The organism is Streptomyces bobili (genome assembly GCF_002154575.1).
Taxonomy (GTDB): Bacteria; Actinomycetota; Actinomycetes; order Streptomycetales; family Streptomycetaceae; genus Streptomyces; species Streptomyces bobili.
In genome coordinates this window covers 1-42,625 of the sequence record NZ_MUBA01000015.1, presented here as the reverse complement: position 1 = coordinate 42,625, position 42,625 = coordinate 1, and the positions used below count along the sequence as shown (strand labels likewise).

Below are 42,625 nucleotides of genomic sequence, written 5' to 3'. Positions count from 1 at the left end.
GCGCGCGGCCGCGCGCGCAGCACGGAGGAAGAAGTGACCACGAACAGCCAGAAGACCCGCGAGATGACGCCCGAGGAGAACTTCCGCGAGCTGTACAAGCGGTTCGCCCAGCTCAACGACAAGGTGTCCGCGTTCCTCAACCCGGCGTGGGGTTCCGAGATGGGGATCATTCCGGCCGATCACCCGCTGTACCAGGGCGAGGAGCCTGGCCCGGCGCTGACCGCGGAGGAGACGACCACCCGCGTGTTCGCCGCACTTCACCGATCCGCGGAGCAGGACGTCAGCCGCGTCATCGCCCTCTACGAGCAGTGGGTGAAGGCCGGACCGCCGCCGCTCGGCACGCCGATGGCCCGCTGGTGGGACAAGCGGCTCGCCGAACTGCACGCCGCGATCCTCCCGCCCGCCGACCAAACCAAGGAGCAGTGACCATGCCCAAGTTCCGCAAGAAGCCCGTCGAGATCGAAGCCGTGCAGTTCACCGGCACCGGCGACAGTTGCACAGAGGTCCTCGCCTTCCTGGGCGGCTCGCACTCCGGCAACCAGCGCTGGAACAGCACCACGAACACCGGCGGCGTAATCCTCACGCTCGAAGGCGAGATGGCCTTCCGTCCCGGCGATTGGATCATCAAGGGGGTCGCCGGAGAGTTCTACCCCTGCCGAGACGACATCTTCGCCGCCACCTACGAGCCCGTCGAGGAGGGGCGCTGCGGCCCGGAGTGCTCGGAGATGCACACCGAGACCGGACGCTGCGAGATCGCGAGGAACCGCTGACCATGTCCGTCGAGACACCCGCCGGCAACTCCCGCAACGCCGCCCTCGCCATGGTCACCGCCATCCTCGACCGCGACGACGACGCAGCCTGGGCCATCGCCCGCTCCGCCGACCACGACCCCGCTACCCTCGCCGTCCTTCTCGCCCGCGTTGTGGCCAGGTCGACGACGCCGGAGGTGTGGCGGCAGATCGCCCTGACCATCGCACGAGGAGACTGACCGTGCCCGAAGAGCCCTGCCCCTTCTGCGAGATCGTCGCCGGGCGCGCACCCGCCACCATCGTCCGAGAGTGGCCCGACGCGCTCGCCATCGTGCCGCTCACCCCGGTAGTCGGGGGCCACACCCTCGTCATCCCCAAGAAGCACGTCCCCGACTTCGCCCACGACCCAGACGTGGCCGCCGACACGATGTGGCGCGCTGCTCTGCTCGCGCAGAAGTCGGACCGACCGATGAACCTGATCACGTCCCGGGGCAGCGAGGCCACGCAGTCTGTGTTCCACCTGCACCTGCATCTCGTGCCCCGCGCCGAGCACGACGGCCTCCCCCTGCCCTGGCACTCCGGACATCCGACCTGTTCGGCGTGCAACGGCAGCGGACTCTGTTCTGCCTGCCTCTGAGCATGACGAAGGGGCGCGCCCACCGACCTCCCCAGGCCAGGCACGCCCCATCCGGTGGCCCCACCGTACCGCCCCACGCACCACAGGAGCCGACGATGACCACCGCCGCCACGAACCTCCGCACCATCGCCCTCCACTGGAGGAACCTCCACGACGCCCTCGGCCAACCCGCCATCCACCATGGCTTCGGCGTCGGCCTCCGCAGCCACCTCGTCGCGCTCGAAGAAGCCGACACCACCCTGGTCGTCGTCGACCACACGCAGACGCTCACCACCATTCGCGACGCCACCGGCCGCGTCACCGGCTACCTCTGCCAGCACTGCGGCGACGTCGACCCAGGGCACACCCACCCGATCGGCGACGAGCGTGACCCCGCCCAGATCGGCCAGCGGCCCGTTCCCGTCCGTCTCCACATCCTCGACACCATGCGCGCCGTCGAAGCCGCCCTCACCGCCTGCGCCGACGACATCGCCCGCACCGCACAGCGCGCGCCGATCTCCGTGCCGGCCGCCCGCAAGGCCGACTACCGCACCCTCCGCGAGGCCCGCATCGCCGCCACAGACCGGCAGCGCCGTACCGAGCTGGCGCACGCCGACCAGCACGACCCTCGACGGTGGCGGTACACCGGCACGCGGACCGCGACCTACGCCGCGCTCTGGCTCCTGGCCCGGATCGAGCGCGCGCCCGGACCGTGCCGCCGCATCACCGACGAGGAGGAGACGCGGATCGGGAACGTCGCGGCCGGCGCCGCCGAGCGCGTCGAGCGGGCGCTGGACATTGCGGCGCAGCGGCGGACGCTGGAGCAGCTGCACGACTGCGGTGGGGCGATCGACGTCCACGGTGGGGAGGGCCGGTCGCCGCTCGCGCACTGCACCGGCTGCGGGCGGATCTGGGCCGAGGGCGTGATCGCCGCATGAGGGGCGAGCGGGCCCGGCTTCGGCGGCGGCTACTCCATCGGCTGACGGGCCGGGCGGTCCTGGTGGCCGCGCTCGCGGTCGTCGCCTGGGTAGCCATCAACCGGTGAACAGCACGCCGTCCGGAACCCGCACACGGCCTCACCTGCATCGGCCATCATGCCGTCATGACGACATACGACGGTCCCGCTACAGCCATCGTCCGCGACGCGGAGTACCCGGTCACCGCCGACCTGGCCATCACCACGGACGGTGGCCTCCAGGAGTGGCACGGCACCATCACGGCTGAGAGCGAAGAAGCCGCATGGGCGATCTTCAACGACAACGACACCAAGCTGCGGATCGACGACCACCGCTCGGGGAACTTCATCGCGGGAACGTTCAATGCGGACACGGCCGAGCTGCGCATCCAAGGCAGCGGTCCTGCCCCCTTCGGGGGCTGACCACCGTGCCCCGCCGATCGGCGCGCCTACGCCTCGGCTCGCAACTGCGCCCCTTGATGAGCACCGCTCTCAGTTCAGCCATCGCACCCGTACGGCCGTGGGCACTTCAACGTCACAAGGCACAACCCACGGATCGAAATCTTCGCGCCGACACGTAAGGATGAGGCGCATCGGCTTGTTCATCCAGTCGTCGCGCCAGTTCCGTTCAACGTTGCCGCCCTGCTGCCAGTGGGGCGGCCGTGTCCGCTCGATGCTGAACGGGCGGCCCGTCCCAACCCGCAGCGGAAACAGCTCGACCGTCTGCCCGTTCACATCAGCCCCGTCCGCACTGTACGAGAAACGGCACGGGCCCCAAACCTGCGCGTCGACGTCCTCCTGGGTGCGATCGCCGGGAAGCCGGACCGTGCGGTCCATGTCGTCACTGCTGACGATGCGGATTGCGATCTCGTCCAGCTGCTTCAGCGGCACGGGCCCGATGAGCCGCACGCTGAGCGTGGCTCGATCGCCTTCGCCACGCTCGATGCTGATGTCGAACTCGGGCGTCAGGTCTGCGTGCCATCGCTGACGCTCGATGCGGGCCACCGTGTCCGCCGTCTTCGCCGAGCGTGTGGCTGCTCGCCACGCGCCCCAAGTGGCTATCGCGCTGAGTCCGGCCGTGGAGACGGTGCCGATGTCCGTCCAGGGAATGCTCATGGCGCGCGAGAGTATCGCTTCCTCCGGGCGCACCACCGTTCTTCAGTGCTTCCAGACCTGCGGGCCTCCGCCTCGCCACTCGATCAGCGTGGACCGGACCACGTCCATCTCGTCGAACTCCTGGAGCCCGGCCTCCTGCATGAACCGCGCGACGTCCATGACGCTGTACGCGAGGCCGAGGATCGTCCCGTCGATACGCACCCGCCGGCCACCCTGCTCGTCGGGCGGGTAGACGATCACGCGCGGTGTGGCCATGGAACCAGAGTGCGGCCACCTACCTGCGGGCGCACGACGGGACCGTTCAATCGAGGACGCCGAGCGCCGTGTCCGGCCGACAGTGCGGGCACGCCGCCACGCCCTCGGTGAGCGCGTGCAATGCAGTCGACCGGTCGACGCCCTTCGATCGTTTCCCCGCGTTCCAGCAGTCGCCCGCGTGGACGTACACCGCATCTTGCCCGGACAGGCCGCGCTCGATAAGCCAGTCCGGGGAGGGTGGCCGGGCTTCGATGCCGCGCTGGTGCTCTGCTTCGCGGCGTTCGGCGTCCTTGATCTGCCCGCGGACCCGGTCGAGGGTCAGGGCCAGCCAGGTCTCCAGGGTGCGGAGGCGTGGCAGATCAGGCGGCAAATCGTGCACATATTCGATTCTAGGTGGACGTCGAGTTGACGGCTCGACCAGGGCAACCAGTGATCATCTGCCATCCTGGCGCGATGACCGACACGCAGCCGCCCAATCCGCTCGACGACGACTTCGAGGACGTGATCGGCGACGAGACCGACTTCCCCGTGGACGAATACCGCCTGTCGACACGCCCCGCAGCTAGCCCCGACCAGTGAGCTAGTGGCGGCCGGTCTTCTTCACGGCCGCCTCGATCTCGAACCGCGGCTTGCCCTCCGCCTTCGCGTACTCGGTCACCGCGGCCTGCACCGTCCGGGACAGCTCCCGCCAGTCCCGCCACGCCTTCTCATAGGTCAGGGTCTGCTCGTCGGTCCACTCGATGACGGTCGGCCGGCCGTACTGGTCGCGGAGCTGGAGGACGTGGGCGTGCGCCTGGTCGGCGGCATGCTGCATCTGGACGAGGTCTTCGAGGGTGTGGGCCACGGGCACGGATCATACGTCCGGGCACGACGAAGCCCCCGCCTCGACGCGAGACGGGGACTCAGAGACGATGTCCGAGTTACTCGACCGGGTCATCCTTGCTGGCTAGGGCGATGCCGCGCCGTGTACCAAGCCAGTGGAGTGCCCACCACGCTGCCCCGCCAGCGGCGCCGACCCATGCCCAGCCATAGGTGAGCAGGGTGTGCAGGCCGTCGGAGTGCACGATGTAGATCACGTGGCTGCCAGACACGAGGCCGACGAAGGCTTCGCGCCGTCCGCGTGTCTTGAGAACCCAATCGACCGGCGCCCAGGTCCAACCGAGCCAGTCGTGAGCACGGAACCGGACTGCCGCGAGCAAGAAGCCAGCAGCCTTGTGCCGCTTCTGCTTGGCGGTGAGGATGTCGCCGTTTTCCGGATCGCCGCGAAGGTCGTCAAGCCAGGTCGAACCGACGTTGCGCCGCTTGCCGGCCATGAGGGCCGCCAGGCCGGTGGCTCGCTCGGGGATCTGAAGGCCCGGAAGGCGCAGATCAACGGAGAAGACGACCTTGGCTTGGTTTTCCTTGGAGTGTCGCAGGTCGTACAACATCATGATCGAGGTGCCGACGGCGGTCAGCGTCGCGAAGATCACTTCGAAGGCGGCCAGCTTTAGAGCGTAGCCACTGAGGCCAATGGCTACGAAGCACAGGCCGGTCAAGGCCATCTTCGCCTGTCGCTCATTCACCACGAACTTGATACGCATCAGGCCAGCCCTCCCTGCGGGCGGAGCCCGAAGCGGCTGCGGCGTTCGGTGCGTGCCTGTAGCGCGGCGGTCGCCTGCTGCCGGCCGGTGCCGGTCAGTTCGTAGAAACGGCGGGCCGGGCGGCCGGGGTGCGGCTCGGTCTCGTCCCAGCCGCGAACCCAGCCGCGTTCCGTGAGGCGGTCGAGGATCGGGTAGACGGTGCCGGAGCCGAGGTCGGCGTCGCGGCAGATACTGAAGCCCCAGGGCGGGTTGTCCGTGGTGGCGTTGAGCAGCACTTCCAGGACGCCGATGGTGGGCTTCGTCAGGCGCGGTGTGGCCGTGGTGGCCTGCTCTCTGCGGCGCGGCTCCTCGAAGGAGCCGGCCTGTGCGTGTGGTGCCATGCCAACAGTGGAGCATGTGTCGAGTACGACAGGCAAGAGCGCGCACATCCAGCCCGAGCCCCCACCTCAGCCGAGACGGGGGCTCGGCACACGGCTACGGCCGCCAATCGTCGCGATAGCCGGGCCGGTCCGCGTACGGCAGCGCCAGCAGGCGCGCCACGGGACGCAGGCGTTCGGCGGTCTCGATCAGTTCACTCTCCTGTCGATGCAGCCGCGAGAACTCGCCGCTATCCGCACCGATCGCCTCTCGCATCCGGGTCCGTAGCGCCTGGCGTTCACCGAGGGCGCTGGCGAACAGGCCAAGGATCTGCCGCTTGCTGTCGATCTCGCGCAGCACCCGCGCCGGATTATGTGCGGCGATGAAGTCAGCGTCAGCGAGGCCCTGCTCGCTGTCCGCGGTTTCGACTCCCGCGCCCGGACGCCCGAAGTCGACGGTCCAGCCGTATTCGCCGATGCCGCTCTGCACCCACGGCCCAAGCGTTGCGGCCCGCGCCATCCGTTCGTCCTCGTCGAGCTGGACGCCCAGCCACACCACCAGCTCATCCACCCGACGTCTCCTCTCGCTTCGGCCGGCTCTTCCCCGACCCCGAGTAGCCCTTCGCGATGTCCTGCACCGTGCTGAAGCTGATGCCCAACTCGGCACCCACAGTGCGCAACGACGCCCCGGGCCGCGCCAGCAACTCGTTCACCGCCTCCTGCCGCGCCTCCTTGAGCGCCTTGTTCTGACCCGGCAGAGCCTTCAGTACCTCGCTCAGGGCGCGGGCTCTCTCGGTCGGGTCGGCGATCTCCTTGAGAGCGTCGATGGCATCGAACACCCGCTGCGCCTCCTCGGTCACACCCGGCCCCTTCTCTTGGGCGGGCCACTGGCCAAAGTGTAGGGGGTTCCCCTACAGTGCTGGAAGTGGCACCGCGCTACTGATGCACAAAGCCCCCGGCCCGGCGCTGGAACGCCATATGGGCCGGGGGCGGACCCACCCACAACCACGACGAAGGAGCAGGTCCAATGCCCGAGCGTATCGGCCGACCCCAAGGCCAGCCCACCCCCGCACGCTGGCCCGGCGAGATCGCCCGCCCCGGCAACGTCAGCATCACCGAGACCCCGCACACCCCATGGCCCTACGGCACCGCCTGCCACAGCTGCCATCACACCAACGTCCACCGGACCCGCGACGACGCCACGACGGCCGCCCACACCCACGCCGGAACCTGCACCGCCCCCCAGTTGGCGGCCATCCAGTGACCCGCCCTCGCCCCGGCTTCTACCGGGCAATGGCCGCGCTCGCCGTCCTCGCCACCGTGCTCGCGCTCGCCGTCGAACTGCGCGGAGGCAACTGATGGGCATCCGAAGCTTCGGCCGCAGCCTCCGCCCCGGCAGGGACCAGCAGCTCGCCGCTGACCTGTCCGCCCAGCGCAGCCGCAACCACCGCCGAGGCGCCACCCGCGCCGACCGCGCCGGCCAGGCCTGGGAGGACCAGGAGCGCGCCGACGAGCGGGCCCGCCGCGGCCGCTGGTCCCGCTGACCCACCACAAGCCGCCGGCCCCGCCCGCGATTCCGTTCCCCCACGGCCGCGATCGGGGTCGGCTCACGCTCCCGGAGGAGCACCGTGAAGACCCGCCGCATCGAGCGCACCCGCCTCGTCCCCCACACCGTCGACGGCGAGACCGAAATGGTCCTCGACACCGAGGTCATCAACGTCCCCGCCCCGCCGGCCGACTGGGACCAGCGCGTCCGCGTGGCCGTCACCATCGGCGCCTGCGTCCTCGTTGCCGTCGCCCTCGTCTGGAGCACCAGCGCGATCGGCGGGCTCCTCGCCGTGTCCGTCGTCGCCGTGGTCGCCTACGCGGCCGCCGCAGCCTTCGACATGACGTGGATCATGTGCATGGCCGTCGAGTGGCTGCTCCGCTACGACCCCGAGCGCGCCAAGACGCCCCGCAAGGCCGGCCATGGGGCGCTCGCCGTGTCCATGGCCGCGGTCTTCGCGCACGGCTACGTCTTCGACCAGCTCGTCATCGGCGCGGTCGGGGCGGCCGTGTCCGCGCTCGCCAAGGGCGGATGGACGATCGCCATGCGCGTGCACGCCCGCCCGCTGGACTCCCGCACACAGCAGTGGGTCGCCAAGCGGCGCGCCACCGTCGACGGACAGCTCGCCATGATCCCGATCCGCCGGGAACTGCAGCGCGGACAGGCCACGGTCGACGCCGAGCGGCGCGGCCTGACCAGCGATCCGGACCACGGATCCGCGGATTCGGACCGATCCGGATCGGATCCGCAGTCCGGATCCGGCAATCCGCTTCCCACTCTCACCGGCCCCATGACCGTGAAGGACGCGGTCCGGACCGCCATGGATTCCGGGATCACCGATCCGGATGCCGTCCTGCGCTACGTCCACACGGTTGCCGACGCCAACGCCAAGGAATCCACCGTCGCCCGCTACCTCCGCGGCGCCTGACCCCACCGATCGGACACCGTCATGCTGCTCCTCGCCCTCTGCGCCGCCGCCCTCATCCCCGGACTCGTCACCGGCTGGGTCGTCCACCGCCGCCACGGCTGGCACCGCGCCGCCCTCACCGCGGCCGGCGTCACCCTCGCCACCCCCTTCGTGCTCCTGTCCAGCTTCGTCGTGTTCCCGCCCCTCGGGTTCGCCCTCGGCGCGGCCGCCGCCCTGGCCGCCCTCGGCGCGTTCGACGACGGACGGATCTGGACCGGCGTAGCCCTCGCCGGAGCCGCGGGTGTCGCGTTCTCGTGCGCGGGATGGGCGGCGTGGTGAGCAGCGACCGCCCGATCACACCGACGCGGATCATCCCGGCCGGGGAGGCACTGCCCGCCCCGGCGGCGCCGCCTCCCCCGCGCCCTCGCCGCGCCTCCCGCCCGCACCGATCCCGGTCCCGACTGGTGGAGGTCACCGCCCGGACCCTCCGGACCGCCTCCGCCAGTCCCGGTCGACGTCCACGTCACCATCGCCGCAGGTGGACCCCCGGATCCGGAATCCGGACCGCGCTGGTGGGGCCGGATCCGCTGGGGCTACAACACCGCATGCGGGCTCGTCGGCCTCGGCATGTCCGGCCCATGGGCGTGGGTCCTCCAGTCCGTCCGCGACGAGCAGTCCCTCGCCGGCGCCTGGGTGATGGCCTCCATCCCCCTCGCCGTCCTCGTCCTCCTCGACAACGCCCGACGGGTCGAAGCCATGGCCGCGCACCACGACCTCTGGGCGCCGAAGCTACGCGCCGCCCTCACCCGCACCGCACTGTGGGCCGCTGTCCTCGCCACCGTCCTCACCCTCCCGATCACCACGCTCGTCTACCTGATCACCGGAGTGCAGCCGTCATGAGCACCACCCTGGCCGCGAGCCAGTACACGACGACCACCATCTCGACGGCTGGGTTCGCCCTCGGGTTGGCCCTCCTCGGCGCCGAGCTGTGGCGCTGGCACAAGGGCGGCGCAGGAGGCGGGAAGGGAGGCAAGGGCGACGACAGGGGAAGCGCAGCGAAGGACCCGAAGGCCCTGATCCCGCTCGGCTTCGGGATGATCTGCGGAATCCTGATGCTCGCCTGCCCGGCCGGACTCTTCGGCGGCCTCGCCGGCCTGCTCCGCTTCGGCGGCAACACCGTCGGTGACCTGGCCATGCACTGGCTCACCGGGGCCCGCAGCAACACCTTGGGTACGGCCGCCACTCCCCGCATCGACCAGTACGGGGCGATCGTCGTCACCGCTACGGTCATCGTCCTGTGGCTGCTGCGGAAGACCTTCGCCAAGGCGATCAGGGGGAAGTGGAAGAAGGGCGTACTCATCGGCGTGTTGTTGTCCGTGTCCACCGGCGTGGCCGCGATCGTGGCCCAGCAGATCGTCGACGGCGCGAACGGACTCGGCGCGTGGGCGATCACCGGCATCGCCACCGGGACGCTGTGATGAGCGCGCCCACGACAGTGCAGTGGATCCGGCAGGCCGGGCAGCGGATCGCCACCGGATCCACCCGCCGTACCGCCCAGCTCGCCGCCGGGACGCTACGCCTGGCCCGCAACCTGTGGCGCCGCGCGGCCGGTTGGCTGGGGGAGGCGTCTGGTCTGTCCTGGGTGCTGCGCGTGGCCGTACTCCTTGCGGCCGCCGTGGTCGTTCGGAAGGTTGCCGTGGCTGTCGCGGGCGCGGTGTACGCGCGGGTGGAGTCCGGGCAGGCGTGGTGGCTGCTGTGGGGTGCCGCCATCGGGTGGACCGTGACCGCGTACCGGGCGGGCCGCGAGGGCTGGAAGCCGAAGCAGCCAGCCCCGGCCGCCGAACCGGCCCCGGTCGAGGAGCCGCCGGCCGAACCGTCCGGACCCCGCCCGCCGACCGCCGCCGAGCTGGTCGCCGCGGTCCGCGAGATCGGTACCCCGCACGCCCATCTGAAGGCCCTCGCCTCCCACCTCCAGACCACGACCGAGCAGGTCCGGGAGACAGCGGCTGTGGCAGGGCTGGCGGTGACGGACGTGAGGATGGGCGGCCGGCCGTCCACGGGGGTGCGCGGTGACGCACTCCCCTCTCTCCCCTCCCCCGACCCCACGGGGGGCGTTGTTGGCGCAGGTCAGCCCGCCAACAACGACAACAACAACGCGTTCGAGTCCGTCCCCGACGAGGACAACCCGCATCGCACGCACGTCCACTGGCTCACCAAGTAGAGCCACCGCAGGTCACAACTTCGACATACCGCCTTCACCGCTCCCGCACGGGCGCGCATGATGCCGCCCTGCACACCAGTCCTTGGGGGGACCATGAATCGCCGCACCATCGCCCTCATCAGCTCCGCCGCCGTCGCCGTGGCAGGCGCCGCCACCGGCCTGACGATCTGGCTCAGCCAGCCCTCGTACGACGAGATCGTCAAGGGCTGCCAGAAGGCCCTCGCCGCGCAGTCGGAGGTCGGCGGGAAGGGCAAGCCGAGCGCCTGCAACGACGTGAAGAAAGACGACTTTTCGGCGCTCGCGCTGGCCAATGCGTTCGAGAGCCTGCCGCAGAAGGACCAGGACACGCTGGACTACTTCGACGACGGCACGATCAACGACAGCATCGGCGGGGATACGCCGTAGCTGTCACGCTGAAGGCTGCGCGCCGGGTAACGCCCGGCAGTTGGCCCCGCTGTTCACCCCCGTGACGGCGGGGCTTCGGCTATCCCAGCGGCTTCCCCGTCTTGCGCCCCTGACCAGAAACCGTGACGAAGGGGCGGATGTCCGCCCGCCTGACCCTGCGGGTCTGGCAGATGCGATCGACCTCGCCGTCAGCGATGTACCAGCTCGTTTCAGCGTACGGATCGATACGAAACGGGAGTGCCTCGACCCCGGGCAGCGGTGCGCTCTCCGCAGCAGTCGTCAGCCCTCCGGGAAGGAGTAGTCCCCAAGACGTGATCGTGGCAGGGGAACGTCCCCGATTCGTGGCCGAGACAGCGAGGAACTGCTCTGTGCTCATCTCTCCTGCGATCACAGGGATGGCGAAATGCGTCTTTACTCGTATGACAGGGCCCGTGCGTAGCCACGAAATGCATTGCCAAGCCAAAGAGATGACGCTAACTACCAGAGCGCCGATGGATATGACCAGGGTTGACATGCGTTGATGCTAGGGCAGCAGCCAGCAGGCGGACACGCTTGGCCAGTTGCGTTCTGCTCGATCATGCCCCACACTGGCCGCAGATTTGGCGTGCCCGGAAACGATCACCGCGGATCAGGCATGATGCCCCCTTCACCACCAGTTCCAGGGGGGAACATGCGCCACCGCCACACCGCCGCCGCAGCCATCGCGATCACCGCACTCGCACTCACCGCGTGCTCGAGCAGCGATACCGACGCGAAGCCGAAGGCCACCGCCAGCACGAAGGCACCCGTCACGACGGCCACGCCCACACTCGACAAGGACGACGCCGCAGCCGCCGCCGGCCTCCCGCCCGAGCCCACCGGCGCCAAGCGCGCCGAGCTGCTCCGCGCGCTGACCGCCGCCAACCCGGACATCACCAAGTACGAGGACAAGGCCATCGACGCCGCACGCAACCAGTGCATGGCGATCAACGGCGGCGCACAGAAGCTCGACTACTTCGCGTCGCAGCGCTTCACGTACAAGGACGTCACGACGACGGAGGCGCAGGGCAAGCAGATCAACGCGGCCCTCAACGGGCTCGGCTTCTGCAAGACCTGATCCCACCCCACAGTCCGGCCCGGCCGCACGCCACCGAGCGGCCGGGCCTTTCCACGCCTACAGGAGGTGCACCGTGGCCAACCAGAGCACCCACCCGGTCACCGACGAAGAACGCCAGCGCATCCGCGAACTCCACGCCGACGGCATGGGCCGCAACGCCATCGCCCGCGCGATCGGCCGTTCCTACCGAGCCGTCAGCGTCCAAGCGGCCAGGATGGGCCTCGCCTTCGACCGGACGATGTCCGAAGAGGCCACCCGCGCCCGCAAAGCGGACCTCGAAGAGCGCCGCGTCATGCTCGCCGAAGCCCTACTGGAAGACGCCGAGCGGCTCACCGAGCAGCTGTGGCAGCCAGCGAAGGTCTTCCGTATCGGCGGCTCCGCCAACACGTACGCCGAGCACGATGTCGACGAGCCGCCGTCCGACGCGAAGAAAGACATCATGGCCGCGGCCGGCATCGCCATCGAGAAGTCGCTGAAGTTGGCCCCGCCGGAGCGTGAAGACACCGAGGGCCTGGCCGCGGTCGACCAGTGGCTGAGGGGAATGATCGGCGGCGAGTAGGGGGCAACGATGTTCCGTCCCCTGACCGGCAAGTCCCTCCGTGCGACGCAGCTCGCGGCCGCGCGCGGCAACCTGTGGGAAGGCGCGGTCCGGTCGGGCAAGACCATCGGGTCGATCATGGTGTGGCTGAAGTACATCCGCACCGGGCCGGCGGGCGCACTCCTCATGGTCGGGAAGACCGAGCGCACGCTGAAGCGGAACATCATCGACGTCATCGAGCAGATGGTCGGCAAGCAGCGGTGCGTGTACCGGGCGGGCGCGGGCGAAGTCGTGATTTTCGGCCGCACGATCTATGTGGCTGGCGCGAACGATGAGAAGGCCGTCGACAAGATCAAGGGCCTGACCCTCGCGGGCGCCTACATGGATGAGGTCACCACCTACCCGCAGACGTTCTTCCAGATGATGGAGACTCGCCTCTCCATCGAGGGCGCGAAGTGGTTCGCGACGACCAACCCGGAGGGGCCGAACCACTGGCTGAAGAAGAACTACCTCGACCGGGCCCGCCTGCACATGCGGCGGGACGGCACCATCCTGGAGACGCACGACCCGGACGCGCTCGACGTGCACCGCTTTTCGTTCGTCCTGGACGACAATCCATCGCTGCCCGTGGACTATGTGGCCAGCTTGAAGCGCTCCCATCAGGGGCTGTTCTTCCGGCGGTACATCCTCGGCGAGTGGTGCCTCGCGGAGGGCGTCATCTACGACGCGTTCGACGAGGCGCGGCACGTCATCGACATTGTTCCGGAGATCTCCCGCTGGATGTGTGTTGGCCTGGACTACGGCACGGTCAACCCGTTCGCGGCGCTCCTGATCGGCATCGGCAACGACCAACGCCTGTACGTCGCCTCCGAGTACCGGCACGACTCGCGGATCGCACGCCGGCAGCTGACGGACGCGCAGTACTCGGTGGGTGTCCGTCAGTGGCTGGCGTCGTACGAGCACCGCGGGACGAAGGGTGTGGCCCCGTCGTGGCTGTTCGTCGACCCGAGCGCGGCTTCCTTCATGACTCAGCTGTGGTCTGACGGGGTGCCCGGGGTGGCGAAGGCGGACAACGACGTGAAGGACGGCATCCGGTCGGTGTCCACGGCGTTCGGGGCGAACCTGCTGTCGGTCCACCGCTCCTGCGCGGGCCTGCTGGAGGAACTGCCCGCGTACGTCTGGGACGAGAAGGCCTCGTTGAAGGGCATCGACCAGCCGCTGAAGGTCAACGACCACAGCGTGGACGGTCTGCGGTACGGGCTGCACAGCGCGGTCAACGAGTGGCGGCACCTGCTGCCCGCGACATCCCTGGAGGTGGCTGCCTGATGGCTGCGACGGCATCGATTCCCGTGTACCTGGCCATCGGCAACGGAGGCATCCCGTGGGAGATCGGCACGATCGAACTCACGGCGGACGCCAGCGGGACCATCACGCTCACCACGATGGACATCGCCGCAGCCTTGCGGGAGACGGCGGACGCGATGGAAGCAGCAGCGAGGGAGGAGAGCGATGCCGCTTCCGAGTAAGGGCACCCCGTGGCCGCCGATCCACCCGGCGATCCAGGCCGACATGGCCGACTGGCGCGCCTGGTACGCCGCGAACCCTGACCGCCTGTCGTACCGATACCTCAACCGTCACCGCGACAACGGGCGCTTCGGCCAGATGCAGAACCGGCCCAGCCAGTACCGCGGCGGCATGGTCGGCCGCGTCGCCCGCTGGTTCTGGGGCGAGCCCACTCCCCTCGGCGAGAAGCGCGCCAACCTCCACATGCCCCTCGCCCGGGACATCGCCCGTACCTCGTCCGGCCTCCTGTACTCCGAGCCGCCTGCCCTGAAGGTCGAGAACACGGCCACCCAGGAGCGCCTCGAACAGCTCATGGACGTCGGCATGAAGCGCACCCTGATCGGCTCCGGTGCGGTCGGCTCGGCGCTCGGCGGCTCGTACCTGCGGATCGTGTGGGACGACGCGATCAGCGAACGGCCGTGGCTCAACATGGTCCAGGCGGACGGCGCCCACCCCGAGTTCGCGTACGGCGAGAAGCTGCGCGGAGTCACGTTCTGGACGGTGCTCGCGGTCGACGGGCAGAAGGTCATCCGCCACCTGGAGCGTCACGAGCCGGGCGCCATCCTGCACGGCGTGTACGAGGGCACCGAGCAGAACCTCGGCAAGCCTGTCGACATGGGCGCCTTCGAGGAGACGAAGAACCTCCTGCCTGCGCGCGCCCTGCCGATCGGCAGGCGGCTGGCCTGTACGTACATCCCGAACACGATGGTGGCCCCCGACTGGGACGACATCCCCGGCGCGGCAGGCCTCGGCACCTCGGACTATCAGGGTGCGGAGACGTTCCTGTCCGCCGTCGACGAGACGTACACCAGCTGGATGCGCGATATCCGCCTCGCGAAGTCCCGCATCCTCGTCCCCCAGGGCTACCTTCTGAACAACGGCCCTGGACAGGGCGCGTCGTGGGACGACCGCGAGGTCATGGTCGGCTTGAACATCCCGCCGACCGAAGACCAGTCCATCACCCTGTCCCAGTTCCTGATCCGGCACGAGGAGCACCGGGCCACGATCGAGGAGCTGGTGGGCAAGGTCATCCGTAACGCCGGCTACAGCGGCGGGACGTTCGGCGACGACTCCGACGGGCCTGCCGCGACGGCCACGGAGATCAAGGCCAGGACGGCGCGCAGCATGACCACCCGCGCGGAGAAGGGGGAGCTGGCCGCGCCGCGGATCGCCGACGTCACGGAGACCCTGCTCATCCTCGAAGCATCCGGAATGTTCCCGGGCGTGAGCGGGGTCGAGGTCGAGCGCCCGGACGTCAAGTTCCAGGACAGCGTGCAGGACGACATCAAGACCCTCGCGGAGACAGCCGCGCTCATGGGGCAGGCCGAGGCCGCGTCCACCGAGACGAAGGTCGCCCTCCTCCACCCGGACTGGGACGAGCAGGACCAGAGGGCCGAGGTCGACCGGATCCTCAAGGAGTCCGGCCGGCTCGTCGAGGATCCGTTTACGCTCGGCGCGGACCAGCCTGCCTTCGGTCAGTAGAGCGCGGAGGGAGGCGGCATGCCGGTCAGCCCCGCCATGGCGGAGGATCTCGCCTCGGCCGTGTCCGCCCTGTACGAGCAGGCCGAGCTGGCGCTGATCGAAAAGGTCACGCGCGCCCTCGCCGCGGGCCTCAACAGCCCGCTCTGGGCCGAACTCAAAATCCAGTCGATCGGGCACCTGCGGACGGCCATCGAGGACATCATCGCCGCCCTCCAGGCCGAGGCCACCGGCGCGATCCACACGGCCGTCGCCGAGGCATACAACCGGGGCACGACGGCCGCCGTCCTCGAACTCGGCGCTATCGCCCCAGCCGTCGCCGCGATCCCCTCGGGCACGCAGGCTGTGGACCGGCTCGCGGCCGCCCTCGTCCAGGAGACCCAGGCGACGCACGCGCGGATCCTGCGCACCGGACTGGACGTGTACCGGCAGGTCATCGCCGAGGCAACGTCCGCTCCGCTGCTCGGGGCATCGACTCGGCGTGAGGCTGCCGGGCGGGCGCTCGCCAAGTTCTCGGCTCGGGGCGTCACCGGGTTCGTCGACCGGTCCGGCCGGGCCTGGAACCTGACGAGCTACGCGGAGATGGCCACACGGTCCGCGCTCGGCCGGGCGGCCGTGCAGGCGCACACCGACCGGCTTGCCGCCTACGGCATCGATCTGGTGCTCGTCTCGGATGCTCCGGAGGAGTGCGAGCGGTGCAAGCCGTGGGAGGGCAAGGTCTTGCGGCGTGACGGCTCCTCCGGTCCGGACACCGTGGAGGTCGAGCACGCCACCGAGGACGACCAGATGGTGCGGGTTCGCGTGGCCGGCAGCTTTCCCGAGGCGCGCGCGGCCGGTCTGATGCACCCAAACTGTCGCCACACCGTGTCGATCTATCTGCCCAGGGTGACGCAGCCTCGTCCGAAGCCGCCGTCGAGGGCGACCTACGAGCAGTCCCAGCAGCAGCGCTACTTCGAGCGGCAGATCCGGGCGTGGAAGCGGCAGGCTGCCGGTGCGATCGATGACGACAAGCGGGCGCGGGCGAACGCGCGGGTGCGTGAGTACCAGGGCCGCATCCGGGAGCTGGTCGCCGAGACCGGGCTGCCTCGCAAGAGCCACCGCGAGCAGGTAGTCAGCGCGCGCTAGATGGGCCGCCGAACGACCGACTCGAAGTTCTCGCAGTCCTCGTTCATGCACTTGTGCGCGCCGCGCTGCCGCTCGTGGCCTGCGTGCCCTACGGCCGTCGAGTCCACGTCGCCCGTGTAGGCCAGAGGCTCCTTACACGCGGGGCAGCTTGGTCCTGGGCGGCCCACGTCATTTGAGTCCATGCATCGAACGTACGCCGCTCCAGCCGAGGGCGCCCGTTGAGACTTCGGTCCGCCTGGTGCGGGCCGAGAACACCGATCCGCCAGGCGCGGGTCACTCCTGAAGGCCCGCCAGGCGCGGGCCATCTGCACATCCCCGGGACCGACAGGCGCGGTTCCACCCCTGATGCCCGCCAGGCGCGGGCGGATTCATGCCCTGGAGGGCGAATGCGGAAGAAGACCCTGCCCCGGCTCACGACTGCGGGCGCTGGTTGGGCTCACCCCTACGGCCACGGCCCTTTCTCCCCGTTCCTGTACGCGGACGGAGGGGACGGCGACGGCTCCGGATCCGGAAGCGGCGACGCGAACGGTGACGGCGGCGACGGATCAGGCGGCGGCTCCGGTGACGGAAGCGGCGCGGGCTCCGGTGACGGAGGCCAGGGATCCGGCGGCGCCGACGGCCAGGGCAAGGACGGCAAGGGCGACGATCTCTCGGCCACGGTCAAGCGGCTGGAGAAGGAACTCGCCGACGCCCGCAGGGACGCCGGCAAGGCCCGCACGGACGCGAAGAAGCAGGCCGCGGACGACGCCGTCGCAGCCATCACGAAGCAGCTCGGCAAGGCGCTCGGCTTCGTCAAGGACGACGCCCCGCCGGACCCGAAGGCACTCGCCGACGCCATCGCGCAGAAGGACACCGCACTCACCCAGAAGGACGCGGCCCTGCGCGCGAAGGACGTCGAACTCGCCGTGTGGTCCCGAGCCGACAAGCTCAAGGCCAAGGCCGGCGCGCTCCTCGACTCGCGCTCCTTCGTCAGCTCGATCGCTGAACTCGACCCCTCCGACAAGGGCTTCCAGACCGCGCTCGACAAGGCCATCAAGGACGCGGTCGACGGCAACAAGGCCTTCGCCGTGACCCCTCCCGCCGGGAAGTCCGGCGCGGACCTGTCCGGCGGCACCCGCGAAGGCTCAGCCAAGCGCGGCGGATCGCTCTCCGGGGCGATCTCGAACCACTACGGAACCTGACACTCAGGAGTAACCCATGCCCGTGACGCTCGCTCAGGCGCAGCTCAACACCCAGGCGGACATCGACTTCGCCGTCATCGACAACCTCCGCCGCAACTCGTGGCTCTTCAACAACTTCGTGTGGGACGACACGGCGACCCCGGGTACGGGCGACAGCTCCCTCACCTACGGCTACACCCGGCTGCTGGCGCCGTCCTCGGTGTCGTTCCGCCGGTTCAACGAGGAGTACGTCCCCAACCAGGCGACCCGCGAGCGCAAAAGCGTGGAACTGCACCCGCTGGGCGGCGCGTTCACCGTCGACCGGAAGCTGGCCCGGCTCGGCCCGGCCGCCTCGAACGAGATCAGCTTCCAGCTCGCGCAGAAGCTGACCTCGATGCGGACCCGCTTCCAGCAGGAACTGATCCTCGGCGACACCGCCGTCGACGACGCCGGCTTCGACGGCCTCGACAAGGCGCTCACGGGCCAGTCCACCGAGTACCTGCCGCTCGCCGAGGGCACCGCGACCGGATACCTCAACTGGTCGCCCGCAGGGGTCACGTCCGAGGACCTGGCCATGGCGGCTTTCGACTCGTTCGACGACTTCCTCAGCAGGATCATGGGATCGCAGACCGGATCCGGTGACACTGGCGCCGACGGCTCCATCCCGGCCGGCGTGAAGGCAATCCTCGGCAACACCACGTCGATCGCCCGCATCAAGTCGCTCGCCCGACGCGCGACTCAGTTCACCTCCGACCGCAACAGCCTCGGCATGCTGGTCGAGCGGTACGGCGACTGGGTCCTCGTCGACCTCGGCGACCGTTCCGACGGATCCGCCCCGATCATCCCGATCCGGTCGGCGGACACCGACGGCGGCGGCGCGGGTGGCACCATCACCGGCCTCACCGACATCTACGCCGTGAGCCTGGGCCTGGACGCCTTCCACGGGGCGTCGATGGCGGGCGCTCCGCTCGTCGAGACCTACCTGCCCGACTTCACCCAGCCCGGCGCCGTCAAGAGTGGCGAGATCGAGATGGGCCCGGTCGCGGCCGTCCTCCGCAACACGAAGTCCTGCGGCGTCCTGCGCAACGTGAAGGTGCGGTGATCAGCATGACGAACAAGTTCCGGATCGAAGCCCCCGTGCGCAGCTACACGGGCGAGTCCGTCGGCGTGTCCTTCAACAAGGGCACCGGCTTCGTGGACGACTCCACGAAGGAGGGCCGCGCCGCGATCGAGTATTTCCGCCGGCAGGCGTACGGCATCTTTCCCGCCGACGAGGCCACGGAAGAGAACACCGAGGCCACTTCCACCGACGGCGGCACGGTCGACGCGCTGACCAACCTCGGCCACGGCTCCGCACCGTCGGTCGGCTTCGGCATGGGCGTCCAGACGGTGCCCGTGACCCCGGTCGACTACGACCCGTCGAAGCGCAGCCAGGACGACGTCCTCGCCTACCTCGACCAGGTCGACGACGAGGAAGTCGCGCGCATCAAGGCCGCCGAGGCCGCGGGCAAGGACCGCCAGAAGATCGCCGCCTACGAGCGGAAGACCACCCCTGCGCCGCAGGCCGGCGGAGACGACACGAAGGGAGCCGAGCAGTGACGCTCCTCGGCACGTTCAAGGGGAACCCCCGCAACGACCTCGGCTGGCTCAACTCGGCCGGCCGCCCGGACCCGGACGTCACCTTCCACCGGGCCAACCTGCCCCGCGTGGCCCTGGACGACGTCCCCGCGGCGGCAACCGGCGTCATGTGCTCCGTCGCCCTGTACCTCCAGGACGGCGACCTCATCAGCAACCTGACGTTCATCTCCGCCGGGACGGCCGCGGCCTCGCCGACGAACTACTTCGCGGCGCTCTACAACGGCGCCGGCGTGCTGCTCGCACAGTCCGCAGACCAGCTGACCGCGGCGTGGGCGGCGGACACCGCGAAGACGCTCGCTCTGGCGACCGCGCAGCGGATCACCAAGAGCGGCATCTACTACGCGGCGCTGTCGGTGACCGCGTCCACGGTGCCCACGCTGGTGGGCTCGCTCGGCGCGAAGCCGGTCCTCACCGGCGAGGGCAACCTGTCGCAGACGTCGGGCAGCACGCTGACCGGCACCGCCCCGGCGACGATCGCCACGCCCGCCTTCAAGCGGCACGTGCCGCTCGTCATCGCGACCTGATCGGGAGGACCTGATATGCCACTCTCTGGAGCGATGCTCGCCGTCAGTGCGTTCGGCGAGCTGACGCAGGCCCTCGACCTCGGCACCGGCAGCGCCAAGCAGTCGCTGTCGAGGGCCATGTCCCTGAGCACCGGAACGGCCGCCGGCAAGGCGGACCGCATCTTCTCCGACCGGCGCACTCTGGCCGCGTCGGCGACTGAGGATCTCGACCTGGCGGGGGTGCTCCTCGACGCGTTCGGCACGGCGATCACCTTCGCCCGTATCAAGGGCATCGTGATCGCCGCGGCGGCCGGGAACGCGAACAACGTGGTCGTGGGTGCGGCAACGAACCCGTGGGCGACGCTGCTGTCCGCAACGGGCACCGTGACCCTGCGTCCGGGCGCGTTCTTCGCGGCCGGTACAGGGGTGGCGGACGCGACCGGGTACGCGGTCACGGCCTCGACCGGCGACCTGCTGAAGGTCGCCAACTCGGGTGCTGGCACGTCGGTGACGTACGACATCCACATCATCGGCGCGTCCGCGTAGCCGACCCGACCGCGCGTGAGGAGGCCCCGGCGGCGGGCCTCCCGCGCGCGCCCATGTGAGGAGGCGCCATGCCCGATGTGGGAGACAGCGTCACCGTCACCCTGACCGTCGACCCGCACAACGAGACCACCCTGGCAACCCTCGCCATCACCTCCCCGTCCGGCGTCGCCACCTCGGCTCCAACCGGTACGGCCGACGACGGGGCAACGTGGACGGCGACCGTCACGTACACCTCGGCTGGGGTGTGGCGGCTGTCGTGGACGGTGACCGGTGCCGGAGCGGGCATCACGCACCAGCTGGTGTCCGTCGCTCCGGTTCCCGGCACGGTTCCCGCGGGCGGGCGCACGTACGCCACGACGACCCAGCTCGCCGAGTACCTGGGGGAAGCGCCTCCGCTGGACTCGGCGCGGCTGCTGCTGGAGGCCTCACGGATGCTCGACCGGGACTTCCTCACCCCGGCCGTGTACGACGTCGACAGCGTCACCGGCATGCCGACCGACAGCGAGGTGGCGGCAGCGTTCGCCGAAGCCGTGTGCGCGCAGGTGCAGTTCTGGGGGGAGGTCGGTGAGGAGACCGACATCTCCGGCCCGCTCCAGGGCGTCACGATCGGCTCGGTCAGCTTGCAGTTCGGTGCGGGCGATAACCGGTCCGGTCCGTCGTACTACGCGCCGAAGCTCAGCCGGGCCTTGCAGGCGTTGCCCGCCTCGAAGTTCCGCATGGTCGCCTGGTCGGGCTGCTGATGGCCAGCCTCCCGCGCCGCTTCCTCGTTCACACGATCAGGATCGAGGACTACCTCGGCGACACCAGCAAGGGCCCCCGCTACGGGCCTCCACGTGAGGTGCGCTGCCTTGTCGACGAGCAGACCCGCGGGGTCCGGTCCCCGGCGAGCGAGCAGACCACGAGCACGTCGACCGCCTATGCCGGGCCGGAGGAGCAGTCGGCGCCGCCCCTGTCGCGGGTGACGCTGCCGTCCGGGCGGGTCACGAAGGTGATTCTCACGAAGCGCCGCGACGGCCGCGGGCTCGGCACCCCCAACCACACCGAGATCCAACTCGAATAGGGAGGCGGCCATGGCCCGGACGTTCCGACTGCACTTCAACGCCGCGCCGGCCGTTGAGCAGATGCGCAGGGGTGCCGCACGAGGGCTCCTCCTCGCCGCCGAGCACGTGTTGCAACAGGCGCAGGAGGTCGTGCCGCTCGACGAGGGACCGCTCCAGAACTCCGGCACGGTCAGCGTGGACGGGTCGACGCTGACCGCAGTGGTCAGCTACGACACCCCGTACGCCGTCCGGCAGCACGAGGAACTCGATTACCGCCACGCTCCAGGCCGTACCGCGAAGTACCTGGAGAACCCCCTGAACGCCTCGCGCGCCGAGGTCGCCACGATCATCGCTGCCCAGATCAGGCGGGCGATGCGATGAGCGGATACACCAGCAGCCTCCTCGACGGAATCGCCGGTCTCCTCGCTGAGGCCGGCGTCGGCGTGTTCGACCCGGACGGGGTGATCGAGGACCCGGCGACAGGGATCTTCCGGGGCGTCACCCCGGACTTCCCGGATCGGGCCATAGGCATCACCGCCTATCCGGTCGAGGACACCGACCGCACCGACACGACCATCGGCGTGCAGCTCCGCATGCGCGCCGGCCGCTACCCGGACGCGATCGACGACATGGCCGACGCCGTCCGGGACGCCCTCCACATGCGCCGCCACTACGTCGTGGGCGGCGTCTCTGTCGTCCTGTCGTGGCGGCAGTCGCAGGCGTGGATCGGTCAGGACGCTCACGGGCGTATGGAGCTGACCAGCAATTACTACTTCCGGACCGACAGGCCTGGGCCCCACCTGATCGATTGAGAGGAACCGCCAGATGAGCACTCCCACGCCCACGAACGCGCTCGCGAGGCGCTGGAAGATCGACATCGATACGTCGGCCGCGAAGGACGGGTCGGACTGGCAGAACATCATCGGCGTCACGGACTTCTCGCCGAGCGCCGAGCCGAACATCGAGGACAGCTCGGACTACGACTCCGGCGGCTGGGCGGGCAACACCAAGACCGGCCAGGCCTGGGAGGTGTCTCTCACCATCAACCGGCGCATCAACGACCAGGTGAAGGTGTACCACCCCACCCACGAGGCCTTGAGGATCGCGTCGTTCTCCTCCGGGTCCGCCTCCGAGGTCCACGTCCGCTACTACGACCGCGACGGTCTCCCCGAGGCGTACGAGGGCACCGCGATCGTCACGTGGGCGCCGTCCGGCGGGGAGACGACCGCGCTGGACCAGGTCGAGGTCACCCTCACCGGCAACGGTCCGCTGCTCCTCATCACGAACCCGGTCGCCTGATGGCCGGGACTGCCACCCAGTTTGAGGCGCTGGACGACTTCCTCGATGACGGTCTCACCCTGCCCGTCACCGGCCGCGACGGACGCACCCGCGAGTACCACATCCCGGATCCCACAGCCGAGGCGGGCATCCGGATCGAGCGGATCACGACGCTGGCCGCTCGGCTCGCCGCGGGCGGCAGCGTGCCGGAGCAGCCGGTCCTCGACGACGACGAGGAACAGGATCTGTACCGGCTTTGCCTGGGCGACGCCTACGACCGGCTGCGCGCCGAGGTCTCCTGGTCGATGTTCAAGCACGTCGCCCTGACCAGCATGTTCTGGATCACCGCTGACGCTGAGACGGCCCTGGAGTACTGGCGCACCGGCGAGGCCCCGGGAAAAGCGGGGAGGAACCGGGCGGAGCGTCGGCAGATCTCGCGCGCCTCCTCGGTAAAGGGTGCGGCGAACGGGACCCCGTCACAGGCCTCTACGAGTGGTACGAGGGCGGCGTCTCAACGGCGAAGCAGGGGCGGACAAGGCCGGGCCCCCCGACCGATCTGAGCTGGCACAAGCTCCTTGCCGAGTGGGTCCTTATCGAGGCTGACCTCCACGAGACGTACGGAATCGACGTCGAGTCCGGCATCCTCCGCGCCCGCACATGGCGCTGGCTCCAACTCCGAATCCTCGGCCTGCTGTCGACCGAGTCGCGCCTCCAGCGCTGCTTCAACCCTCCTGAGGACCCAGCCCGACGAAGGGGGTAGACCGTGGCGCTCACTGTCGGCGAACTGAACGGCATCATCACCATCGACGACCGTGGGGTGCACCCAGGCCTGCGCCGCGCCGAGCAGGCCATGCGTCAGGCCGGGCAGCACATGGGTGACGACGCCGAGCGGGCGGGCCAGGCCGCCGGGCAGCAGCTCGGGGAGGGCCTGGTCCGCGGCGCCGACGGCCAGTGGCGCAACATGCGTGGCGAACTCGTCGACGCCGTCACGGCGGCGGCCGCCGAGGCTGAGGCGCGGGCGCATCGTGCAGGACGACAGATCGGCGATGGCGTCACGGATGGCCTCCACGGTCTCCAGGACGATGCCCAGCGGGCCGGGCAGCAGGCCGGTGACGGGCTCGGCGAGGGCCTTGCGGACGGCGCGGACGCGGGAGTTGCCGAGGCGGGCACCCGTCTGGAGAAGCTGAAGACGATTGCGGGCGGGGCCGCGGCGGCGGCCGGCGCGGCAGCGGGCGCGCTCCTCGTCGCGGGGATCACGGAGGCGCTGGACCAGTCGCGGATCGTCGGCCGGCTTGGCGCTCAGATGGGGAAGACCCCGAAGGAGGCGCAGCGGTACGGGAAGATCGCGGGCCAGCTCTATGCGGACGCGGTGACCGAGGATTTCCAGGGTGCTGCGGATGCGATCTCCGCGACGATGGCCGCTGGGCTGCTGCCGCCGAACGCGACGAACGCTCAGATCAAGTCGATCTCCTCGAACCTGTCCGACCTGTCGTCGACGTTCGAGCTGGACCTGGGGCAGTCGGCGAACGCGATCGGGCAGATCCTCAAGACCGGCCTGGCAAAGGACGCCCAGAGCGCGTTCGACGTGATGACCCGCGGCATGCAGGTGATGGGCCCGCGCGCCGACGACCTCGCGGACACGTTCAACGAATACAGCACGGTCTTCCGGCAGCTCGGCGTGGACGCCCCGCAGGTGACAGGCCTGATGGCGCAGGGCATGGCGGCCGGCGCCAGGGACACGGACGTCATCGCGGACTCCCTCAAGGAGTTCGTGCTGATCGCACAGGGCGGCGGCAAGACCGTCGACGAGGCGTTCGGAAAGATCGGCCTGTCCGGGAAAGCCATGCAGAAGGCGTTCTCCGAGGGCGGCCCGAAGGCGCGCAAGGCCTTGGATCAGGTCTTCGACCGGCTGCGCACCATCAAGGACCCAGCAGAGCGGGCCCAGATCGCTCTGGCTTTGTTCGGAACGAAGGCCGAGGACACGCAGAAGGCGCTCTTCTCGCTGGACCCGTCCGAGGCGACGAAGGCCCTCGGTGAAGTCGGCGGTGCCGCAGACAAGATGGGCACCACGCTGCGGGACAACGCGGGCACCAAGCTGGAGGCCTTCAAGCGGGGCATGCAGCAGAAGGTGGTCACCTTCCTCGGTGGCACGGTGCTGCCGAGCATGGCGACGTTCCGCAGTAAGGCGAGGTCGCTCCTCGGAGGGGTGTGGGACGAGGCAGGGAAGGACGGGGAGAGGGGCGCTGAGCGGATCGCCGGAGTCGCGCTGCTGATCGCCAAGAAGCTGGGCGAGAAGGTGATCGAGGCTGCGCCGCAGATCGCCAGTGCTGTCGCTGGCCTCGGCGGGAAGATCGCCGAGTACGTGATGCAGAATCCCATGGGCGTCTTCAAGATCGTCGCCATCGCGGGAGCGTTCCTCACCGCCCTCGTCGCCCTGCCCGCGCTGGTCGCGGCCGGTATCAGCGCAGTCGCGATCTCCCTCATGGTTGGCTTCGTCGGGAGGCTGATCAGCGCCCTCCAGACGAACATCCCGAAATGGTGGAGCTCGTTCACCGGCTGGGTGTCGAAGAAAGCCAGCGAAGCCAGCCAGTTCATGGCCGTGCTGGGCACCGCGATCGGCAGTTGGTTCGGCGGCCTGTGGTCGAAGTACGTGTCCGGGCCGGTGTCCCGCACGTGGAACTCCTGGCTGACGTCCGTAAGAGGGCTGCCCGGCCGGACCACGAGCGCGCTCTCGTCGATGGGCTCCAGCCTGGCAACGTCCGCGTCCAACCACTGGAACGCCTTCAAGAGCGCGGCGGCCAGGAGGGGCGGCGAGTTCATCGCGTGGGTGCGGGGCCTCCCGGGCCGGGCCGTGTCGGCCATGGGCGGCATGACCGGGCTGCTGGTCATCAAGGGTGTCCAGCTCGTCCAGGGTCTCTGGGCTGGTGTGTCGAGCATGGGTGGCTGGCTGGCCTCCAAGCTCAGCAGCTGGGCAAAAAGCGTGATCCCCGGCCCGATCGCGAAAGCGCTGGGCATCTCGTCGCCGTCGAAGGTGACGACGGCGCAAGGCCGCTGGATCGCCCGCGGCCTGATCGCGGGCATCACCGGGTCGACGAAGCAGGTCAAGGCGGCGTCAACGAAGCTCGCCGACATCATCCGCGACGGCCTCAACCCGGGAAAAAAGCGGTCCAAGGCCCTCGCGACGATCAGCGCGGGCACAAAGAAGCTGCTGAAGTTCGCCTCGCAGGAGGAGAAGGTCGCGGCCCGGCTGAAAGCCGCGCAGAAGAGCCTCACCGAGTACATCGCAGCGCGGGACAAGCTGGCTGCGGACGTGAAGAAGGGCGTCCTCGACGCCGCGAACATCACCACGCAGACCGGCAGCGAGGGCAACAGCGCCGAGTCCATCCTCGACAGCCTGCGCGCCAACCGGCGGGCGGCCGAGAAGTTCGCGGCGGACCTGGCCAAGCTGCGGGCGAAGGGTGTCCGCGCCGACCTGATTGCGCAGATCGCGCAGGCGGGTGTGGCCCAGGGCTCGTCGGCTGCGGCTGCTCTGGCGCATGCGTCGGCCAACCAGATCAAGCAGATCAACAGCGAGCAGTCGGCGCTGGTGAAGGCGGCTGGCAACGCAGGCTCGACCGCCGGGAACGCGATGTATGGGGCAGGGATCCAGGCGGCACAGGGTCTCGTGCGGGGGTTGCAGTCGCAGCAGAAGGCGATCGAGCGGCAGATGCTGACGATCGCCCGGTCGATGTCGAAGAGCATCAAGAGGGCCCTCGGTATCAAGAGCCCGTCGCGGGTGATGGCTGCTGTGGGTGCCTACACGGCTGAGGGCCTGCGGCGGGGTATCGAGTCGGGCCGTACGGCGGTCAACCGGTCGATGTCGTCGCTGGTGGAGACGCCCTCGCCGTCCGCGTGGGCGCTCGACGCGAGCGGGCGCAGCACGTCCGGCACGGGGCGAGCGCCGCGGGTCGTACGGATTGGCTCGGACGGCAGCAAGTTCGGCGACCTCCTGGTCAGTGAACTGCGCCGCAAGGTGCAGAACATCGGTGGCGGCGACGTGCAGTTCGTACTCGGAAAGGGGGCGTAAGCGTGAGCTTCCCTCAGGACCCGCTCGGCCTGCGCGGCCACCTCCTGCTGGGCGGTGTGTGGAAGGACATCACGCCGGACCTGTACACCCGGGACCCGATCACGCACACGCGTGGTCGGGCCTACCGGGCTACCGCGGCCGATCCCACCACGGGGACGGCCACGATCAAGAATCGGGACGGCCGGTACTCCACCCGCAACGCAGAGGGCCCTTACTACGGGCAGTTGACCCGCAATACCGCCTTCAAGGCGACCGTGCCCGGTGGCGACTCAGCCCACCTCGAACTGACCGGCGGCCTCGACCGAGCCACGACCCCGGACACCGCGGTCCTCGACATCACCGGCTCGATCGACATCCGTGCGGAGATCAAACTCGACAACGCGACGAGGTCTCAGGCCATTGTTCTGTGCGGGAAGTGGCTGACCACCGGCGACCAGCGGTCATGGCTCCTGGGCCTCAGCGCCGCAGGAGGCCTGCACTTCCGGCGGAGCCTCACCGGGACCGGGGGCTACCAGTTCTTCGAGTCGGCGGCCCTGCCCACCACCGCCACCGGCCGCATCGCCGTACGCACCACCTGGAACGCCACCAACAACCAGTACACGCACTACTGGGCCGACACCATCGCCGGACCGTGGACACCGCTCGCCACGTCCATCACCGGCAGCGCGACGACCCTGCCGGCCACCTCCGCCCCGCTGACCATCGGCGACATCGACCAGTTCACGGAGCTGGCCCGCCCGGACGGCAACATCTACAAGGTGCAGGTGCGCAACGGCATCGACGGCACCCTCGTCGCCGGTGTCGACTTCACCGCGCAGGCTGGCGGCGCCACCTCCTTCACCGACACCACCGGCCTCGTCTGGACGCTGGCCGGAGCCGCACTCCTCACCGACCGCATGACGCGCTTCAACCTCGAGGTGCCCGAGTGGCCGACACGCTGGTCGACATCGGAGGCCGACGCGTGGGCATCGATCGAGGGCTCCGGGATCCTGCGGCGCCTGAGCCAGGGACAGAAACCCCTGGATTCCTCCCTGCGGCGGCGCCTGCCCTCCGGCGGGCCACTCGCGTACTGGCCGATGGAGGACGGCTCGTCAGCCACCCAGTTCTACTCGCCGATCCTGGCCGTACGGCCGATGGCCACGACCGGGATGCAGCTCGCCGCCGACGACTCTCTCCCCGGATCCAATGCGCTGGCGACCATCCAGGGCGCGGCCACCCTCTCCGGGACCGTGCCCGCGCCGGCCGTCGGGCCGACGCAGTGGCACACCGAGTTCATCTTCAAGACGTCGTCGGCATCCGGCCCGGTCGCGGCGCGCACACTGCTCCAGTGGCACAGCACAGGCACGGTCCGCCGCTGGCGGCTCATGCTCGTCGCGGGCGGCTGCGAACTGTACGGCTACGACGTCGAAGACGTGGTGGTGACATCCAGCCTGATCGGCCTGTCGACGCAGGTCTACGGCGTGTGGTGCCGGTGGCAGATGTGGGCCGTCCAGAACGGCTCCAACGTCGACTGGTCCTACCGGTTCGTGCCGATCGGCGGCGTCGGCTCCGGCGTCGTCACCACCTCCTACGCGGGCACGATCGGCCGGATCTCCGCCGTGTCCAGCCCGACTGGCGGCTACTCCACCGACCTCAACGGGACCGCCATCGGTCATCTCGGCGTGTTCCCCACCCCCAACACCGGCATCTACAACAGCGCGGACACCGGCTTCGACGGGGAAACTGCGGCCACCCGCATGCAGCGCCTGTGCGCGGAGGAGCGTGTCCCGATCCGGGTCATCGGCACGGCCGCGAGCACGGAGCAGGTGGGCCCGCAGCGCCCTGCCGCGCTCCTCGACCTGCTGCGGGAGGCGGCCGAAGTCGACGGCGGTGTGTTCGGGGACTCCCTGACCCGGGGATTGCAGTACCGGACACGGGCCAGCCTGTACAACCAGGCGCCGAAGATCACGCTGGACTACGCGGCGCGGCAGATCGCACCGCCACTGGAGCCGGGCGAGGACGACCAGGCCCGCAACGAGTGGTCCATCACCCGCGAGGGGGGTTCCACCGGCCTCGCATCCCTGGAAACGGGCCCGCTGTCCATCGCCGACATCGGCTACTACCCGGACTCCAAGACCCTCGCCCTGTTCTCCGATGACCAGACAGGCCAGCACGCGGGCTGGGAGCTGCACCTCACGACGTGGAACGAGGCCCGCTACCCGGCGGTCACGTTGCGCCTGCATCGGCATCCGGAGTTCATCCCGGCCGTCCTCGCCCTGGACGTCGGCGACAAGATCCGCCTCATCAACCTCCCCAAGCGGTTCGCGGGCGGCGGCACGGTCGAGTTGCTCGTCGACTCCTGGGAGGAGACGCTCCTGCCGCGCACGTGGGAGATCACGTTCAACTGCGCGCCTGCCGGGCCCTGGTCGGTGGCGGAGCTGGCCCTCGCCGAGGACTTCGAGGACACCACCTTCGAGGTGCCGTGGACGAACGGCGGCAGCCTGCCGTGGGCGCGGTCATCGGCGCAGGCGCACACGGGCACGTGGTCGCTGAAGTCGGGGGCGATCACCAACAACCAGACGTCGGACGCCGTGTTCGCTGTTCCCACGGGGAAGACGGAACTGCGGTTCTGGTACTGGACCTCGTCGGAAGCCTCCGGGCCCGGGTTCGAGGGCGATCGCCTGCTCGTTTCGGTCGACGGGGTGCAGGTGCTGCGCGCTCAGGGGACCACCCCGTGGACGCAGGCCGTCATCGACGTGACCGGCAAGAGCACGGTCACCTTCCGCTACGCGAAGGACAACTCAACTGCGGTCGGCTCCGACTCGGCCCACATCGACAACGTCAGCTTCACCGGGCGCGGGCCCACAAGGCTGAACACGGACGGGTCGAAGCTCCTCACCGCGGCTACGGACACGGCGACGCAGCTGCTCGTCGGTTCGTCACCCGGGCCGCAGTGGACGATGAATCCGGCGCAGTTTCCGTTCAACGTGCTGGCGGGCGGGGAGGAGATGCGGGCGACCGGCGCCACATCGTGGGCGCGGGATGCGTTCGGCCGCACGGCCTCCGGCGGCTGGGGCACAGCAGACACCGGGCAGGCGTGGACGGTGGTCGGCGGCACGGTCGCCACGGACTTCGCGGTGGGCTCCGGGTACGGCCAGCACGTCCTCACCACGGTCAACGCGTCCCGCAGGTGCGGCATCAACCACGCGTTCCCGGACGTCGACGTGATCGTGTCGGTGACGACCTCCGCGACGGCGACGGGCGGCAGCCTCTACGGGGGCCCGCTCGCCCGGTACGTCGACGCCGACAACCTCTACATGGCCCGCATCGAGTTCACCAGCGGCAACGCGATTCTCCTGGACGTCAGGAAACGGGTCGCGGCCGTGGAGACATCGATCGGGACCTACGCCACCAGCCTCACGCACGTGGCCGGGACGAACGTCCGGTGCCGTCTCCAGGTGATCGGGAGCGTCGTCCGGGCGAAGGTGTGGCCGGCCGGGTCGGTCGAGCCGATCGACTGGCAGGTCGATCTCGTCGACACCTCGATCACCACGAGCGTCTTCGTGGGGGCTCGGTCGATCTCGGCCGCGGGCAACACGAACGTCAACCCCGTGATCAGGTACGACGACTTCGAGGTCCTCAACCCTCAACTGATGACGGTCGTGCGGTCAGTCAACGGCGTCGTGAAACCCCACGCAGCCGACACAGCGGTAGGGCTCGCGCAGCCTGCGCATCTGGCCCTCTGAGAGGAGACACGGGATGGCATTCCTGGCAGGTGAGATGGCCACCGCAAGCCGCGTCAACAGGTTGCAGCCGAAGGGGGCGCGGGCGCCCGCGACGAGCGCATTGTCGGGCGCAGCCACCCTGGCGGATGTCCCTGGCGCCTCCGTCACGATCACGACGGAGACCGCGGGCGCCGCGTACACCGTCGTCGCTGTCTTCGACTACCGGTTGAGCGGGACACCGACGACGCTCGGCTCCGGAAACATCATGGTCGACGGCGTGGTCGGCACCGAGTATGCGGTGTTCCGGGACGGCGGCGGCAGTGCCGGCACCACGGCGACGGTCACGCAGACGTACCGGGGAACGCTCGGTCCTGCGGGTGCGCACACGTTCAAGCTCGTCGCGTCGCCGGTGGTCGGCCAGCAGGTCAACGTCTACAGCTCGATCGACGTCGAGATCCGTGAGGTGGTGTGAATGGGCTCCCGTACTACTTGTCGTGGGCTTGTGGCCGTGTGTGCTGCTCTGGCGGCGCTGGTCCTGGCTCCTGTGGGGGTGGCTGCGGCGCCGTCGGCGGTTGTGCCGGATGTGGTGGTCACGGAGGGCGGGCTGCGGCTGGCGCTGGTGTCGTGCGCGCTGCGGAACACCGGGACTGGTTGGTCGGTGATCTCCGATGCCGGGCATCAGCCGTCGGGCTGTGAGGCCGTCGTGACCTACGCGGACCATCTGGAGCTCCAACACGACGTGGGCGCCGTGAAGGTGTCCAGCCTGTCGGTGACGGTCGACGAGACCTACGCCAAGAGCGGCCTGCGCGTGGGCGCGAGTGTGGGCTTCGACCACTCCAACATCTACTTGCACAGCGGGGCCGCGGGCAGCGCGCCGCTCAATCCGGCCACGGTGTCGGCGAGCAGCGGCAACCTGTGGGTGCAGGGCTGGCTGATCCTCCCCGCTGCCTGACCCCGTCTCACCACCGCACGCCCCGAGCCGCCGGCCGGGGCCTTTTTCATGCCCTGAGGAGGGCCCATGCCGACAAGAACCGGCCCCCAGTTCTACCCGGGGGCCAGCCAGGCGTACTGGTACGAGGACACCTTCGAGGCCACGGCGATGGAGGTCAACGTCGCGTGCCTGCACACCACCGAGGGCACCACCGTGCCGACCTATGCCGACAGTCAGGGCAGGAAGGGCGCATCCGCGCCGAATCTCACCGCCCGGCCGAACTTCCAGCAGAAGAAGCTGGAGTGGTTCCAGCACTTCCGTATCGACTCCTCGGCGCGGGCCCTGGCCAACCGGTACGGGGGTGTCGAGACCAACACCCTGAACGTGGTCCAGGCGGAGCTGATCGGTACCTGCGACCCGGCCACCCACGCGAAGTGGACCAAGGCGGGCGTCCAGCACATCTACTGGCCTGAGGCTCCCGCCTGGGCGCTACGGGACGTGGCCGAGTTCCTGGCCTGGCTGCACAGCGAGCACGGCGTTCCGCTGTCGGGCCCGGTCCGGTGGCCGGCCTACCCGTCCTCGTACGCCAACGGGGCCGGCCAGCGTATGACCGGCGAGCAGTGGTCGTCCTTCAAGGGCGTGTGCGGCCACATGCACGTGCCAGAGAACGACCACGGTGACCCAGGCGCGATCGACTTCCCTGAGCTGCTGGCCCTGGCCAAGGCGGCGCTCGGCCTGCCTTCGACAAGCCAGCCGAACCCGCCCACCACCAAGCCGAAGTACGAGCCGTTCCCTGGCGCCACCTGGTTCCGCAAGGCGCCACGGTCGGCGATCGTCACCGCGATGGGCAAGCGCCTCGTCGCCGAGGGCTGCTCGGCGTACGCCTCCGGCCCCGGCCCTCAGTGGACTGAGGCCGATCGCAAGTCGTACGCCAAGTGGCAACGCAAGCTGGGCTACACCGGCGCGGCCGCCGACGGCTGGCCCGGCCCGGCCTCGTGGGCGGCGCTCAAGGTCCCGAACGTCTGATGGCCGTCGACCGGAGCACTCCGCCCAGCGAGTGGCCGGGCCTGGAGACCAGCGGTCTGGCCAAGCTCACCGACGACATCTACTTCGGCTGGCTCGACCACGAGACCAACCCGCTGTTCTGGCACTGGTGCGCAGCGCTGGAAAACGTGCCCGCAGAGCACAAGGTGCACGACGGCTGTTGGGTAGCCGCCGGGACCAGCGCCCATCAGATGGTGTCCCGCTCCCCCTTGCACCTCGAACCGTCGCTGCTGTGGCAGTGCTGCGGCACGCACGGCTTCGTCCGCAACGGCGAGTGGATCCCCGCGTAACCCCTGGCTGCCACCAGCTGGCGCAGCCCGTCTGAAAGAGGAACCCATGAACGAGTCTCTCGACAAGGCCTACTGGATCGGCCTGCTCGTCTCCGTTGGCCTGCCGGTGCTCGTCGGCCTGGTGACCAAGCACGTCACGCACCCCGGGGTGAAGGCCGTTCTGCTGCTGGCCCTGTCCATCCTTAACGGGTTCCTGGTGGAGTTCGCCAACCCGGGCCCCGGCTGGGACTTCAGTACCGCGGCGATCCTGGCGCTCGTGAGCTTCGCGGTCGGCGTGCTGTCCCACTTCGGCCTGTGGAAGCCGGTCGGGGTCTCCGACAAGGCTCAGTCCGCGCTCGGCGGCGGAGCCTCGGTCCGGAGCGTCTGAGTGCCGCGCCGGGCGCCCTGGTTCAGTGGGCACCTCGGCCGCCGCGGCCCATTCTTGATCTTCATGGGGCTCGGGAAGATCTGCTTCGGCGCAAGCTTCATCTTCGACCCGCCCTGGGTGCTCGGCGGCCTGGACATGCTCCTCCGCTGGGCGCCACTGCACTGCTGGGCCTGGATCTGGATCGTCTGCGGCGCCGCCACCTTCTCCTCGGCCTGGCTGCGCTTCGGGCGGGACGGCTGGGGGTTCGTCGCCGCCAGCATGCCGCCAGCCATCTGGGCCTTCACCTACGGCTGGGCCGGAATCCTCGGCGACTACCCGCGCGGCCTGTGGCTTTTCGGTTGGTACATCACATCGCACTGTGGGGTGATCTGGTGCGCATCACGAGTCCCGCCTGATGCCGGAACACCCCGGAACCTCGGCCAGGCGGCTGAGGGGAGACCCGGGTGAACGGAATCTGGGGCATTGTCGGGGCGGCCATCACCGTGATCGGCACCATCACGATGGGCTTCCTGACGTATCGGGGAACGCGCACGGCTGCCCGCATCAACTCGGCGCCGACCTCGAAGCAGGTTGACCTGTCCGTACTGCAAGCGTCGGTCGAGCGGCTGAAGGAGGAGTGCGGCGAGTTGCGGACGGAACAGTCGCGCACGCGCAGTGTGCTGTGGTCGATCAGTCGGTGGGCGCTGGTGCTGCGGGATCAGGTCACTGAGCGAGGCGGAACGCCGCAGCCGCCTCCCCAGGATGTAGAGGACTTTTACCGAACTGGAGTCTGAGATGGCCCCCATCGCCTTCGGGCGGTGGGGGCCGTTTCGTCATGCCTAGATATCGTCGTGTCCATGATTCGCACTGTGGTCTTCGATATCGGCGAGACGATCACCCGTGACGACCGCTACTGGGCAGCCTGGGCGGACTGGCTGACCGTCCCACGACACACCCTCTCCGCCCTCGTCGGTGCCGTAGTCGCCCAGGGACGCGACAATGCAGACGCACTGAGGCTGGCGCGGCCGGGCCTTGACGTGGCCGCCGAGTACCAGGCGCGGGAGGCAGCTGGCCGCGGCGAACACCTGGATGAGACCGACCTCTACGACGACGTCCGGCCGGCACTGGCCGAGCTGCGCAGACTCGGGCACCGAGTCGTCATCGCCGGGAACCAGACGCCGCGCGTCGGGGAGCTGCTGCGCGGTCTGGACCTGCCGGCGGATCTGATCGTGACGTCCAGCGAGTGGGGCGTGGCCAAGCCAGATCCCGTGTTCTTCCGGCGCGTGATCGAGGTGGCGCAGGCCGGCCTGGACGAGACGCTGTACGTCGGCGACCACCCGGCGAACGACCTGTACCCGGCCGCCCGCGCTGGGCTTCGTACGGCGCACTTGCGGCGCGGCCCGTGGGGACACCTATGGGCCGACGACCCAGCCGTGGCCGCCGCGGCGGACTGGCGGATCAGCAACCTCACTGAACTCGCCGCCATCGTCGGCCAGTAGCGCGGACGCGGACGGCCCCGCCGGAGAGTTCCAGACGGGGCCGTTCGCGTACCCAGAGCGTGAGCAACTGGGTACGGTTCGGAGTGGACGCACCGAACTGGAGCCAGTATGCCCGCACTTCCTCACGGCGGAGTAGGCCAACGCATCGCCGCCACCCGCCGCGCACGCCGCATGACGCAGGCCGACCTCGCCCGCGCCGCCTACGTCTCCCTCACCATGATCAAGGCCATCGAGCGCGGGGCACGGAATCCGTCGGACGACACGCTGGAGTCCATCGCCGACGCTCTCGGCGTCGATCCCAGCCGCCTCGCCGCCGGCAGTGGCCGCAGCGACAGTCGCGTCCACCACGCGATGCCCGCCATCTCCGCGGCGATCGCGGCCTACGACCTCCCCGCGGACCCGCCCGAGCGGCCCTTGCCCCAACTGGCGGACACCGTGGCCGCGCTGGTGGGGTGGAGGCTCGGCGCCCAGTACACGCGCATCGCCGCCTGCGCCCCGCGTCTCCTCGGGGAGACCCTCGCCGCACTCCATCACGCCGCTGACTGTGACCGGACGCGCGCGGCCCGGCTTGTGGCCACCACGGCCAGGGCCGTCGACGCGGTCGCCTACAAGAGTGGCCACCACGACCTGTCCGCCCGCCTCGTGGAGCTGATGCGGTGGGCCGCCGTGCAGAGCGAGGACCCCCTCACCGCGGCGACGGCCGCCTACGTACGCACCGAGACCTTCTTCGCCGCCCGCGCGCACGCCCAGGGCCTTCGCGCCTTGGAGTTGGCGATCGACGCCGCGCCCTCGCCGGTCGGCGCTGCAGCCGCCGCCAGGGGCGCCCTGCACATGCGGGCCGCGGTCATCGCCGCGCGCGCCGAGGATGCGGGCGCAGCCACCCTGCACCTGACCGAGGCTCGCCGGCTCGGCGACACCGTCCCCGAAGACGCGTACGACGGAACGGCGTTCGGGCCGGATTCCGTCCGCGCGCACGAGGTGTCCGTCGCAGTCAGCCTCGGCCGCGACCATCTCCAGCGAGCCCTCGACGTCGCCGATGAGTGGACCCCGCCCGACCACCTGCCCGCCGAGCGGCAGTCCGGGTTCTGGATCGAGCTGTCCCGGGCCCAGCTGTGGGCGGGGCGCACGGACGATGCCTTCGAGTCGCTGAAGGTCGCCCGGCACATCGCGCCGCAGCACACGCGAGAGCATCCATGGGCGCGGGACACCGCCGGCACCCTGCGCCGGTTGAAGCGCGCGGACGCGGAGTCGCTGACGTCGTTCGCGGAGTGGATCGGCGCCGTCTGACAAGCCCTCCGGAGGGATACAGGCTGTAGTACTTGTGCCCCTTGTGGCAGCCCATGCTCTCTCTGTTCGGGCAATCCGACAGATGGGAGCAGGGTGTGAGCGACACCGACATCAAGCCGATCCGGGTCGCCGGGGCGGTGAGTATCGCTCGTCTCCACGGCCGCGCCTGCTGGCACTGCGGTGTCGTCGGGAGGGCACTGCTCCCTGCTGGCCGGGTCCAGCGCAGGAACGGCGGCCGCGTATGGACGGTCCGCACCTGTGGCTGCAAGGCGGGTATGCCATGAGCGTCACCTACATGAGCGCCGATGTTCTGGCCCTGCTCGACCTACCTGACCCCTCCGGCCTCACCGCCGACCAAAGGCGCGGCGCCGTCTGCGTCTGGGGCCCCGAGCCGCTGACGGGCGAGTCGGCCGAAGGCCTCGGTGAGCAGGTCGACGAGAGCGGGGAGCGCTGGTTCCCCCGGGCGTGCAAGAAGCACACGGCGAAACACGCGCATGGCGCCCTGGTCGCGCACGCCGCGATCTGCAAGCAGTGCACCGACGACGCTGACGCCTGCGACATCCACCGCGTCCTGTACCGCCTCGTCCGGCAGGAGTGGCGATGAGCCAGACCACCGACACGGACATGAGCCTGCTGACGCGCAAGCTGCGGGCGGAGACGAGCGGCGGGCGTGCGGCCGGTTATTGCTGGCTGGAGCACCCCGACGGCAAGGCACGGTGCACCCGGCAGCCGCATACCGGCTCTGAGCACATCGACTACTACACCGGCCGACCTTCGCTCACGTCCGTCAAGGGTGTCGAGTGGACCGAATAGCCCCCGCTGCCGGCAGAGCTCGACGGCGCCGGTAGCGGGATGAGTCGGCTGTCCGTACGTCCCCAGTGGCGGGCAGTCGCAAGGGCCCGTCGTCGCGCGTCATCCCCGTGCGCCGGCGGCGGGCCACCTATCGAACGAGATCGGAGAGAGGGACGTCGAGAACCCAGGCGATGCGAAGCAGCGTGGACAGCTTCACCTCGGTACCGCTCTCTACGTACTGGAGTGTGCGGCGGTCAATACGGGCCGCCTGCCACACCTGGTCTTGGGTGAGGTTCTGGCGATGGCGCTCTTCACGCACCCGGTCGCCGATGGCTCGGCGTCGTTCGGTGAGCCAGCTGTCGTCGTCGGGCAGGTCTCGCACCCGGCTAACGCTGGAGTGATCATGTACGCAAGTCTGCGTAATGCATTCCGCTTTTTGCGATCATGATCGGTATAGGGAGAGACTCTCGGGGCATACGCCACCTGCGGCCTCGACCTCGGGGCCTCTCGGAAGTGCAGCCCTGCGGCCGTCTGGCATATGCCGCAGGGCTACGTGTAGTGTGAAGTTATCGAACACATGTTCACTCGAACGGGTGAGTGACCGCCTCTGTCGGCATCCGTTAGACAAGATGTAGACAGAATGCGGTTACCCCGCAGCCACAGACTCCCGCCCGGCAAGCCGTTGGGAAGCGCGCCAGCCGAGCGGGGGCGGCCCCCCTGCGTCAACAGACGACGCAGGGGGGTACGTCATTTTTGCACCGTGCGACCGCCGTGCGGGCGTAACTTCCAGGGCAGATCCGAGGGAGTTCTCAGGGGGCGCCCGCCGTGAGGGAGGCCCCAGGGGGGTACGGATCGAAAGACCATGGAAGTCCCAGAAAGACCACGAAAGAACCAACCGGGCTGGTCAGCCCATGATCAGCATCCGGTCCCGCCATTCTGCGGTCGCGCAGTCCATGTACGAGGAGTACAAGGAGCCGCTGTACGCCGCTCCCCCGCTGCTCCAGCGCATGGTGGACGCGGGCCGGCTGGGCCGCAAGACCGGCTCGGGGTTCTACACCTACGGCTGAGCACCCGCCCTCGGCGTGGCGCAGGGGCCCGGCACCTCACCGGTGCCGGGCCCGTGCGGCTTCAGCGCGCGGTGTCGTGGCCGAGCCTGAGGTGGTGCAGGAGCAGTAACGCGGCCGCCATGTTGGCGGCCGGGACCTCTCCCCCGGCCACCATGTCGGGCACGAGTTTCAGGGGGACCCATTCCCGGCGGTCGGACTCGAAGTCGTCCACCGGGTGTCCGACGTACTCGCCCTCCGGCGACCAGTAGATGTGGTGCCGGGCGTCGGTGAGGCCGTTGGCGGGCTCGACGCTCATCAGATGGTGCAGGGGGCCGGGCCGCCAGCCGGTCTCCTCCTCCAGTTCCCTGGCCGCCGCGACGGCGATGTCCTCGCCGTCCTCGACGACGCCCGCGGCGAGTTCCCATCCCCAGCTGTCGGTGATGAAGCGGTGCCGCCACAGCAGGAGAACCTCGTTGGCCCGGTTCACCACGGTGGCCACCGCGACGGGCCGCAGCCGTATGAGGAAGTGGTCGAGATGCCGGCCGTCCGGCAGGCCGACATCCGCGAGGTTGACGCTGAACCAGCGGTTTTCATACACCGTTCGTTCGTTCTGTTTCGTCCACTGCACGGTTCTGCCACCTTCCATCGAGTAAGTGGCAATATCGCAGCAGAGGCTGTGGGGCGCCGGACGCTACAGCGGTACGCGCAGGGCGCCGTCGATGAGTTCCGCCGCCTCCGCCGTGCCCGCGCAGCCGCTGCGCACCAGGTGTTCGCGCACCGCCCGGAGTCTGTCGCGCACCCGCTGGGACTCCATCCCCCGCGCCTGCTCGGTCATCAGCACGGCGGTCACCACCGCCTTGTCGGCGTCGCCCTGACGCAGTTCGACGGTGCTGAGCATGGCGAGCCGGTGCACCCGGCCCCGGTCATGGGCGGGAGTGCCGACGGCCGCCGCGGCATGCTCCGCCGCCGCGGTGACGTCGCCGAGGCTCAACAGGGCTTCGGCCACCTGGACGTTGACCAGGCCCGGCTGGACATAGCCCGTCTCGTCGGGTTCGGAACCGCGCCGGATGCGTTCGGCGGCGGCCTCGGCACGCCGGATGCACGACAGGGCGCCCGAGCCGTCGCCGAGGTGGGCGTACGCCTTCGCCTGCATCGCGTACAGGTCGGAGGCGAGGGCGGGGGTGACGTCCTTGCCGACGGTGCGCAGCGCGGCCTCCGCGAAGGCGACGGCCTGCCGGAACTCCCGCATGAACAACGCCTGGTTGACCAGCAGCGCGATCACGTACGCCCCGAGTCCCCGGTCCCCGCTGGCCTTCGCCAGCCGCAGCGCCTGGTGGAAGTAGCGCTGCGCGAGCCCGTGGGCGTCGGAGTCGTACGCGCAGATGCCGGCGATCGCCACCAAGGCTCCTGTCGCACGGTGCAGTTGACGGCCCGTCGCATCGGTGTAACCGCCGCGCAGCAGGGGGGCCGCCTCGGCGTTGAGGAAGCCGACGATGCGACTGCGGGTCGCGACCCCGCCGGCCTTGCGGTACATCTGCTCGTAGTGGGCGCGGGCCGCGCGCAGCGTGTCGATGTCGGCGTGGGTGACCCGGTGCCGGCCACCGCGCGACACGTCGACGTCCTCCGGCGGGTTCTCCCACTCCCACACCGGCATCACGGCGGGCGTGCCGGTGACGGCCGGGGCGCCCAGGATGTGCGGGCGCTGCTGTTCGTCGGAGCGCCACAGGGCGGTGGCCCGCTCGACGAACCCGGACAGCGAGGTGCCGTGCGGGGCCGAGGATTCGCCGGGCACGCCGAGGCCGATGTCGTCGAGGGTGACGGGCCGGCGCAGCCGGCGGGCGAGCACCTCGCAGATCAGGTCGGGCACCTGTCCGCGCGGGCGCTGGCCCTTGAGCCAGCGGGCGACGGCGGTGTGTTCGTAGCGCAGGGCGAGCCCGCGGGCCCGGCCCGCCTCGTTGACGTGCGCGGCGAGGCCCGCGTGCGAGATGCCCGCCTCGTCGAGGATCGCGTCGAGCAGGGTGTTGGGCTGCATGAGGTGCCCCCCGGATGGTTCGGTGCCGACGGCGCCACTCACGGTAGCGGGTGCGTCTTCACACGGGGTGTGAACGGAATGCCCGTATCCGTACCGTGCGCGCGCTGTCGCTGAGCGTTTCGGGCCGGTTGACTGAAATGCCTCGAAAGAGGTCGCCGGGCCGTCGGCTCCCCCTCATAAAGCGGCGGCCCGGCAGTTCGCACGTCGTCGTCAGGGGGAGGTGGGGGAGGTCGTCGGCTGCCCAGGCGTCGTGGCCGGTCGCGCCCGCGCGGCGGAGCCGCATGTGTCACTGCCCCGCGCCCCTTGGGCCGGTCGGTGCGGAGGCTGGCTGCGAAGGACGAGCAACGCGATGTCGTCCGTCGGTCTGCCCGCCGTGTGGCGCAGGAGTGCGCGCAGGACCGTGCGCAGGATCTGCTCGGGTGAGACCGGATGGTCGTGGACCGCCTTGGTCAGCGTCTCCGCCAGCGGGAAGAAGCGGCCCCTGGCGTCCCTTACGTCCTCCGCGCCGTCCGTGTAGAGAACCAGCGACTCCCCCCTGCGGAGGTGGCCGCAATGCGTGGCCGGCAGTTCGGGCGGGAGCGGGAAGGGGCCGAGCGGCGGCAGGGGTTCCGAGCGGGCCAGCGGCCCCACCTCCGTCCCCCGGAGCAGATACGGCCACGGATGCCCGCAGTTCAGGGCCCGTACGCCGCCCTCCGCGTCGATCTCCAGGAGCAGGACGGTGACGAACTCCTCGGCGACCGGGGTGTCGGGCGGACGGCCGCTCGCGGGATGTTCCTCGCGGTGGCGCTCCCGCAGATGCCGGGCGAGGGCGCGCTCCAGCCGGCGCAGGACGCCGTCCAGGTCCGGCTCGTCGTGCACGGCCTCGCGGAAGCTGCCGAGGAGCGCGGCGACGGTCCCGAGCGCGGGGAGCCCGTGCCCGCGTACGTCGCCCATGACGACCCGCACCCCGTGCTCGGTGGCGATGACCTCGTACAGGTCGCCGCCGACCAGGGCGCCGCGGTCCGCGGAGAGCTGCGCCGCGGCCACGCTCAGCCCCTCGACCCGCGGCGGCAGGGGCCGCAGCAGCACGCTCTGGGCGGCCCCTGCGACCCGGCGGACCTGCTTCAGCTCGCGCAGCAAGGTCTGCCGGACGTGCTGGATCAGTCCCGTGCCGACGACGAAGAAGACGGCGCTGGTGACGAGCCTGGCGCCGAGCCCGTCCTGCTGGGCGAGCGGGCAGGTCATCTTGTAGGTGATCGCCGTGGCGCCCCATGCCGTGGGCAGCCCCAGCGAGAGGGCCCGGCGCAACGGCCGCCTCATGCCGAACATGTCGGATGGTCCCCCATCTAGGCCCGTACAGCGCAGACAGACCGGCCTCGAAAGGCCGGTCTGATTCTGTCGATGTCGTGGCCCGGAGGACCGGATCACCGGGGGAACTCACCCGAACGGGTGAGATGGGGTGTGGGGGCTGTGCCCGCACACCCCTCACACCGCTCCTAGCCGCGCAGCACGGCACCCGTCCGCTCGCCCGCGAGGGCGACCGCCGCGTCCCGCGCCGCCGACGCCTCGTCGACCGTCAGCGTCCGGTCCCCCGCACGGAAGCGCAGCGCGTACGCGAGCGACTTCCGCCCGTCACCCAGCTGCTCCGCGTTCTCGTACACGTCGAACAGCCGGATCGCCTCCAGGAGTTCACCGGCGCCCTCGCGCAGCGCGGCCTCGACGTCGGCGTGCGGTACGTAGGCGTCGACGACGAGCGCGACGTCCTGCGTGGCGACGGGGAACGTGGAGATGCCCGGCGCCCGGGGCGTGTCGTCGCCGGCCTGCTCCAGGACGTCCAGGTCGAGTTCCATGGCCGAGGTGCGTGCGGGCAGGCCGAGGGCCTTCAGCACGCGCGGGTGGAGTTCGCCGGCGTGGCCGACGACCCGCTCGGTGCCGTCGGTGACGACGGCCAGCTCGGCGCAGCGGCCCGGATGCCAGGGCCCGTACTGGCCCTTGCGGACGATCAGTTCGGCGCCCGTCTCGGCGGCGACGGTCCGCGCCGCCTCGACGGCGTCGGCCCAGTCGGCCGGGCGGCCCTTGCCCCACCAGCCGGCCTGCTCGCGGGCTCCCGCGAGGACGGCGGCCACATGGCGCGGCTGCTCGGGCAGCACGGCGTCGATCGCCGCGATCTCCTCCGCGGTCGGCCGGCGGTCGACCGGGAGCTGACCGGCCACACCCTGCTCCTCGCGCGGGAGGAAGACCAGTCCGGTCTCGAAGAGGGCCAGGTCGTGCGAGCCACGGCCGTCGTTGCGCCGCAGCGCGGCGAGCAGCCCCGGCAGCAGCGACGTGCGGAGCGCGGGCTCCTCGTCGTTGAGCGGGTTGGTGAGCCTGACGACGCGGCGGGCCGGGTCGTCGGCGTCGAGGCCGAGCTGGTCGAAGACCTGCTCGCCGACGAACGGGTAGTTCGGCGCCTCGACGTAACCGGCGCCGGCCAGCGCGCGGCCGACGCGGCGGTGCAGCCGCTGCCGGTGCGTGAGGCCGCGGCCCGACGGGGGCTTGGGCAGCGTGGAGGGCAGGTTCTCGTAGCCCTCCAGGCGGATGACCTCCTCGGCGAGGTCGTTGCCCTCACCGAGGTCGGGACGCCAGGACGGCACGGTGACGATCAGCTCGTCCTGCCCGTACACGTCACAACCGATTTCCTGGAGCCGTCGCACGACGGTCTCCCGGCCGTACACGACACCCGCCACCTTGTCCGGGTGGTCGGCGGCGACGGCGACGGTGTGCGGCGCGGACGGGGCGATGACCTCGGTGACCCCGGCCTCGGCGGTACCGCCGGCGAGCAGCATCAGCAGGTCGACCGTGCGCTGCGCCGCCGCCGACGAGGCCTGCGGGTCGACCCCGCGCTCGAAGCGCTTGGACGCCTCGGAGGACAGCTTGTGGCGGCGGGCCGTACGGGCG

58 protein-coding genes and 1 pseudogene are annotated in these 42,625 nt (G+C 70.0%); 46 read left to right on the top strand and 13 right to left on the bottom strand.

The window, feature by feature from the left end:
- The 6 genes from BZL64_RS01910 to BZL64_RS01885 all read left to right on the top strand — a co-directional run.
- Positions 1-426: hypothetical protein (locus BZL64_RS01910; RefSeq protein WP_208639343.1), on the top strand; the 426-nt coding region annotated here is incomplete at its 5' end.
- A 2-nt stretch (positions 427-428) separates the two neighbouring features.
- Positions 429-770, top strand: a complete 342-nt coding sequence (locus tag BZL64_RS01905) for a hypothetical protein (protein WP_208639342.1) — start codon at positions 429-431, stop codon at positions 768-770.
- A 2-nt stretch (positions 771-772) separates the two neighbouring features.
- The gene (locus BZL64_RS01900) at positions 773-988 is read left to right on the top strand and encodes a hypothetical protein (RefSeq protein WP_086765397.1); all 216 of its coding nucleotides are present in this window, start codon (positions 773-775) and stop codon (positions 986-988) included.
- A gap of 2 nt (positions 989-990) precedes the next feature.
- The gene (locus tag BZL64_RS01895; RefSeq protein WP_086765395.1) at positions 991-1,386 is read left to right on the top strand and encodes an HIT family protein; all 396 of its coding nucleotides are present in this window, start codon (positions 991-993) and stop codon (positions 1,384-1,386) included.
- A gap of 95 nt (positions 1,387-1,481) precedes the next feature.
- Positions 1,482-2,303, top strand: a complete 822-nt coding sequence (locus BZL64_RS01890; RefSeq protein WP_086765393.1) for a hypothetical protein — start codon at positions 1,482-1,484, stop codon at positions 2,301-2,303.
- Between the two features lie 164 nt (positions 2,304-2,467).
- Positions 2,468-2,743 carry a DUF4873 domain-containing protein gene (locus BZL64_RS01885; protein ID WP_086765391.1) on the top strand — a complete coding sequence of 92 codons (276 nt, stop codon included), beginning with the start codon at positions 2,468-2,470 and terminating at the stop codon, positions 2,741-2,743.
- Positions 2,744-2,812: 69 nt separating this feature from the next.
- Here the strand turns inward: BZL64_RS01885 and BZL64_RS01880 are convergent, their stop codons facing one another.
- The 3 genes from BZL64_RS01880 to BZL64_RS01870 are packed head-to-tail and all read right to left on the bottom strand — an operon-like array spanning position 2,813 to position 4,070.
- Positions 2,813-3,436: a hypothetical protein gene (locus tag BZL64_RS01880; RefSeq protein ID WP_086765411.1), complete on the bottom strand. Its 624-nt coding sequence runs from the start codon at positions 3,434-3,436 to the stop codon at positions 2,813-2,815.
- A 42-nt stretch (positions 3,437-3,478) separates the two neighbouring features.
- On the bottom strand, positions 3,479-3,691 hold the full coding sequence (locus BZL64_RS01875; RefSeq protein ID WP_086765389.1) for a hypothetical protein: 213 nt from the start codon (positions 3,689-3,691) through the stop codon (positions 3,479-3,481).
- Positions 3,692-3,737: 46 nt separating this feature from the next.
- Positions 3,738-4,070 carry a DUF6233 domain-containing protein gene (locus BZL64_RS01870; protein ID WP_208639341.1) on the bottom strand — a complete coding sequence of 111 codons (333 nt, stop codon included), beginning with the start codon at positions 4,068-4,070 and terminating at the stop codon, positions 3,738-3,740.
- Between the two features lie 74 nt (positions 4,071-4,144).
- Between BZL64_RS01870 and BZL64_RS41875 the strand changes: the two genes are divergently transcribed.
- Positions 4,145-4,270 (top strand): hypothetical protein, encoded by a 126-nt coding sequence (locus BZL64_RS41875; protein ID WP_279634584.1) that lies wholly within the window; start codon positions 4,145-4,147, stop codon positions 4,268-4,270.
- Position 4,271: 1 nt separating this feature from the next.
- Here BZL64_RS41875 and BZL64_RS01865 read toward each other — a convergent pair whose 3' ends face one another.
- The 5 genes from BZL64_RS01865 to BZL64_RS01845 all read right to left on the bottom strand — a co-directional run bounded on the left by BZL64_RS01865 (position 4,272) and on the right by BZL64_RS01845 (position 6,487).
- Entirely contained in the window at positions 4,272-4,535 is a 264-nt protein-coding gene (locus tag BZL64_RS01865) for a hypothetical protein (RefSeq protein ID WP_086765387.1), read from the bottom strand.
- A 76-nt stretch (positions 4,536-4,611) separates the two neighbouring features.
- On the bottom strand, positions 4,612-5,271 hold the full coding sequence (locus tag BZL64_RS01860) for a hypothetical protein (RefSeq protein WP_086765385.1): 660 nt from the start codon (positions 5,269-5,271) through the stop codon (positions 4,612-4,614).
- Complete coding sequence (locus BZL64_RS01855; RefSeq protein WP_167396075.1) at positions 5,271-5,651, bottom strand: PadR family transcriptional regulator; 381 nt, start codon at positions 5,649-5,651, stop codon at positions 5,271-5,273. Before BZL64_RS01855 ends, BZL64_RS01860 begins: the two co-directional genes overlap by 1 nt.
- Positions 5,652-5,745: 94 nt before the next feature.
- Positions 5,746-6,198 carry a DUF6221 family protein gene (locus tag BZL64_RS01850; RefSeq protein ID WP_086765383.1) on the bottom strand — a complete coding sequence of 151 codons (453 nt, stop codon included), beginning with the start codon at positions 6,196-6,198 and terminating at the stop codon, positions 5,746-5,748.
- Positions 6,191-6,487 (bottom strand): hypothetical protein, encoded by a 297-nt coding sequence (locus BZL64_RS01845; RefSeq protein ID WP_086765381.1) that lies wholly within the window; start codon positions 6,485-6,487, stop codon positions 6,191-6,193. The genes BZL64_RS01850 and BZL64_RS01845 overlap by 8 nt, the downstream gene beginning before the upstream one ends.
- A gap of 167 nt (positions 6,488-6,654) precedes the next feature.
- Here BZL64_RS01845 and BZL64_RS01840 point away from each other — a divergent pair, with 167 nt between their 5' ends.
- The 38 genes from BZL64_RS01840 (at position 6,655) to BZL64_RS01650 (ending at position 36,652) form a co-directional block, all read left to right on the top strand.
- Positions 6,655-6,891 (top strand): hypothetical protein, encoded by a 237-nt coding sequence (locus BZL64_RS01840; protein ID WP_086765379.1) that lies wholly within the window; start codon positions 6,655-6,657, stop codon positions 6,889-6,891.
- Between the two features lie 94 nt (positions 6,892-6,985).
- Positions 6,986-7,171: a hypothetical protein gene (locus tag BZL64_RS01835; RefSeq protein ID WP_086765378.1), complete on the top strand. Its 186-nt coding sequence runs from the start codon at positions 6,986-6,988 to the stop codon at positions 7,169-7,171.
- Positions 7,172-7,255: 84 nt separating this feature from the next.
- Positions 7,256-8,101, top strand: coding sequence for a protein transporter Sec31 (locus tag BZL64_RS01830; RefSeq protein WP_086765376.1), 846 nt, complete (start codon positions 7,256-7,258; stop codon positions 8,099-8,101).
- Between the two features lie 21 nt (positions 8,102-8,122).
- Positions 8,123-8,419: a hypothetical protein gene (locus BZL64_RS01825; protein ID WP_086765373.1), complete on the top strand. Its 297-nt coding sequence runs from the start codon at positions 8,123-8,125 to the stop codon at positions 8,417-8,419.
- A 288-nt stretch (positions 8,420-8,707) separates the two neighbouring features.
- Complete coding sequence (locus tag BZL64_RS01820; protein WP_086765371.1) at positions 8,708-8,980, top strand: hypothetical protein; 273 nt, start codon at positions 8,708-8,710, stop codon at positions 8,978-8,980.
- On the top strand, positions 8,977-9,558 hold the full coding sequence (locus tag BZL64_RS01815; protein WP_086765369.1) for a hypothetical protein: 582 nt from the start codon (positions 8,977-8,979) through the stop codon (positions 9,556-9,558). The genes BZL64_RS01820 and BZL64_RS01815 overlap by 4 nt, the downstream gene beginning before the upstream one ends.
- Positions 9,558-10,301 carry a hypothetical protein gene (locus tag BZL64_RS01810; RefSeq protein ID WP_086765367.1) on the top strand — a complete coding sequence of 248 codons (744 nt, stop codon included), beginning with the start codon at positions 9,558-9,560 and terminating at the stop codon, positions 10,299-10,301. The genes BZL64_RS01815 and BZL64_RS01810 overlap by 1 nt, the downstream gene beginning before the upstream one ends.
- A 93-nt stretch (positions 10,302-10,394) precedes the next feature.
- Positions 10,395-10,706 (top strand): hypothetical protein, encoded by a 312-nt coding sequence (locus tag BZL64_RS01805; protein ID WP_086765365.1) that lies wholly within the window; start codon positions 10,395-10,397, stop codon positions 10,704-10,706.
- A gap of 670 nt (positions 10,707-11,376) precedes the next feature.
- Positions 11,377-11,802: a hypothetical protein gene (locus BZL64_RS01800; RefSeq protein WP_086765363.1), complete on the top strand. Its 426-nt coding sequence runs from the start codon at positions 11,377-11,379 to the stop codon at positions 11,800-11,802.
- Between the two features lie 73 nt (positions 11,803-11,875).
- Complete coding sequence (locus tag BZL64_RS01795) at positions 11,876-12,361, top strand: helix-turn-helix domain-containing protein (protein ID WP_086765361.1); 486 nt, start codon at positions 11,876-11,878, stop codon at positions 12,359-12,361.
- Between the two features lie 9 nt (positions 12,362-12,370).
- Complete coding sequence (locus tag BZL64_RS01790) at positions 12,371-13,666, top strand: PBSX family phage terminase large subunit (protein ID WP_086765359.1); 1,296 nt, start codon at positions 12,371-12,373, stop codon at positions 13,664-13,666.
- Complete coding sequence (locus BZL64_RS01785) at positions 13,666-13,866, top strand: hypothetical protein (RefSeq protein WP_086765356.1); 201 nt, start codon at positions 13,666-13,668, stop codon at positions 13,864-13,866. The genes BZL64_RS01790 and BZL64_RS01785 overlap by 1 nt, the downstream gene beginning before the upstream one ends.
- Positions 13,850-15,385, top strand: a complete 1,536-nt coding sequence (locus BZL64_RS01780) for a hypothetical protein (protein WP_086765354.1) — start codon at positions 13,850-13,852, stop codon at positions 15,383-15,385. The genes BZL64_RS01785 and BZL64_RS01780 overlap by 17 nt, the downstream gene beginning before the upstream one ends.
- 18 nt (positions 15,386-15,403) lie before the next feature.
- Positions 15,404-16,507: a phage minor capsid protein gene (locus tag BZL64_RS01775; RefSeq protein ID WP_086765352.1), complete on the top strand. Its 1,104-nt coding sequence runs from the start codon at positions 15,404-15,406 to the stop codon at positions 16,505-16,507.
- Between the two features lie 386 nt (positions 16,508-16,893).
- Positions 16,894-17,688: a hypothetical protein gene (locus BZL64_RS01770; RefSeq protein ID WP_086765350.1), complete on the top strand. Its 795-nt coding sequence runs from the start codon at positions 16,894-16,896 to the stop codon at positions 17,686-17,688.
- Between the two features lie 16 nt (positions 17,689-17,704).
- The gene (locus BZL64_RS01765; protein ID WP_086765348.1) at positions 17,705-18,769 is read left to right on the top strand and encodes a major capsid protein; all 1,065 of its coding nucleotides are present in this window, start codon (positions 17,705-17,707) and stop codon (positions 18,767-18,769) included.
- A gap of 5 nt (positions 18,770-18,774) precedes the next feature.
- On the top strand, positions 18,775-19,266 hold the full coding sequence (locus BZL64_RS01760) for a hypothetical protein (protein ID WP_143662948.1): 492 nt from the start codon (positions 18,775-18,777) through the stop codon (positions 19,264-19,266).
- Positions 19,263-19,829: a hypothetical protein gene (locus BZL64_RS01755; protein WP_086765345.1), complete on the top strand. Its 567-nt coding sequence runs from the start codon at positions 19,263-19,265 to the stop codon at positions 19,827-19,829. Before BZL64_RS01760 ends, BZL64_RS01755 begins: the two co-directional genes overlap by 4 nt.
- Positions 19,830-19,844: 15 nt before the next feature.
- Positions 19,845-20,354 (top strand): hypothetical protein, encoded by a 510-nt coding sequence (locus BZL64_RS01750; RefSeq protein ID WP_143662945.1) that lies wholly within the window; start codon positions 19,845-19,847, stop codon positions 20,352-20,354.
- 68 nt (positions 20,355-20,422) lie between these two features.
- Entirely contained in the window at positions 20,423-21,094 is a 672-nt protein-coding gene (locus BZL64_RS01745) for a hypothetical protein (RefSeq protein WP_086765341.1), read from the top strand.
- On the top strand, positions 21,094-21,414 hold the full coding sequence (locus BZL64_RS01740) for a hypothetical protein (protein ID WP_086765339.1): 321 nt from the start codon (positions 21,094-21,096) through the stop codon (positions 21,412-21,414). The genes BZL64_RS01745 and BZL64_RS01740 overlap by 1 nt, the downstream gene beginning before the upstream one ends.
- Positions 21,415-21,424: 10 nt before the next feature.
- Complete coding sequence (locus tag BZL64_RS01735; protein ID WP_086765337.1) at positions 21,425-21,775, top strand: minor capsid protein; 351 nt, start codon at positions 21,425-21,427, stop codon at positions 21,773-21,775.
- Positions 21,772-22,206: a minor capsid protein gene (locus BZL64_RS01730; RefSeq protein WP_086765335.1), complete on the top strand. Its 435-nt coding sequence runs from the start codon at positions 21,772-21,774 to the stop codon at positions 22,204-22,206. The genes BZL64_RS01735 and BZL64_RS01730 overlap by 4 nt, the downstream gene beginning before the upstream one ends.
- 13 nt (positions 22,207-22,219) lie before the next feature.
- On the top strand, positions 22,220-22,693 hold the full coding sequence (locus BZL64_RS01725; RefSeq protein ID WP_086765333.1) for a phage tail tube protein: 474 nt from the start codon (positions 22,220-22,222) through the stop codon (positions 22,691-22,693).
- On the top strand, positions 22,693-23,232 hold the full coding sequence (locus BZL64_RS01720) for a DUF7426 family protein (protein WP_086765331.1): 540 nt from the start codon (positions 22,693-22,695) through the stop codon (positions 23,230-23,232). The genes BZL64_RS01725 and BZL64_RS01720 overlap by 1 nt, the downstream gene beginning before the upstream one ends.
- Before the next feature lie 203 nt (positions 23,233-23,435).
- Positions 23,436-26,738, top strand: coding sequence for a phage tail tape measure protein (locus BZL64_RS01710; RefSeq protein WP_086765329.1), 3,303 nt, complete (start codon positions 23,436-23,438; stop codon positions 26,736-26,738).
- Positions 26,739-26,740: 2 nt separating this feature from the next.
- Positions 26,741-30,463, top strand: a complete 3,723-nt coding sequence (locus BZL64_RS01705) for a hypothetical protein (RefSeq protein WP_086765327.1) — start codon at positions 26,741-26,743, stop codon at positions 30,461-30,463.
- Between the two features lie 13 nt (positions 30,464-30,476).
- A complete protein-coding gene (locus tag BZL64_RS01700; protein WP_143662943.1) occupies positions 30,477-30,914 on the top strand; it encodes a hypothetical protein in 438 nt (145 codons plus the stop codon).
- Between the two features lie 36 nt (positions 30,915-30,950).
- Positions 30,951-31,394, top strand: a complete 444-nt coding sequence (locus BZL64_RS01695) for a hypothetical protein (protein ID WP_143662941.1) — start codon at positions 30,951-30,953, stop codon at positions 31,392-31,394.
- Positions 31,395-31,460: 66 nt separating this feature from the next.
- The gene (locus BZL64_RS40780; RefSeq protein ID WP_086765320.1) at positions 31,461-32,399 is read left to right on the top strand and encodes a peptidoglycan-binding protein; all 939 of its coding nucleotides are present in this window, start codon (positions 31,461-31,463) and stop codon (positions 32,397-32,399) included.
- Complete coding sequence (locus tag BZL64_RS01685) at positions 32,399-32,707, top strand: hypothetical protein (protein ID WP_086765317.1); 309 nt, start codon at positions 32,399-32,401, stop codon at positions 32,705-32,707. Before BZL64_RS40780 ends, BZL64_RS01685 begins: the two co-directional genes overlap by 1 nt.
- A 46-nt stretch (positions 32,708-32,753) precedes the next feature.
- Positions 32,754-33,074, top strand: coding sequence for a hypothetical protein (locus tag BZL64_RS01680; RefSeq protein ID WP_086765315.1), 321 nt, complete (start codon positions 32,754-32,756; stop codon positions 33,072-33,074).
- Positions 33,075-33,137: 63 nt separating this feature from the next.
- On the top strand, positions 33,138-33,521 hold the full coding sequence (locus BZL64_RS01675; RefSeq protein WP_244205144.1) for a hypothetical protein: 384 nt from the start codon (positions 33,138-33,140) through the stop codon (positions 33,519-33,521).
- On the top strand, positions 33,518-33,847 hold the full coding sequence (locus BZL64_RS01670; protein WP_086765311.1) for a hypothetical protein: 330 nt from the start codon (positions 33,518-33,520) through the stop codon (positions 33,845-33,847). The genes BZL64_RS01675 and BZL64_RS01670 overlap by 4 nt, the downstream gene beginning before the upstream one ends.
- Positions 33,848-33,910: 63 nt before the next feature.
- Positions 33,911-34,552, top strand: a complete 642-nt coding sequence (locus BZL64_RS01665; protein WP_086765403.1) for an HAD family hydrolase — start codon at positions 33,911-33,913, stop codon at positions 34,550-34,552.
- 108 nt (positions 34,553-34,660) lie between these two features.
- Positions 34,661-35,839, top strand: a complete 1,179-nt coding sequence (locus BZL64_RS01660) for a helix-turn-helix domain-containing protein (RefSeq protein ID WP_086765309.1) — start codon at positions 34,661-34,663, stop codon at positions 35,837-35,839.
- Between the two features lie 280 nt (positions 35,840-36,119).
- The gene (locus tag BZL64_RS01655; RefSeq protein ID WP_086765401.1) at positions 36,120-36,443 is read left to right on the top strand and encodes a hypothetical protein; all 324 of its coding nucleotides are present in this window, start codon (positions 36,120-36,122) and stop codon (positions 36,441-36,443) included.
- Positions 36,440-36,652: a hypothetical protein gene (locus BZL64_RS01650; RefSeq protein ID WP_086765307.1), complete on the top strand. Its 213-nt coding sequence runs from the start codon at positions 36,440-36,442 to the stop codon at positions 36,650-36,652. The genes BZL64_RS01655 and BZL64_RS01650 overlap by 4 nt, the downstream gene beginning before the upstream one ends.
- A gap of 127 nt (positions 36,653-36,779) precedes the next feature.
- Here BZL64_RS01650 and BZL64_RS01645 read toward each other — a convergent pair whose 3' ends face one another.
- A complete protein-coding gene (locus BZL64_RS01645; RefSeq protein ID WP_086765305.1) occupies positions 36,780-37,013 on the bottom strand; it encodes a helix-turn-helix domain-containing protein in 234 nt (77 codons plus the stop codon).
- Positions 37,014-37,566: 553 nt separating this feature from the next.
- On the opposite strand from BZL64_RS01645, the pseudogene BZL64_RS01640 reads away from it, so the two are divergent.
- Positions 37,567-37,698, top strand: a pseudogene (locus tag BZL64_RS01640) (3-hydroxyacyl-CoA dehydrogenase family protein); the annotation flags it as partial.
- Positions 37,699-37,759: 61 nt separating this feature from the next.
- On the opposite strand, the gene BZL64_RS01635 reads toward BZL64_RS01640, so the two are convergent.
- The 4 genes from BZL64_RS01635 to BZL64_RS01620 form a co-directional block, all read right to left on the bottom strand.
- On the bottom strand, positions 37,760-38,305 hold the full coding sequence (locus tag BZL64_RS01635) for an NUDIX hydrolase (protein ID WP_086765303.1): 546 nt from the start codon (positions 38,303-38,305) through the stop codon (positions 37,760-37,762).
- Between the two features lie 63 nt (positions 38,306-38,368).
- Entirely contained in the window at positions 38,369-39,709 is a 1,341-nt protein-coding gene (locus BZL64_RS01630) for an NsdA family TPR-like regulatory protein (RefSeq protein ID WP_086765301.1), read from the bottom strand.
- Between the two features lie 210 nt (positions 39,710-39,919).
- On the bottom strand, positions 39,920-41,017 hold the full coding sequence (locus tag BZL64_RS01625; RefSeq protein ID WP_086765299.1) for a PP2C family protein-serine/threonine phosphatase: 1,098 nt from the start codon (positions 41,015-41,017) through the stop codon (positions 39,920-39,922).
- Positions 41,018-41,184: 167 nt separating this feature from the next.
- On the bottom strand, positions 41,185-42,625 hold a 1,441-nt coding region (locus BZL64_RS01620), incomplete at its 5' end, for a phenylalanine--tRNA ligase subunit beta (RefSeq protein WP_143662939.1).

Excerpts from the sequence above, each read along its gene's own strand:
- BZL64_RS01905 (WP_208639342.1), top strand. The coding sequence starts at position 429 with ATGCCCAAGTTCCGCAAGAAGCCCGTCGAGATCGAAGCCGTGCAGTTC.
- BZL64_RS01900 (WP_086765397.1), top strand. The coding sequence starts at position 773 with ATGTCCGTCGAGACACCCGCCGGCAACTCCCGCAACGCCGCCCTCGCC.
- BZL64_RS01890 (WP_086765393.1), top strand. The coding sequence starts at position 1,482 with ATGACCACCGCCGCCACGAACCTCCGCACCATCGCCCTCCACTGGAGG.
- BZL64_RS01885 (WP_086765391.1), top strand. The coding sequence starts at position 2,468 with ATGACGACATACGACGGTCCCGCTACAGCCATCGTCCGCGACGCGGAG.
- BZL64_RS01880 (WP_086765411.1), bottom strand. The coding sequence starts at position 3,436 with ATGAGCATTCCCTGGACGGACATCGGCACCGTCTCCACGGCCGGACTC.
- BZL64_RS01875 (WP_086765389.1), bottom strand. The coding sequence starts at position 3,691 with ATGGCCACACCGCGCGTGATCGTCTACCCGCCCGACGAGCAGGGTGGC.
- BZL64_RS41875 (WP_279634584.1), top strand. The coding sequence starts at position 4,145 with ATGACCGACACGCAGCCGCCCAATCCGCTCGACGACGACTTCGAGGAC.
- BZL64_RS01860 (WP_086765385.1), bottom strand. The coding sequence starts at position 5,271 with ATGCGTATCAAGTTCGTGGTGAATGAGCGACAGGCGAAGATGGCCTTG.
- BZL64_RS01855 (WP_167396075.1), bottom strand. The coding sequence starts at position 5,651 with ATGGCACCACACGCACAGGCCGGCTCCTTCGAGGAGCCGCGCCGCAGA.
- BZL64_RS01840 (WP_086765379.1), top strand. The coding sequence starts at position 6,655 with ATGCCCGAGCGTATCGGCCGACCCCAAGGCCAGCCCACCCCCGCACGC.
- BZL64_RS01835 (WP_086765378.1), top strand. The coding sequence starts at position 6,986 with ATGGGCATCCGAAGCTTCGGCCGCAGCCTCCGCCCCGGCAGGGACCAG.
- BZL64_RS01825 (WP_086765373.1), top strand. The coding sequence starts at position 8,123 with ATGCTGCTCCTCGCCCTCTGCGCCGCCGCCCTCATCCCCGGACTCGTC.
- BZL64_RS01820 (WP_086765371.1), top strand. The coding sequence starts at position 8,708 with ATGTCCGGCCCATGGGCGTGGGTCCTCCAGTCCGTCCGCGACGAGCAG.
- BZL64_RS01815 (WP_086765369.1), top strand. The coding sequence starts at position 8,977 with ATGAGCACCACCCTGGCCGCGAGCCAGTACACGACGACCACCATCTCG.
- BZL64_RS01810 (WP_086765367.1), top strand. The coding sequence starts at position 9,558 with ATGAGCGCGCCCACGACAGTGCAGTGGATCCGGCAGGCCGGGCAGCGG.
- BZL64_RS01805 (WP_086765365.1), top strand. The coding sequence starts at position 10,395 with ATGAATCGCCGCACCATCGCCCTCATCAGCTCCGCCGCCGTCGCCGTG.
- BZL64_RS01800 (WP_086765363.1), top strand. The coding sequence starts at position 11,377 with ATGCGCCACCGCCACACCGCCGCCGCAGCCATCGCGATCACCGCACTC.
- BZL64_RS01790 (WP_086765359.1), top strand. The coding sequence starts at position 12,371 with ATGTTCCGTCCCCTGACCGGCAAGTCCCTCCGTGCGACGCAGCTCGCG.
- BZL64_RS01785 (WP_086765356.1), top strand. The coding sequence starts at position 13,666 with ATGGCTGCGACGGCATCGATTCCCGTGTACCTGGCCATCGGCAACGGA.
- BZL64_RS01780 (WP_086765354.1), top strand. The coding sequence starts at position 13,850 with ATGCCGCTTCCGAGTAAGGGCACCCCGTGGCCGCCGATCCACCCGGCG.
- BZL64_RS01775 (WP_086765352.1), top strand. The coding sequence starts at position 15,404 with ATGCCGGTCAGCCCCGCCATGGCGGAGGATCTCGCCTCGGCCGTGTCC.
- BZL64_RS01770 (WP_086765350.1), top strand. The coding sequence starts at position 16,894 with ATGCGGAAGAAGACCCTGCCCCGGCTCACGACTGCGGGCGCTGGTTGG.
- BZL64_RS01765 (WP_086765348.1), top strand. The coding sequence starts at position 17,705 with ATGCCCGTGACGCTCGCTCAGGCGCAGCTCAACACCCAGGCGGACATC.
- BZL64_RS01760 (WP_143662948.1), top strand. The coding sequence starts at position 18,775 with ATGACGAACAAGTTCCGGATCGAAGCCCCCGTGCGCAGCTACACGGGC.
- BZL64_RS01750 (WP_143662945.1), top strand. The coding sequence starts at position 19,845 with ATGCCACTCTCTGGAGCGATGCTCGCCGTCAGTGCGTTCGGCGAGCTG.
- BZL64_RS01745 (WP_086765341.1), top strand. The coding sequence starts at position 20,423 with ATGCCCGATGTGGGAGACAGCGTCACCGTCACCCTGACCGTCGACCCG.
- BZL64_RS01740 (WP_086765339.1), top strand. The coding sequence starts at position 21,094 with ATGGCCAGCCTCCCGCGCCGCTTCCTCGTTCACACGATCAGGATCGAG.
- BZL64_RS01735 (WP_086765337.1), top strand. The coding sequence starts at position 21,425 with ATGGCCCGGACGTTCCGACTGCACTTCAACGCCGCGCCGGCCGTTGAG.
- BZL64_RS01730 (WP_086765335.1), top strand. The coding sequence starts at position 21,772 with ATGAGCGGATACACCAGCAGCCTCCTCGACGGAATCGCCGGTCTCCTC.
- BZL64_RS01725 (WP_086765333.1), top strand. The coding sequence starts at position 22,220 with ATGAGCACTCCCACGCCCACGAACGCGCTCGCGAGGCGCTGGAAGATC.
- BZL64_RS01720 (WP_086765331.1), top strand. The coding sequence starts at position 22,693 with ATGGCCGGGACTGCCACCCAGTTTGAGGCGCTGGACGACTTCCTCGAT.
- BZL64_RS01700 (WP_143662943.1), top strand. The coding sequence starts at position 30,477 with ATGGCATTCCTGGCAGGTGAGATGGCCACCGCAAGCCGCGTCAACAGG.
- BZL64_RS40780 (WP_086765320.1), top strand. The coding sequence starts at position 31,461 with ATGCCGACAAGAACCGGCCCCCAGTTCTACCCGGGGGCCAGCCAGGCG.
- BZL64_RS01685 (WP_086765317.1), top strand. The coding sequence starts at position 32,399 with ATGGCCGTCGACCGGAGCACTCCGCCCAGCGAGTGGCCGGGCCTGGAG.
- BZL64_RS01680 (WP_086765315.1), top strand. The coding sequence starts at position 32,754 with ATGAACGAGTCTCTCGACAAGGCCTACTGGATCGGCCTGCTCGTCTCC.
- BZL64_RS01675 (WP_244205144.1), top strand. The coding sequence starts at position 33,138 with ATGGGGCTCGGGAAGATCTGCTTCGGCGCAAGCTTCATCTTCGACCCG.
- BZL64_RS01665 (WP_086765403.1), top strand. The coding sequence starts at position 33,911 with ATGATTCGCACTGTGGTCTTCGATATCGGCGAGACGATCACCCGTGAC.
- BZL64_RS01660 (WP_086765309.1), top strand. The coding sequence starts at position 34,661 with ATGCCCGCACTTCCTCACGGCGGAGTAGGCCAACGCATCGCCGCCACC.
- BZL64_RS01655 (WP_086765401.1), top strand. The coding sequence starts at position 36,120 with ATGAGCGTCACCTACATGAGCGCCGATGTTCTGGCCCTGCTCGACCTA.
- BZL64_RS01650 (WP_086765307.1), top strand. The coding sequence starts at position 36,440 with ATGAGCCAGACCACCGACACGGACATGAGCCTGCTGACGCGCAAGCTG.
- BZL64_RS01630 (WP_086765301.1), bottom strand. The coding sequence starts at position 39,709 with ATGCAGCCCAACACCCTGCTCGACGCGATCCTCGACGAGGCGGGCATC.
- BZL64_RS01625 (WP_086765299.1), bottom strand. The coding sequence starts at position 41,017 with ATGTTCGGCATGAGGCGGCCGTTGCGCCGGGCCCTCTCGCTGGGGCTG.